Annotated in this window: 55 protein-coding genes (2 of these 55 only partly in view); 26 read left to right on the top strand and 29 right to left on the bottom strand. The window is 60.2% G+C overall.

Annotated elements, in window-relative coordinates; all coding sequences use genetic code 11:
* The 3 genes from clpP to bolA all read right to left on the bottom strand — a co-directional run.
* Positions 1-466, bottom strand: partial view of an ATP-dependent Clp endopeptidase proteolytic subunit ClpP gene (gene clpP, locus QDT79_RS09315; RefSeq protein ID WP_016928858.1) — the 5' portion only. Its footprint begins 158 nt before the window's first position; 466 of the gene's 624 nt are visible here — the first part of the coding sequence; its start codon is at positions 464-466; its stop codon lies off the left edge, out of view.
* A 438-nt stretch (positions 467-904) separates the two neighbouring features.
* A complete protein-coding gene (tig, locus tag QDT79_RS09310) occupies positions 905-2,209 on the bottom strand; it encodes a trigger factor (RefSeq protein ID WP_308316426.1) in 1,305 nt (434 codons plus the stop codon).
* Between the two features lie 367 nt (positions 2,210-2,576).
* On the bottom strand, positions 2,577-2,891 hold the full coding sequence (bolA, locus tag QDT79_RS09305; RefSeq protein ID WP_004940361.1) for a transcriptional regulator BolA: 315 nt from the start codon (positions 2,889-2,891) through the stop codon (positions 2,577-2,579).
* A gap of 314 nt (positions 2,892-3,205) precedes the next feature.
* Here bolA and QDT79_RS09300 point away from each other — a divergent pair, with 314 nt between their 5' ends.
* The 8 genes from QDT79_RS09300 (at position 3,206) to QDT79_RS09265 (ending at position 12,114) form a co-directional block, all read left to right on the top strand.
* Positions 3,206-3,784: a lipoprotein gene (locus QDT79_RS09300; protein ID WP_004940363.1), complete on the top strand. Its 579-nt coding sequence runs from the start codon at positions 3,206-3,208 to the stop codon at positions 3,782-3,784.
* A 51-nt stretch (positions 3,785-3,835) separates the two neighbouring features.
* Positions 3,836-5,314 carry a muropeptide MFS transporter AmpG gene (ampG, locus tag QDT79_RS09295; RefSeq protein WP_107227182.1) on the top strand — a complete coding sequence of 493 codons (1,479 nt, stop codon included), beginning with the start codon at positions 3,836-3,838 and terminating at the stop codon, positions 5,312-5,314.
* A gap of 441 nt (positions 5,315-5,755) precedes the next feature.
* Positions 5,756-6,706 carry a cytochrome o ubiquinol oxidase subunit II gene (gene cyoA, locus QDT79_RS09290; RefSeq protein WP_004940365.1) on the top strand — a complete coding sequence of 317 codons (951 nt, stop codon included), beginning with the start codon at positions 5,756-5,758 and terminating at the stop codon, positions 6,704-6,706.
* A 3-nt stretch (positions 6,707-6,709) separates the two neighbouring features.
* On the top strand, positions 6,710-8,701 hold the full coding sequence (cyoB, locus tag QDT79_RS09285) for a cytochrome o ubiquinol oxidase subunit I (protein WP_063990972.1): 1,992 nt from the start codon (positions 6,710-6,712) through the stop codon (positions 8,699-8,701).
* Positions 8,691-9,305 carry a cytochrome o ubiquinol oxidase subunit III gene (locus QDT79_RS09280; protein ID WP_004940367.1) on the top strand — a complete coding sequence of 205 codons (615 nt, stop codon included), beginning with the start codon at positions 8,691-8,693 and terminating at the stop codon, positions 9,303-9,305. The genes cyoB and QDT79_RS09280 overlap by 11 nt, the downstream gene beginning before the upstream one ends.
* On the top strand, positions 9,305-9,643 hold the full coding sequence (locus QDT79_RS09275) for a cytochrome o ubiquinol oxidase subunit IV (RefSeq protein ID WP_063990971.1): 339 nt from the start codon (positions 9,305-9,307) through the stop codon (positions 9,641-9,643). The genes QDT79_RS09280 and QDT79_RS09275 overlap by 1 nt, the downstream gene beginning before the upstream one ends.
* A gap of 17 nt (positions 9,644-9,660) precedes the next feature.
* Positions 9,661-10,551, top strand: coding sequence for a heme o synthase (gene cyoE / locus QDT79_RS09270; RefSeq protein ID WP_025301761.1), 891 nt, complete (start codon positions 9,661-9,663; stop codon positions 10,549-10,551).
* 198 nt (positions 10,552-10,749) lie between these two features.
* Positions 10,750-12,114, top strand: a complete 1,365-nt coding sequence (locus QDT79_RS09265; protein ID WP_308316425.1) for an MFS transporter — start codon at positions 10,750-10,752, stop codon at positions 12,112-12,114.
* A gap of 34 nt (positions 12,115-12,148) precedes the next feature.
* Here the strand turns inward: QDT79_RS09265 and QDT79_RS09260 are convergent, their stop codons facing one another.
* On the bottom strand, positions 12,149-12,640 hold the full coding sequence (locus QDT79_RS09260; RefSeq protein WP_033637310.1) for a YajQ family cyclic di-GMP-binding protein: 492 nt from the start codon (positions 12,638-12,640) through the stop codon (positions 12,149-12,151).
* A gap of 182 nt (positions 12,641-12,822) precedes the next feature.
* Between QDT79_RS09260 and panE the strand changes: the two genes are divergently transcribed.
* Both panE and yajL read left to right on the top strand, forming a co-directional pair.
* On the top strand, positions 12,823-13,734 hold the full coding sequence (panE, locus tag QDT79_RS09255; RefSeq protein WP_033647309.1) for a 2-dehydropantoate 2-reductase: 912 nt from the start codon (positions 12,823-12,825) through the stop codon (positions 13,732-13,734).
* The gene (gene yajL / locus QDT79_RS09250; protein WP_063990970.1) at positions 13,697-14,287 is read left to right on the top strand and encodes a protein deglycase YajL; all 591 of its coding nucleotides are present in this window, start codon (positions 13,697-13,699) and stop codon (positions 14,285-14,287) included. The genes panE and yajL overlap by 38 nt, the downstream gene beginning before the upstream one ends.
* Before the next feature lie 66 nt (positions 14,288-14,353).
* Here the strand turns inward: yajL and thiI are convergent, their stop codons facing one another.
* Positions 14,354-15,802, bottom strand: a complete 1,449-nt coding sequence (gene thiI / locus QDT79_RS09245; protein WP_063990969.1) for a tRNA uracil 4-sulfurtransferase ThiI — start codon at positions 15,800-15,802, stop codon at positions 14,354-14,356.
* A gap of 160 nt (positions 15,803-15,962) precedes the next feature.
* Between thiI and xseB the strand changes: the two genes are divergently transcribed.
* The 4 genes from xseB (at position 15,963) to QDT79_RS09225 (ending at position 20,134) form a co-directional block, all read left to right on the top strand.
* Entirely contained in the window at positions 15,963-16,226 is a 264-nt protein-coding gene (gene xseB / locus QDT79_RS09240) for an exodeoxyribonuclease VII small subunit (RefSeq protein ID WP_033642062.1), read from the top strand.
* Positions 16,227-16,231: 5 nt separating this feature from the next.
* On the top strand, positions 16,232-17,152 hold the full coding sequence (gene ispA / locus QDT79_RS09235; protein WP_130018530.1) for a (2E,6E)-farnesyl diphosphate synthase: 921 nt from the start codon (positions 16,232-16,234) through the stop codon (positions 17,150-17,152).
* A 34-nt stretch (positions 17,153-17,186) separates the two neighbouring features.
* Positions 17,187-19,052, top strand: coding sequence for a 1-deoxy-D-xylulose-5-phosphate synthase (gene dxs, locus QDT79_RS09230; RefSeq protein WP_308316424.1), 1,866 nt, complete (start codon positions 17,187-17,189; stop codon positions 19,050-19,052).
* Positions 19,053-19,159: 107 nt separating this feature from the next.
* A complete protein-coding gene (locus QDT79_RS09225; protein WP_107227181.1) occupies positions 19,160-20,134 on the top strand; it encodes an aldo/keto reductase in 975 nt (324 codons plus the stop codon).
* Positions 20,135-20,167: 33 nt separating this feature from the next.
* Here the strand turns inward: QDT79_RS09225 and pgpA are convergent, their stop codons facing one another.
* From pgpA to nrdR, 6 genes are all read right to left on the bottom strand, one after another.
* The gene (pgpA, locus tag QDT79_RS09220) at positions 20,168-20,662 is read right to left on the bottom strand and encodes a phosphatidylglycerophosphatase A (RefSeq protein WP_004940382.1); all 495 of its coding nucleotides are present in this window, start codon (positions 20,660-20,662) and stop codon (positions 20,168-20,170) included.
* On the bottom strand, positions 20,655-21,647 hold the full coding sequence (gene thiL / locus QDT79_RS09215) for a thiamine-phosphate kinase (protein ID WP_063990965.1): 993 nt from the start codon (positions 21,645-21,647) through the stop codon (positions 20,655-20,657). The genes pgpA and thiL overlap by 8 nt, the downstream gene beginning before the upstream one ends.
* Before the next feature lie 51 nt (positions 21,648-21,698).
* The gene (gene nusB, locus QDT79_RS09210; protein WP_004940384.1) at positions 21,699-22,115 is read right to left on the bottom strand and encodes a transcription antitermination factor NusB; all 417 of its coding nucleotides are present in this window, start codon (positions 22,113-22,115) and stop codon (positions 21,699-21,701) included.
* 20 nt (positions 22,116-22,135) lie between these two features.
* Positions 22,136-22,606 carry a 6,7-dimethyl-8-ribityllumazine synthase gene (gene ribH, locus QDT79_RS09205; protein ID WP_004940385.1) on the bottom strand — a complete coding sequence of 157 codons (471 nt, stop codon included), beginning with the start codon at positions 22,604-22,606 and terminating at the stop codon, positions 22,136-22,138.
* A 107-nt stretch (positions 22,607-22,713) separates the two neighbouring features.
* Complete coding sequence (gene ribD, locus QDT79_RS09200; protein ID WP_171453415.1) at positions 22,714-23,823, bottom strand: bifunctional diaminohydroxyphosphoribosylaminopyrimidine deaminase/5-amino-6-(5-phosphoribosylamino)uracil reductase RibD; 1,110 nt, start codon at positions 23,821-23,823, stop codon at positions 22,714-22,716.
* Between the two features lie 10 nt (positions 23,824-23,833).
* Positions 23,834-24,283, bottom strand: a complete 450-nt coding sequence (gene nrdR, locus QDT79_RS09195; protein WP_004940387.1) for a transcriptional regulator NrdR — start codon at positions 24,281-24,283, stop codon at positions 23,834-23,836.
* Between the two features lie 176 nt (positions 24,284-24,459).
* Between nrdR and QDT79_RS09190 the strand changes: the two genes are divergently transcribed.
* The gene (locus QDT79_RS09190) at positions 24,460-25,020 is read left to right on the top strand and encodes a SadB/YajI family lipoprotein (RefSeq protein ID WP_308316423.1); all 561 of its coding nucleotides are present in this window, start codon (positions 24,460-24,462) and stop codon (positions 25,018-25,020) included.
* Positions 25,021-25,084: 64 nt separating this feature from the next.
* Here the strand turns inward: QDT79_RS09190 and secF are convergent, their stop codons facing one another.
* From secF to queA, 5 genes are all read right to left on the bottom strand, one after another.
* Positions 25,085-26,053 carry a protein translocase subunit SecF gene (gene secF, locus QDT79_RS09185; protein WP_004940389.1) on the bottom strand — a complete coding sequence of 323 codons (969 nt, stop codon included), beginning with the start codon at positions 26,051-26,053 and terminating at the stop codon, positions 25,085-25,087.
* A 10-nt stretch (positions 26,054-26,063) separates the two neighbouring features.
* Positions 26,064-27,911 (bottom strand): protein translocase subunit SecD, encoded by a 1,848-nt coding sequence (gene secD, locus QDT79_RS09180; RefSeq protein WP_071845295.1) that lies wholly within the window; start codon positions 27,909-27,911, stop codon positions 26,064-26,066.
* A 24-nt stretch (positions 27,912-27,935) separates the two neighbouring features.
* On the bottom strand, positions 27,936-28,268 hold the full coding sequence (yajC, locus tag QDT79_RS09175) for a preprotein translocase subunit YajC (RefSeq protein WP_004940391.1): 333 nt from the start codon (positions 28,266-28,268) through the stop codon (positions 27,936-27,938).
* Between the two features lie 33 nt (positions 28,269-28,301).
* Positions 28,302-29,426, bottom strand: a complete 1,125-nt coding sequence (gene tgt / locus QDT79_RS09170; RefSeq protein ID WP_033647322.1) for a tRNA guanosine(34) transglycosylase Tgt — start codon at positions 29,424-29,426, stop codon at positions 28,302-28,304.
* 72 nt (positions 29,427-29,498) lie between these two features.
* Positions 29,499-30,569, bottom strand: coding sequence for a tRNA preQ1(34) S-adenosylmethionine ribosyltransferase-isomerase QueA (gene queA / locus QDT79_RS09165; RefSeq protein ID WP_308316422.1), 1,071 nt, complete (start codon positions 30,567-30,569; stop codon positions 29,499-29,501).
* A 120-nt stretch (positions 30,570-30,689) separates the two neighbouring features.
* Here queA and QDT79_RS09160 point away from each other — a divergent pair, with 120 nt between their 5' ends.
* From QDT79_RS09160 to ggt, 3 genes are all read left to right on the top strand, one after another.
* The gene (locus QDT79_RS09160) at positions 30,690-31,271 is read left to right on the top strand and encodes an ACP phosphodiesterase (RefSeq protein WP_063990909.1); all 582 of its coding nucleotides are present in this window, start codon (positions 30,690-30,692) and stop codon (positions 31,269-31,271) included.
* 229 nt (positions 31,272-31,500) lie between these two features.
* The gene (locus QDT79_RS09155; RefSeq protein WP_019454212.1) at positions 31,501-32,103 is read left to right on the top strand and encodes a peroxiredoxin C; all 603 of its coding nucleotides are present in this window, start codon (positions 31,501-31,503) and stop codon (positions 32,101-32,103) included.
* A 234-nt stretch (positions 32,104-32,337) separates the two neighbouring features.
* Positions 32,338-34,101 carry a gamma-glutamyltransferase gene (gene ggt, locus QDT79_RS09150; protein ID WP_107227180.1) on the top strand — a complete coding sequence of 588 codons (1,764 nt, stop codon included), beginning with the start codon at positions 32,338-32,340 and terminating at the stop codon, positions 34,099-34,101.
* A gap of 53 nt (positions 34,102-34,154) precedes the next feature.
* Here the strand turns inward: ggt and malZ are convergent, their stop codons facing one another.
* Positions 34,155-35,978, bottom strand: coding sequence for a maltodextrin glucosidase (gene malZ, locus QDT79_RS09145; RefSeq protein ID WP_130018534.1), 1,824 nt, complete (start codon positions 35,976-35,978; stop codon positions 34,155-34,157).
* Between the two features lie 247 nt (positions 35,979-36,225).
* Between malZ and QDT79_RS09140 the strand changes: the two genes are divergently transcribed.
* The 4 genes from QDT79_RS09140 (at position 36,226) to QDT79_RS09125 (ending at position 38,535) form a co-directional block, all read left to right on the top strand.
* Complete coding sequence (locus QDT79_RS09140; RefSeq protein WP_063990906.1) at positions 36,226-37,482, top strand: mechanosensitive ion channel family protein; 1,257 nt, start codon at positions 36,226-36,228, stop codon at positions 37,480-37,482.
* 132 nt (positions 37,483-37,614) lie between these two features.
* On the top strand, positions 37,615-37,884 hold the full coding sequence (locus tag QDT79_RS09135; protein ID WP_063990905.1) for a hypothetical protein: 270 nt from the start codon (positions 37,615-37,617) through the stop codon (positions 37,882-37,884).
* Between the two features lie 85 nt (positions 37,885-37,969).
* Positions 37,970-38,248, top strand: a complete 279-nt coding sequence (locus tag QDT79_RS09130) for a type II toxin-antitoxin system RelE/ParE family toxin (RefSeq protein WP_019454217.1) — start codon at positions 37,970-37,972, stop codon at positions 38,246-38,248.
* Positions 38,248-38,535 (top strand): HigA family addiction module antitoxin, encoded by a 288-nt coding sequence (locus QDT79_RS09125; RefSeq protein WP_025160069.1) that lies wholly within the window; start codon positions 38,248-38,250, stop codon positions 38,533-38,535. The genes QDT79_RS09130 and QDT79_RS09125 overlap by 1 nt, the downstream gene beginning before the upstream one ends.
* 45 nt (positions 38,536-38,580) lie before the next feature.
* Here the strand turns inward: QDT79_RS09125 and proY are convergent, their stop codons facing one another.
* The 5 genes from proY to phoB form a co-directional block, all read right to left on the bottom strand.
* Positions 38,581-39,987 (bottom strand): proline-specific permease ProY, encoded by a 1,407-nt coding sequence (gene proY, locus QDT79_RS09120; RefSeq protein WP_063991170.1) that lies wholly within the window; start codon positions 39,985-39,987, stop codon positions 38,581-38,583.
* 73 nt (positions 39,988-40,060) lie between these two features.
* Positions 40,061-41,377: a branched-chain amino acid transport system II carrier protein gene (brnQ, locus tag QDT79_RS09115; protein ID WP_038873241.1), complete on the bottom strand. Its 1,317-nt coding sequence runs from the start codon at positions 41,375-41,377 to the stop codon at positions 40,061-40,063.
* A 486-nt stretch (positions 41,378-41,863) separates the two neighbouring features.
* Complete coding sequence (locus tag QDT79_RS09110) at positions 41,864-42,826, bottom strand: PstS family phosphate ABC transporter substrate-binding protein (protein WP_107227177.1); 963 nt, start codon at positions 42,824-42,826, stop codon at positions 41,864-41,866.
* A 14-nt stretch (positions 42,827-42,840) separates the two neighbouring features.
* Entirely contained in the window at positions 42,841-44,157 is a 1,317-nt protein-coding gene (gene phoR, locus QDT79_RS09105; RefSeq protein ID WP_038873234.1) for a phosphate regulon sensor histidine kinase PhoR, read from the bottom strand.
* Positions 44,158-44,181: 24 nt separating this feature from the next.
* A complete protein-coding gene (gene phoB / locus QDT79_RS09100) occupies positions 44,182-44,871 on the bottom strand; it encodes a phosphate response regulator transcription factor PhoB (protein WP_004940438.1) in 690 nt (229 codons plus the stop codon).
* Positions 44,872-45,086: 215 nt separating this feature from the next.
* Here phoB and sbcD point away from each other — a divergent pair, with 215 nt between their 5' ends.
* The 3 genes from sbcD to licT all read left to right on the top strand — a co-directional run bounded on the left by sbcD (position 45,087) and on the right by licT (position 50,647).
* Complete coding sequence (gene sbcD / locus QDT79_RS09095; RefSeq protein ID WP_149559404.1) at positions 45,087-46,319, top strand: exonuclease subunit SbcD; 1,233 nt, start codon at positions 45,087-45,089, stop codon at positions 46,317-46,319.
* On the top strand, positions 46,316-49,567 hold the full coding sequence (sbcC, locus tag QDT79_RS09090; protein ID WP_308316421.1) for an exonuclease subunit SbcC: 3,252 nt from the start codon (positions 46,316-46,318) through the stop codon (positions 49,565-49,567). Before sbcD ends, sbcC begins: the two co-directional genes overlap by 4 nt.
* A 231-nt stretch (positions 49,568-49,798) precedes the next feature.
* A complete protein-coding gene (gene licT, locus QDT79_RS09085) occupies positions 49,799-50,647 on the top strand; it encodes a BglG family transcription antiterminator LicT (protein ID WP_049270780.1) in 849 nt (282 codons plus the stop codon).
* On the opposite strand, the gene QDT79_RS09080 is transcribed toward licT, so the two are convergent.
* The 3 genes from QDT79_RS09080 to mak all read right to left on the bottom strand — a co-directional run bounded on the left by QDT79_RS09080 (position 50,644) and on the right by mak (position 52,277).
* On the bottom strand, positions 50,644-51,030 hold the full coding sequence (locus QDT79_RS09080; protein ID WP_308316420.1) for a type II toxin-antitoxin system VapC family toxin: 387 nt from the start codon (positions 51,028-51,030) through the stop codon (positions 50,644-50,646). The genes licT and QDT79_RS09080 overlap by 4 nt on opposite strands.
* Positions 51,027-51,260: a type II toxin-antitoxin system Phd/YefM family antitoxin gene (locus tag QDT79_RS09075; RefSeq protein WP_049199831.1), complete on the bottom strand. Its 234-nt coding sequence runs from the start codon at positions 51,258-51,260 to the stop codon at positions 51,027-51,029. Before QDT79_RS09075 ends, QDT79_RS09080 begins: the two co-directional genes overlap by 4 nt.
* Before the next feature lie 102 nt (positions 51,261-51,362).
* Positions 51,363-52,277 (bottom strand): fructokinase, encoded by a 915-nt coding sequence (mak, locus tag QDT79_RS09070; protein ID WP_308316419.1) that lies wholly within the window; start codon positions 52,275-52,277, stop codon positions 51,363-51,365.
* A gap of 215 nt (positions 52,278-52,492) precedes the next feature.
* Here mak and rdgC point away from each other — a divergent pair, with 215 nt between their 5' ends.
* A complete protein-coding gene (gene rdgC / locus QDT79_RS09065; protein ID WP_004940461.1) occupies positions 52,493-53,404 on the top strand; it encodes a recombination-associated protein RdgC in 912 nt (303 codons plus the stop codon).
* 64 nt (positions 53,405-53,468) lie between these two features.
* Here the strand turns inward: rdgC and ppnP are convergent, their stop codons facing one another.
* The 4 genes from ppnP to QDT79_RS09045 all read right to left on the bottom strand — a co-directional run.
* Complete coding sequence (ppnP, locus tag QDT79_RS09060) at positions 53,469-53,759, bottom strand: pyrimidine/purine nucleoside phosphorylase (protein ID WP_004940463.1); 291 nt, start codon at positions 53,757-53,759, stop codon at positions 53,469-53,471.
* Between the two features lie 151 nt (positions 53,760-53,910).
* Complete coding sequence (locus QDT79_RS09055) at positions 53,911-54,699, bottom strand: energy transducer TonB (RefSeq protein WP_308316418.1); 789 nt, start codon at positions 54,697-54,699, stop codon at positions 53,911-53,913.
* A gap of 2 nt (positions 54,700-54,701) precedes the next feature.
* The gene (locus QDT79_RS09050) at positions 54,702-56,033 is read right to left on the bottom strand and encodes an HlyD family type I secretion periplasmic adaptor subunit (protein WP_308316417.1); all 1,332 of its coding nucleotides are present in this window, start codon (positions 56,031-56,033) and stop codon (positions 54,702-54,704) included.
* A protein-coding gene (locus QDT79_RS09045; RefSeq protein WP_063991169.1) for a type I secretion system permease/ATPase crosses the window boundary here: on the bottom strand, positions 56,030-57,029 show its 3' portion. The gene runs 779 nt beyond the window's last position; 1,000 of the gene's 1,779 nt are visible here — the last part of the coding sequence; its start codon lies off the right edge, out of view; its stop codon occupies positions 56,030-56,032. Before QDT79_RS09045 ends, QDT79_RS09050 begins: the two co-directional genes overlap by 4 nt.

The following is a 57,029-nucleotide window of genomic DNA, read 5'->3' as shown; positions in this document are numbered from 1 at the left end:
TTTCACGCGCATGGATTTCGATGTCCGTCGCCTGGCCCTGGTAGCCGCCCAGCGGCTGGTGAATCATCACGCGCGAGTTCGGCAGGCAGAAACGTTTGCCTTTGGCACCCGCGGTCAGCAGGAAGGAGCCCATCGAGCACGCCTGGCCCATACAAATGGTGCTGACGTCCGGCTTGATGAACTTCATGGTGTCGTAAATCGACATGCCCGCGGTGATCACCCCGCCCGGCGAGTTGATGTAGAGGAAAATGTCTTTTTCCGGGCTTTCCGCTTCGAGGAACAGCATTTGCGCCACGATCAGGTTGGCCATGTGATCTTCCACCTGGCCGGTCAGGAAAATGATGCGCTCTTTCAGCAGGCGGGAATAGATGTCGTAAGAACGCTCCCCGCGTGAAGTCTGCTCTACCACCATCGGCACCAGCGCCATGTTCGGTGCAAATTGATCTCGTTCGCCACTGTATGACATTACCGTCTCCTAATAGAAATTGCCTTGGCGGCCAGGGTGTCACCCTAATACGCCGATTCTACTTGAGAACGGCCATGATGACTATGCTCAAGCATTCGACCCGCGCCACACGTACCCGACGGTTATTTCATCCCGCGCACTTTGGCAAACAGCCCCAGAATTATTCTTTACAGATTGGGGGATCCCGGCGCGATTTCAAGCCCAGGGGCCGATTTTCTCCGCGCGCCGAAAACGATGCCGTTAATCTGACCGTTATCATGCCAGCCAGTTCCCCAGGCAACAGGGTAAATATAGTGCATATTGCCCCGCTTAACCTGAGATTAATCAGCAACGTGGCAAAAAGAAAAGCCCGCAACCTCAGGTTGCGGGCTTTTTCATCGTGCGCCGGTTCGCCAGGCGAAACCGGGGGCGCCGTTCATCGCGCCCGGCACGCCGGCATTACGCCTGTTGAGTCTGGTTCATCAGCTCGCTGAAGGTAGTGGCTTTTTCAGTCACTTTCGCTTTTGCCAGCAGGGCTTCAACCGCTTGCTCTTCCAGAGCCACGTTGCGCATGTTGTTCATCAGCTCTTTGTTTTTGCTGTAGAACTCGATGACTTCGCTCGGATCTTCGTAGGCAGAAGCCATTTCTTCGATCAGCGTCTTCACGCGGTCTTCGTCAGCTTTCAGATCGTTGGTGCTGATCACTTCGCCCAGCAGCAGGCCAACCACTACGCGGCGCTTCGCTTGCTCTTCGAACAGCTCGCGTGGCAGTTCCAGCGCTTGCTTCTCGTTGCCACCGAAACGCTGTGCAGCCTGACGACGCAGTACGTCGATTTCGCCGTCGATCAGGGCAGCTGGCACGTCGATTTCGTTCGCGCTCACCAGGCCGTCGATCGCCTGAGACTTGATGCGGTTACGCACGGCGCCTTTCAGCTCGCGCTCCATGTTCTTGCGAACTTCGGTGCGCAGGCCGGCAACGGAACCGTCCGCCACGCCGAAACGCTTGATGAACTCTTCGGTCAGTTCCGGCAGCTCGCGCTCTTCAACTTTCTTCAGCACGATATCGAATTTGGCCGCTTTGCCCTTCAGGTTTTCCGCGTGGTAATCTTCCGGGAAGTTCACGTCGATGGAGAACTCTTCGCCCGCTTTGTGGCCGACCAGACCTTCTTCGAAGCCTGGGATCATGCGGCCCTGGCCCATTGCCAGTACGAAGTCGGACGCTTTGCCGCCTTCGAACTCTTCACCGTCGATAGAACCGGTGAAGTCAACGGTCACGCGATCTTCAGCTTCCGCTGCACGATCGGTTTCTTTCCAGGTCGCCTGCTGCTTGCGCAGGGTGTCCAGCATCGCGTCGACGTCTTCGTCGTTCACTTCAACCACAGGTTTTTCAACTTCGATGTTTTCCAGGCCTTTCAGCTCAACTTCTGGATACACTTCGAACTCAACGGCGAAAGTGAAGTCTTCACCTTCTTTGTACTCGCCCGGCACGTAGTTTGGTGCGCCGGCCGGATTAATCTTTTCTTTGATGATCGCGTCAACGAAGCTGCGCTGCATCGCTTCGCCCAGCACGTCCTGACGAACAGAAGCGCCGTAACGCTGTTCCACGATGTTCATCGGCACTTTGCCTTTGCGGAAGCCGTCGATACGCACGCTTTTCGCTGCGTTGATCAGCTCTTTCTTCACCGCCTGCTTGATAGTATCAGCCGGTACAGTAATAGAGAGACGGCGCCCAAGGCCTTGAGTGGTTTCTACTGAAACTTGCATCTTGTTACCTCAAAAAAATCACAGTGCTCGGTCAACTCCGTTCCAAGAACCAGGACGGCTACAAATAAGAACCGAGTTCCCTGATGACAGAAGCGTCCCGAAACCATTCCGGAAAAATAAGACGCGACATTATAGCGGCGCATGCATGGCGAGTCGAGGAAAGCTAGGCGGCGCAGGCGCGCTAAAACTCACACTTTTGCCGATTCGATCGCCAAAAGGCCGCCAAAACAGACCAAACGTTGGCCACATTGCGCATCGGCCGTGTCGTCGTCAAAAACAGAAACGGCCCGCAGGCCGTTTCAAAATTCGTCAGTAGTAATACCCTAATTCAAGGGCAAAGTTCCACTGATACCTGAAAATTTCCCCCTCAGGCCAGCGTCCCGGCGCCGCGGCACGGCGGCGAGGCCGGCACGGTATCCTGCAACCCTTCCCACTCCTTGAGCGTATAGGTGTGCAGCGCCAGCGCGTGTACGCCGTCCGCCAGCTCCTCCGACAACACGCCGTAGATGGAGCGGTGGCGCGTCAAAAAACGTTCGCCGACGAAGCGATCGCTGACCAATACCACTTTGAAATGGCTTTCTGAACCCGCCGGAACGTTATGACGATAGCTTTCATCAACGACTTCCAGATACGCGGGCTCAAACGCCGCCCTTAACTTTGCTTCTATTTGCTCGCGAATCATAGGATCTCCTTACAACACCGGCAGAGGACCGTGCCCATCTAGTTCAATATTAGCCGGTTTTCCCCCGTTTAGACCATCGCCGGGACAAATTTCTCTTTTCTGCGGTCAAATGATGAGCGCCATCCCCGTCGCTTGGGGGATTATCCGATTGAGCGGGCCAAAAAAGCGTGTTTTTATCAACGGCAGGTAAAAATTTGTCACTCAGGCGCCTTCCGCGCTTCCACCGCACGGCGGCGATGCTATGATGTCGGCAATTTGTTGTCGGCTATCCCGCTCTGATTATTGCTAAATCCATCGAGAATGAGACAGAAAACATGTTAAAGAAACTTTGTCTTCCTTTGCTGGCCGCCCTGCTGCTGGCTGGCTGCGCGACCAGCAGCAACACCCTGAACGTCACGCCGAAAATCGTTCTGCCGCAGCAGGATCCAACCCTGCAGGGCATCACCGTCAGCATCAACGGCGCGGATCAGCGCACCGATCAGGCGCTGGCCAAGGTGAATCGCGACGGCCAACTGGTCACGCTGACGCCATCGCGCGATCTGCGTTTCCTGCTGCAGGAAGTGCTGGAGAAACAGATGGGTGCTCGCGGCTACATGATCGGCGCCGACGGCCCGGTGGCGCTGCAGATCGTCGTGAATAATCTGTACGCGGACGTCGCCGAAGGTAACCTGCGCTACAACATCACCACCAAAGCCGACATCTCGATCATCGCCCAGGCGAAGAACGGCAACAAGCAGGTGAAGAATTACCGCTCGACCTATAACGTGCAGGGCGCCTTCACGGCGACCAACGAGAAGATCACCGACGCCGTCAACTCCGTGCTGGGCGACGTGATCGCCGACATGGCCCAGGACACCAGCGTCAACGATTTCATCAAGCAAAACGCGCGCTAATCACCGCGCCTTGTGCCGCCCGGCGGATCGGGCGGCACAGACAGGGACCTCATGTCGAAACACTATCTGAACATCTTCACCCAGCGTAACTCCGCCATTCTGCTGCTGCTGGGCTTCGCGTCGGGTCTGCCGCTGGCATTGACCTCCGGCACGCTGCAAGCCTGGATGACCGTCGAAAATATCGATCTGAAAACCATCGGCATCTTCTCGCTGGTGGGCCAGGCCTACGTCTTCAAATTCCTCTGGTCGCCGTTCATGGACCGCTATACCCCGCCGTTCCTCGGGCGGCGGCGCGGTTGGCTGCTGATCAGCCAGCTGCTGCTGGTGGTAGCGATCGTGGCGATGGGCTTTATGCAGCCCGCGCAGCACCTGTGGTGGCTGGCGGCGTTGGCGGTGCTGGTGGCGTTCTGCTCCGCCTCGCAAGATATCGTGTTCGACGCCTACAAGACGGACCTGCTGAAAGCCGAAGAACGCGGGGCGGGTGCGGCGATCTCGGTGCTGGGCTACCGGCTGGCGATGCTGGTTTCCGGTGGCCTGGCGCTGTGGCTGGCGGATCGCTATTTCGGCTGGCAAGCCACCTACTGGCTGATGGCCGGATTGATGCTGATCGGCGTGGCCGCCACGCTGCTGGCGCCGGAGCCGGACGAAAGCATCCCGGCGCCGCGCACCATGGAACAGGCGGTCGTCGCGCCGCTGCGCGATTTCTTCGGCCGCAACAACGCCTGGCTTATCCTGCTGCTGATCGTGATGTATAAAATGGGCGACGCCTTCGCCGGCAGCCTGAGCACCACGTTCCTGATCCGCGGCGTGGGGTTCGACGCCGGTGAAGTCGGGTTGGTGAACAAAACCCTCGGCCTGTTCGCCACCATCGTCGGCGCCCTGTTCGGCGGCGTGCTGATGCAGCGTCTCAGTCTGTTCCGCGCGCTGATGCTGTTCGGCGTCCTGCAGGCGGTCTCCAACCTCGGGTATTGGATCCTGGCGGTGACCGACAAGAGCCTGCTCACCATGGGCAGCGCCATCTTCCTCGAAAACCTGTGCGGTGGCATGGGCACCGCGGCCTTCGTCGCGCTGCTGATGACGCTGTGCAACCGGTCGTTCTCCGCCACCCAGTTCGCGCTGCTGTCGGCGCTGTCTGCCGTGGGGCGCGTCTATGTCGGCCCGATCGCCGGCTGGTTCGTCGAAGCCCACGGCTGGCCGTTGTTCTACCTGTTCTCTATCGCCGCCGCCCTGCCCGGCTTGCTGTTGCTCAGCATCTGCCGCCAGACGCTGGAGCACACCCAGCAGCATGACAACTTTATGCCGCGCACCGAGTTTTCAGAATCTTACCGTTGGGCGCTGCGCTTGCTGACGCTAGGCTGTTCGCTGTTGGGCCTGTGGTTGCTGTTGCTGATCGCCAATGCGCTGGACTGGACGCAGGCACCGCTGTTGGCCGATCGGCTGCTGCAGGTCGGCGCCGCGCTGAGCCTGCTCGGCGTCGCGATGGGCAGCACGCTGGATTACCTGGCCCTGCGCCGCACCCGTTTGGCATAATCTGACCGGCCGGTGATTTCGCCGGCCGAAAAAAAAAGCGATCCGGGGGTATATTTATTTCGCTAAAAAAAGATAATCGGTGCGGAAATTATTTTTTTATCCGACTGCGGCGCTCGGAAATAAAATTAAATTCACCTTTAAGACACAATTATTTTACATTAAATAAACCTTTTCTGCGTATTTCCCCGTCGCGCATTTCTTCGCCAAATTCATCATACCTTTAGTTTTCCTTAACATACGGGCTGCTCGTCACGATTCAGCGTGCCAACGCGTTGTTGTCATTGGTAAATTGTCACGCAGGGTTACATCTGTGACCCCCTTAACAGAAAGTGTCAACAAGCCGCTGACACTCCCTTAAGCATGTTTACAGTACTGCAACCTTCCCGTAAAATGCCCGCACACATGAAACGACAATTGAGCCTTTGTTATTGAGGTCGTTAGATGAGACTTAAGAAATACAATAAAAGTATTGGGATGCTGTCATTAATCGCAGGCACTGTATTGCTCAGTGGCTGCGATATGGTTTTGATGAATCCCAAAGGAGCAATTGGTGTTGAGCAACGGACACTGATTATCACTGCAATCGCGTTGATGTTGATCGTGGTGGTGCCAGTTATCTTCATGGCGTTCGCCTTTGCCTGGAAGTATCGCGCTTCCAACAAAGACGCCAAGTACAGTCCGAACTGGGCCCACTCCAACAAGATCGAAGCGGTCGTCTGGACCATTCCTATCATTATCATCGCCATCCTTGGCACCATTACCTGGAAGACCACCCACGAACTCGACCCGTTCAAGCCGATTGTCACCGACAAGAAGCCGATGACGATCGAAGTGGTGTCGCTCGACTGGAAATGGCTGTTCATCTACCCGGAACAAGGCATTGCGACCGTTAATGAGCTGGCTTTCCCGAAAGATGTTCCAGTCGAATTCAAGATCACCTCGAACTCGGTAATGAACTCGTTCTTTATCCCGCAGTTGGGTGGACAGATTTATGCGATGGCCGGCATGCAGACCAAACTGCACCTGATCGGCAACGAAGCCGGTGCCTACAAGGGCATCTCCAGCAGCTACAGCGGCGCAGGCTTCTCCGGTATGAAATTCACCGCGATCGTTACCCCGACCGAAGGCGACTTCGATCAGTGGGTGGCCAAGGTGAAGGCATCGTCTAAAAACCTGAACACCACCGACGACTTTAACAAACTGGCAGAGCCGAGTGAAAACAACCCGGTTGAGTACTTTGCCGCTGTCAAACCGAATTTGTTCAAAGAAACAATTGCCAAATTCATGGGCGACATGGATATGCACAAGGGCGCTGGCGCGCACGAAGGCATGGACATGAGCCAAGGTATGGACATGGGTGAACATGCTGCTCACGCCGGAGCCGAGGAATAACTGATGTTGGGAAAATTAACACTTGATGCGGTTCCGTACCACGAACCGATCATCATGGTCACCGTAGCCGCAATTATTGTCGGGGGCCTGGCAGTGCTGGCGCTGCTGACATATTTCGGCAAATGGAAGTGGCTGTGGAGCGAATGGCTGACTTCGGTCGACCATAAAAAAATTGGTATCATGTACATCATCGTGGCGATGGTCATGCTGCTGCGCGGCTTCGCCGACGCCATCATGATGCGTAGCCAGCAGGCGTTGGCGTCCGCCGGCGAAGCCGGGTTCCTGCCGCCGCACCACTACGACCAGATCTTCACCGCGCACGGCGTTATCATGATCTTCTTCATGGCGATGCCTTTCGTGGTCGGCCTGATGAACGTCGTGGTGCCGCTGCAAATCGGTGCGCGCGACGTCGCCTTCCCGTTCCTGAACTCCCTGAGCTTCTGGTTCTTCGTGGTGGGCGTTGTGCTGATCAACATCTCCCTGGGGGTCGGTGAGTTCGCTCAGACCGGTTGGCTGGCGTATCCGCCGCTGTCGGGTAAAGAGTACAGTCCTGGCGTCGGGGTCGATTACTGGATCTGGAGCCTGCAGATTTCCGGTCTGGGTACCCTGCTGACCGGCGTGAACTTCTTCGCCACCATTCTGAAGATGCGTGCCCCTGGCATGCCTCTGATGAAGATGCCGGTGTTCACCTGGGCGGCACTGTGTACCAACGTCCTGATCATCGTTTCTTTCCCAATTCTGACCGTCACCATCGCGCTGCTGACCCTGGATCGCTATCTGGGCACCCATTTCTTCACCAATGATATGGGCGGCAACATGATGATGTACATCAACCTGATTTGGGCCTGGGGTCACCCAGAGGTGTATATTCTGGTTCTGCCGGTGTTCGGCGTGTTCTCCGAAGTCACCGCAACCTTCTCCAGAAAACGCCTGTTCGGCTATACCTCACTGGTATGGGCAACCATCGCGATCACCGTTCTGTCGTTCATCGTCTGGCTGCACCACTTCTTCACCATGGGGTCCGGCGCGAACGTTAACGCCTTCTTCGGTATCGCCACCATGATCATTTCCATCCCGACCGGGGTGAAAATCTTCAACTGGCTGTTCACCATGTATCAGGGCCGTATCAAGCTCAACTCCGCGATGCTGTGGACCGTTGGCTTCATCATCACCTTCTCCGTGGGTGGTATGACCGGCGTTCTGCTGGCGGTGCCGGGCGCGAACTTCGTGCTGCACAACAGCCTGTTCCTGATCGCTCACTTCCACAACGTCATCATCGGCGGCGTGGTGTTCGGTTGCTTCGCGGGCCTGACCTACTGGTTCCCGAAATCCTTCGGCTTCACGCTGAACGAAAAATGGGGCATCCGCGCGTTCTGGTTCTGGATCATCGGCTTCTTCACCGCCTTCATGCCGCTGTACGCATTGGGCTTTATGGGCATGACCCGTCGTATCAGCCAGAACATCAACCCTGAGTTCCACCCTCTGCTGCTGGTTGCAGCCGGCGGTGCGGCGCTGATCGCCTGCGGCATCCTGTGCCAGCTGATTCAGATCTTCGTCAGTATCCGTGACCGCGAACAGAACCGCGATCTGACCGGTGACCCATGGGGTGCTCGTACTCTGGAGTGGTCAACGTCTTCTCCACCGCCGTTCTATAACTTTGCCGTAGTGCCGCAGATTCATGACCGTGATGAATTCTGGGACATGAAAGAAAAAGGCGAAGCGTATAAGAAACCGGCTAAATACGAACCGATTCATATGCCTAAGAACACCGGCGCCGGCGTTATCATCGCCTTCTTCAGCCTGGTCTTCGGTTTCGCAATGATTTGGGAAATCTGGTGGATGGCTCTGGCCGGCTTCATCGGTATGATCGTTGTCTGGATCGGCAAGAGCTTCGATCACGATGTTGACTACTATGTGCAGGTTGATGAAATCGAGCGCATTGAGAACCAACACTACGAACAAATCCGTAAAGCAGGCGTGAACCATGTCAACTGAAACTCTGACCAATCATAACGCAGCCCATGCAGAGCATGGGCACCACGACGCGGGAGAGACCAAAGTCTTCGGATTCTGGATCTACCTGATGAGCGACTGTATTTTGTTTGCGAGCTTGTTCGCGACTTATGCAGTCCTGGTGAACGGGACCGCTGGCGGTCCCTCAGGCAAAGACATCTTCGACCTGAAGTTTGTCCTGGTCGAAACTTTCCTGCTGTTGTTCAGCTCCATCACCTACGGCATGGCGATGATCGCCATGAACAAGGGTAAAGTTGGCGGTGTAAACACCTGGCTGTTCCTGACCTTCCTGTTTGGTCTGGGCTTCGTGGCGATGGAAATCTATGAATTCCATCACCTGATCGCCGAAGGCTTCGGTCCAGATCGCAGCGCGTTCCTGTCCAGCTTCTTCGCGCTGGTCGGCACCCACGGTCTGCACGTGACTTCCGGCCTGATTTGGATCATCGTGCTGATGATTCAGGTGAGCAAGTTCGGCCTGACCGCGACCAACAAAACCCGCCTGATGTGCCTGAGCCTGTTCTGGCACTTCCTGGACGTGGTCTGGATCTGCGTATTTACCGTTGTCTACCTGCTGGGGGTTATGTAATGAGCCATTCATCCCATGAAACCTCTCACGGCGGCGCAAGCCACGGCAGCGTGAAGTCATACCTGGTCGGCTTTATCCTGTCGATCATCCTGACGGTAATTCCATTTGCGATGGTAATGAACGGCTCCGCCTCTCATTCCACCATCCTGGCGGTTGTTGTCGGTATGGCGGTTATCCAGGTGATTGTTCACCTGGTTTACTTCCTGCACATGAACACCTCATCGGAAGAGCGCTGGAACCTGGTGGCATTGCTGTTCACCGCTATGATCATCGGTATCGTTGTTGTAGGTTCACTCTGGATTATGTACAACCTCAACATCAATATGATGGTCGATTAAGAGCTGAGCTGCACGTGATGATTAAGCAATACCTGCAAGTCACTAAACCAGGAATTATTTTCGGCAATTTAATTTCTGTCGTTGGGGGATTCCTGCTCGCTTCCAAAGGGAGCATCGACTATCCCCTGTTTCTCGCCACCCTGGTGGGTGTCTCGTTGGTGGTCGCGTCGGGCTGTGTGTTTAACAACTACATCGACCGCGACATCGACAAGAAAATGGAGAGAACGAAGAATCGGGTGCTGGTAAAAGGCCTGATCGCGCCGAGTGTCACCCTGGTTTATGCGACCGCTTTGGGTATTGTGGGCTTTGCGTTGCTGTATATCGCAGCCAACCCGCTGGCCATGTGGCTGGCGGTGATGGGCTTCGTGGTTTATGTCGGCGTTTACAGCCTGTACATGAAACGCCACTCGGTCTACGGCACGCTGATCGGCAGCCTGTCGGGAGCCGCGCCGCCGGTTATCGGCTACTGCGCGGTGACCAACGAGTTCGACGCCGGCGCGTTGATCCTGCTGGCTATCTTTAGCCTGTGGCAGATGCCGCATTCTTATGCGATCGCTATCTTCCGCTTTAAAGATTACCAGGCGGCCAACATTCCGGTCCTGCCGGTGGTGAAAGGCATTTCCGTCGCCAAGAACCACATCACGGTCTACATCCTGGCATTTATGATCGCCACGCTGATGCTGACCTTGGTGGGTTACGCCGGCTACAAATACCTGATCGTCGCTGCGGCGGTGAGCGTATGGTGGCTCGGCATGGCGCTGCGCGGTTACAAGACCGAAAACGACAGCGTCTGGGCGCGTAAACTGTTCGTGTTCTCGATCGTCGCCATCACCTCGCTGAGCGTGATGATGTCGATCGACTTCAGCGCCACGGCGGCGCCTGAAGCGCTGGTGACCTACGTTTGGTAAGCCAAATCATCTGTGAATGGGCCGCTTTTGCGGCCCATTTTATTTGTCACGCTGAAAAGCGGCCGAACTGTAATATCTGTTAAACAACATTCGATTTACCCCCCCTGCCCTGCACACTAAAATGACGCAGCTTTACAGAAATCATGCCATCAGGCGCTGTCGCAACGTCTGATGGCATGGTTTTTACCGAGGTTTGATGTGAACGATAATTCAATGACCCCGCAGGAGCGCCGCGCCACCTGGGGATTGGGCACCGTATTCTCCTTGCGCATGCTCGGCATGTTTATGGTACTGCCGGTGCTGACCACCTACGGCATGGCGCTCAACGGCGCCAGCGAAGCGCTGATCGGCATCGCCATCGGCATCTACGGCCTGGCGCAGGCGGTGCTTCAAATCCCGTTCGGCCTGGTGTCCGACCGCATCGGCCGCAAGCCGCTGATCGTCGGCGGCCTGCTGATCTTTGCCCTCGGCAGCGTGATCGCCGCCGCTACCGACTCAATCTGGGGCGTGATCCTCGGCCGCGCGCTGCAAGGCTCCGGCGCGATCGCCGCCGCGGTCATGGCGCTGCTCTCAGATCTGACCCGCGAGCAGAACCGCACCAAGGCGATGGCGTTTATCGGCGTCAGCTTCGGCATCACCTTTGCCATCGCCATGGTATTGGGCCCTATCATCACCCACGCCTTCGGCCTGCATGCGCTGTTCTGGATGATCGCCGTACTGGCGCTGGCCGGCATTGTCATCACCCTGGCAGTAGTGCCTTCCGCCGACACTCACCTGCTGAACCGCGAGTCCAGCATCGTGCGCGGCAGCTTCCGCAAGGTGCTGAGCAACTCGCGCCTGCTGAAGCTCAACTTCGGCATCATGTGCCTGCATATCCTGCTGATGTCGAGCTTCGTGGCGCTGCCGCTAGCGATGGAAAAAGCCGGACTGGCAGCCAGCGAGCACTGGATCGTTTACTTGGTCACCATGCTGGTGTCATTCGCCGCCGTGGTGCCTTTCATCATCTATGCCGAAAAATATCGCCGCATGAAGCAGGTCTTTATGGGCTGCGTGGCGGTGCTGTTTTGCGCCGAAGTGCTACTGTGGCTCTCCGGCGCGCACCTGTGGGGCATCATCGCCGGCGTGCAGCTGTTCTTCATGGCCTTCAACGTGATGGAAGCCATTCTGCCTTCTCTGATCAGCAAAGAATCGCCGGCCGGCTATAAGGGCACCGCAATGGGGGTCTACTCCACCAGCCAGTTTATCGGCGTGGCGATCGGCGGCAGCCTCGGCGGCTGGCTGTACGGTTTGCAGGGGGCGGGCTTGGTGTTTATCGCCGGCGCCGTGTTGGCCGCGCTCTGGTTCCTGGTCAGCAGCACCATGAAAGAGCCGCCGTATGTCAGCAGCCTGCGCATTACGCTGTCGGAACTGGCGGTGAAGGATTCGGCGCTGGAAAGCCGCCTGAAGGCGCAGCCCGGCGTGGCCGAGGCGATCGTGGTGCCGGAAGAGCGCAGCGCCTACGTCAAGGTGGATACCAAACAGACCAATCGCGGTCAGTTGGAAGCGCTGGTCAATTCGCTGTAAAGAAACGGGGCCGGCAATGCCGGCCCCGTAGAGATTAATCGCGGAAGTTCTTGAACTGGAACGGCTGCCCCAGATCGCCGCCGCGTACCAGCGCCATCACGCTCTGCAAATCGTCGCGTGACTTGCCGGTCACCCGCACTTCTTCGCCCTGGATCTGCGCCTGCACCTTCAGCTTGCTGTCTTTGATCAGCTTGACAATTTTCTTCGCTACAGAGGTTTCAATCCCCTGCTTCAGCTTGGCTTCCACGCTGTAGGTTTTACCGCTGTGGGTAAACTCTTCCGGGATCTCCAGCGCAGCGCCGTCGATACTGCGCTTGCTCAGCTTTTCGCGCAGAATGTCGAGCAACTGCTGTACCTGGAAATCAGACTCGCTGGCAACCTTGATGCTTTGGTCTTTCTCGTTTAGCTCAAAGCTGGCCGGCACGTTGCGAAAGTCCCAGCGGGTGCCGAGATCGCGGGTGGCGTTCTCAACGGCGTTACGCACTTCCTGCATATCAATTTCGGAAACGATGTCGAAAGATGGCATACTTCTTCCTCCTGAATGAGTGCCTAATAGCTTAGGCGATTTTGATGCCGAGCATGATAACCGCTTTGCCGCCTCAGACAAAATCTGCTGAACGCACGCAGGGATAGCGCTTCGGGCTGCCATACAGCCTATAGTTAATTCACGGTAATTGAGCGGTATTCCCGTGTTTCCAAGGAGACTGAATGAAAATAACCATTCTTGGTTGCGGCGCGCTCGGACAACTGTGGCTCTCCCGGCTGTATCAGCAGGGCCACGATGTACAGGGATGGCTAAGAGTGCCGCAGCCTTTTTGCGCGGTGAACGTGATAGAGCCGGAAGGCGTCTCGTTCAATCGCAACTTGCCCACCAACGATCCGGAGCACCTTGCGCAAAGCGAGCTGCTGCTGGTGACGCTGAAAGCCTGGCAGGTGTCCAGTGCGGTCAGCGCGCTGCTGCCGAAGCTGAACCCCCAGTGCGCCATTTTGCTGCTGCACAACGGCATGGGCACCCAGGAGGAGCTGCCGCCGAACGGCCAGCCGATCCTGCAGGGCACCACCACCCACGCCGCGCGCCACGAAGGCAGCACCATTATCCACGTCGCCACCGGCATCACCCACATCGGCCCGACCTCGCCGGCCGCCCAGCACCTCAGCCACCTGGCGGAAGTGCTGCATCAGGCGCTGCCCGACGTTGCCTGGCACAACAACATCGCCTCGGCCAACTGGCGCAAGCTGGCGGTCAACTGCGTGATCAACCCGCTGACGGCGCTGTACGGCTGCCGCAATGGCGATCTGCAGCGCTACCCGGAACAGATCGAAACGCTGTGTCGTGAGGTCGCCAGCGTGATGGCGATGGAGGGCTACCACACCTCCTGTGAAGGCCTGATGCAATACGTGATGGACGTGATCCACAGCACCGCCGACAACGTTTCGTCGATGCTGCAGGACATCCGCAGCCAGCGGCACACCGAGATCGACTACATCACCGGCTATCTGCTGCGCCGCGCGCGCAGCCACGGCCTCACGCTGCCGGAGAATGCGCGGCTGTTTGAACTGATTAAACGAAAGGAAAATGAATATGAGCGTATCGGCGCTGGTCTGCCTGGCACCTGGTAGCGAAGAAACCGAAGCCGTCACTGCCATCGATCTGCTGGTGAGGGCAGGCGTAAAAGTCACTACCGCCAGCGTTGCCGGCGACGGCGAGCTGACTATCGTCTGTTCGCGCGGCGTCAAACTGCTGGCCGACGCGCCGCTGGTGGCGATCGTCGATGAGCCGTTCGACGCCATCGTGCTGCCTGGCGGCCTGAAAGGCGCGGAATGCTTCCGCGACAGCCCGCTGCTGGTGGAAAAGGTGCGGCAGATGCATCTGCAGGGCAACATCGTCGCCGCCATCTGCGCGGCGCCGGCACTGGTGCTGCAGCACCACGATCTGTTCCCGATCGGCAACATGACCGGCTTCCCGGGCCTGAAAGACCAGATACCAGCGGATAAATGGATGGAGCGCCGCGTGGTGTACGACGCACGCGTCAACCTGCTCACCAGCCAGGGGCCGGGCACCGCGATGGAGTTCGCGCTGAAGCTGATAGACCTGCTGCTTGGTAAGGCCAAGGCGGCGGAGATCGCCGCGCAGCTGGTGCTGATCCCGGGGATGTACGACTTCCGCGACTGAGCGGCTTACCGATAAAAAAAGGGCTGAACATCGGTTCAGCCCTTCACGTTTATGCCGCTCCGTGCGTTACGGGCGATAAACCTTCACGTTGTTGAAGCCCTGCTCCAGCAGGTACAGCGCCTGCAGGCGGCTCATCACGCCGCGCTCGCAGTACAGCAGGTAGGTTTTGCTCTGATCCAGATCGCCAAACTGGGTGCTCAGCTTGTAGAACGGCAGCGCTTTCACTTCAACCTGTTCCAACTGCAGCGGTTTTTCTTCCTGCTCGTCGTTGGAGCGGATATCCAGGATCACCTCGTCGGCGCCGAAGGCCGCGACGGTTTCCACCTCGGTCACCTGCTCCTGTGCCTGCTCGGCGATAGAGCGGATATCGACGTTCTTCGCTTCGCTCACCACCCGGTCGAGAATGCTGAAATCGAAGTGGCTCTCTTCCTCTTCAATCTTGGCCTTGATCGCTTTCACCGTTGGGCTCTTCGAAATCACGCCGCAGTATTCCGGCATGGTTTTGGCGAAGTCTTCGGTGCCGATTTCGCGCGCCAGTTTGATGATATGCTCTTTATCGTGCGAGATCAGCGGACGCAGGATCAGGGTATCGGACGCATTGTCGATCAAACGCAGGTTGGTCAGCGTCTGGCTGGAGACCTGCCCCAGCGCCTCGCCGGTCACCAGCGCTTGAACGCCATAGCGTTCGGCCACTTGCGAAGCGGCGCGCACCATCATGCGCTTGAGCACCACGCCCATCTGGCCGTCGTCGACCTTCTCCAGGATCTCGCCCACCACCGGTTCGAAGTCGATAGCGACGAAGCGCACCTTGTGCGAGCTGGCAAAACGGTTCCACAGGTAGTGCGCCACCTGCTTCACGCCAATCTCGTGCGCAGCGCCGCCCAGGTTGAAGAAGCAGAAATGCACGCGGCAGCCGCGGCGCATCAGCATGTAGCTGGACACGCCCGAGTCGAAACCGCCGGAAATCAGCGACAGCACGTCTTCCTGAGTGCCGACCGGATAACCGCCGATGCCTTCGAGGCGGCGTTTGACCAGCATCAGCTTGTCGTCTTCAATCTCCAGGTTTACCGTGACCTGCGGGCGGGTCAGGTTAACGCGCGCGCTCTCGATATGCTGGTTCAGGCCGCCGCCGACGTAGCGCTCCACGTCCTGCGAGTTGAACGCCTGCTTGCCGCGGCGCTTGACGCGCACGCAGAAGGTTTTGCCTTCCAGCTGGGCGCGGTAGGCTTCCAGCGTCTGCTCGAAGATGTGATGGATGTCGGTATAAGCGCGGTCTTCCACTTCCAGAATATGGTGGATGCCGGGAATGCGCGTCAGGGCGTCGGCGATGACCGGCCGCTGGTTTTCATCTTTGGCGCGAACTTCGATATGATCCCAGTGACGGACGACCGCCAGCGTTTCATCATACTGCTTCAGGACGTTGCGAATATTGGTCGAGAGAATCTTGATAAAGCGCAAGCGCACAGATTGGCTCTTGATGGTGATTTCCGGGAACAATTTAATGATAAACTTCATGGCGGTCTTTGTTGTCAGATAAGAATTACGGCGCGGAGTATATCACCATATCGCCGTGCTCTGCGCACAAAACCACACATGAGCGCCATGATTTGCTAATCAAGATCCGCTAGGATAGGCTCTGGCGCCACGGTTCACATGATGACGTAAAAAGAAAATTATGCCGAAAAAACCAGCACAATCAGCCAGTACAGAGCAAACAGCCAGCTTTGAAAGCGCCCTCGGCGAGCTGGAAAGCATCGTGACGCGTCTGGAATCAGGCGAACTGCCGCTGGAAGACGCGCTGAACGAATTCGAACGCGGCGTGCAGCTGGCGCGTCAGGGCCAGCAGAAACTGCAACAGGCGGAACAGCGTGTGCAGATACTCCTTAACGACAGCGCCGACGATGCCGCGCTGGCGCCTTTCACACCGGATACCGAGTAACCGACATGTCTGAGATCGCCCCATCGGCCGCTTTTGCCGATCAAATGCAGATTTTCCGCCAGCGCGCCGATCGCGCGCTGCTGGACTTCATCGCCCCGCTGCCGTTCAACGACGGCAACATGGTGGCGGCGATGCGTCATGGCGCCTTGCTGGGCGGCAAGCGCCTGCGCCCGTTCCTGGTCTACACCACCGGCCAGATGTTCGGCGTGTCGCTGAGCAACCTGGACGCGCCGGCGGCGGCGGTAGAATGCATTCATGCCTACTCGCTGATCCACGACGATCTGCCGGCGATGGACGACGACGATCTGCGCCGCGGCCAGCCGACCTGCCACATTAAATTCGGCGAAGCCAACGCGATCCTGGCCGGCGATGCGCTGCAAACGCTGGCGTTTTCGATCCTGGCCGATGCCGAAATGCCTGACGTAGCGTTGCGCGATCGGCTGGCGATGGTCTCCGAACTGGCGAGCGCCAGCGGCGTAGCCGGCATGTGCGGCGGTCAATCGCTGGATCTGGAGGCTGAGGGCAAGCACATCAATCTGCAGGCGCTGGAGCAGATCCACCGCCACAAAACCGGCGCACTGATCCGCGCGGCGGTGCGCCTGGGCGCGCTGAGCGCCGGCGAAGCCGGGCGAGCGGCGCTGCCGCAGCTGGATCGTTACGCCGCCGCGGTTGGTCTGGCGTTCCAAGTGCAGGATGACATTTTGGACGTTGTCGGCGAGACTGAAAAAATCGGCAAGCGCCAGGGCGCGGACCAACAACACGGAAAGAGTACCTACCCGGCGTTGCTCGGGCTTGACAGCGCGAAAGCAAAAGCGTGGGATCTCTATCAGGAAGCCTTAGCTGCATTAGACACTTTGGCAGCGCAATCTTATAACACAGCGCCATTGCGAGCGTTAGCCAGCTTCATTATTGAACGCGACAATTAACGTGTGACGTTAACTCCTCTGATATGAGTATCGAATGAGTCTTGATATAGCCAAATACCCAACCCTGGCGCTAGCGGAAAACCCCGAGGAACTCCGCTCACTGCCCAAAGAGAGCTTGCCGAAGCTGTGCGATGAGCTGCGGCAATACCTGCTGAACAGCGTCAGTCGCTCCAGCGGCCACTTTGCCTCCGGGCTGGGTACCGTCGAACTGACGGTGGCGTTGCATTTCGTCTACAACACGCCGTTCGATCACCTGGTGTGGGACGTCGGCCACCAGGCCTACCCGCACAAAATTCTGACCGGCCGCCGCGACCGCATCGCCACCATTCGGCAAAAAAACGGCCTGCATCCCTTCCCATGGCGCGCCGAAAGCGAATACGACGTGCTGTCGGTCGGCCACTCGTCGACCTCAATCAGCGCTGGTCTCGGCATGGCGGTGGCGGCGGAGCGTGAAGGCAAAGGCCGCCGCACGGTGTGCGTGATCGGCGACGGCGCCATCACCGCCGGCATGGCGTTCGAAGCGATGAACCACGCCGGCGACATCAATCCGGACATGCTGGTGGTGCTGAACGACAATGAGATGTCGATCTCGGAAAACGTCGGCGCGCTGAACAACCATCTGGCGCAGCTGCTGTCCGGTAAGCTTTACTCCACCCTGCGCGAAGGCGGCAAGAAAGTGCTGGCCGGCGTGCCGCCGATCAAGGAGCTGGTGAAACGCACCGAAGAGCACCTGAAAGGCATGGTGGTGCCGGGCACGCTGTTCGAAGAGCTGGGCTTTAACTACATCGGTCCGGTAGACGGGCACGACGTGCAGGGGCTGGTTGCCACGTTGAAAAACATGCGCGATCTGAAAGGCCCGCAGCTGTTGCACATCATGACCAAGAAAGGCCGCGGTTACGCGCCGGCGGAGAAAGATCCGATCAGCTTCCACGCGGTGCCGAAGTTTGATCCTGCCAGCGGCACGCTGCCGAAAAGCGCCGGCGGTCTGCCGACCTATTCGAAAATCTTCGGCGACTGGCTGTGTGAAACCGCCGCCAAAGACAGCTCGCTGATGGCGATCACGCCGGCGATGCGCGAAGGTTCCGGCATGGTGCAGTTCTCTCGTGACTACCCGCAGCAATATTTCGACGTGGCGATCGCCGAGCAGCACGCGGTCACCTTCGCCGCCGGGCTGGCGATCGGTGGCTACAAGCCGGTGGTGGCAATCTATTCCACCTTCTTGCAACGCGCCTACGACCAGCTGATCCACGATGTGGCGATCCAGAACCTGCCGGTGATGTTCGCCATCGATCGCGGCGGCATCGTCGGCGCCGACGGCCAGACTCACCAGGGGGCGTTCGATCTGTCGTTCATGCGCTGCATCCCGACCATGGTGATCATGACGCCAAGCGACGAGAACGAATGCCGTCAGATGCTGTACACCGGCTATCACTACAATGCCGGCCCGAGCGCGGTGCGCTATCCGCGCGGCACCGGCACCGGCGCGACGCTGGAGCCGCTCAACCAGCTGCCGATCGGCAAAGGCGTGGTGCGCCGCCAGGGAGAAAAGATCGCCATTCTCAACTTCGGCACCCTGCTGCCGGAGGCCGCGCAAGCGGCGGAGGCGCTCAACGCCACGCTGGTCGACATGCGCTTCGTCAAACCGCTGGACGAGCAACTGGTGCTCGAATTGGCCGCCAGCCATGAAACGCTGGTCACGCTGGAAGAGAACGCCATCATGGGCGGCGCCGGCAGCGGCGTCAACGAACTGCTGATGGCCAAACGCCGTTCGGTGCCGGTGCTGAACCTCGGCCTGCCGGACAGCTTCGTCTCGCAGGGCAGCCAGGAAGAGCTGCGCGCCGATCTGGGGCTGGACGCCGCCGGCATTCAGCGCCAAATCGAAACCTGGCTGGCGCAGTAATCGCCACTCGCGCCTGACAAAACGCCTCCGCCTTCGGGGGCGTTTTCATTTCCGCCCTCCGGGATCCGCGCTACAGTTACTGTCTGAGCTGTGAATGGGAGGCAAGCATGAAGTACCTGAAACTGGGCAACACCGATCTGAACGTTTCGCGCATCTGCCTGGGTTGCATGACCTACGGCGAACCGAACCGCGGCAATCACGCCTGGACGCTGCCGGAAGAGAGCAGCCGCCCGCTGCTGAAACAGGCGCTGGAAGCCGGCATCAACTTTTACGACACCGCTAACAGCTATTCCGACGGCAGCAGTGAGGAAATCCTCGGCCGGGCGCTGCGCGACTATGCGCGCCGCGAAGACGTGGTGGTCGCCACCAAGGTGTATTTCCCGCTGAGTAACCTGAAGCGCGGTTTGTCGCGCGCCAACATCATGCAGTCCATCGACGACAGCCTGCGGCGCCTGGGTACCGACTACGTCGATTTGCTGCAAATCCACCGCTGGGATTACGAAACGCCGCTGGAAGAGACGCTGGAAGCGCTGCACGACGTGGTGAAAGCCGGCAAGGCGCGTTACATCGGCGCCTCTTCGATGTACGCCTGGCAGTTCGCCAAGGCGCTGTATACCGCCGATCTGCACGGCTGGACGCGCTTCGTCAGCATGCAGGATCAATACAACCTGATTCAGCGCGAAGAAGAGCGCGAAATGCATCCGCTGTGCGCCGCCGAAGGCATCGCCGTGCTACCGTGGAGCCCGCTGGCGCGCGGCCGCCTGACCCGCCCGTGGGGCGAAACCACGGCGCGGTTGGTTTCCGACCAGTTCGGCAAGAGCCTGTACGAGGAAACTGAAGGCATCGACGCCATTATCGCCGAACGCGTCGCCAGCCTCGCCGAGGAACGCGGCGTTTCACGCGCGCAGATCGCGCTGGCCTGGTTGCTGAACAAACCGGCGGTCAGCGCGCCGATCGTCGGCGCTTCGCGCAGCGAACAGCTGGATGACGCCATTGCCGCGGTCGATTTGAGTTTATCGCCGCAAGAGGTGGCGGAGCTGGAGACGGCTTACGTGCCGCACCGGGTGACGGGGTTTGAATAAAGAGAAGCGGGCGCGAAACAGCGCGCCCGTCTGTCAGAACAGCCCAATCGGCCAGTGATGCCCAATCAGGTAGATGATGCCGGCGGACAGCACGCCGGCGATGATATCGTCGACCATGATGCCCATGCCGCCATGTACGTTGCGGTCGAACCAGCGGATCGGCCACGGTTTCCACATATCCAGAATGCGGAAGATGACGAAACCGGCGGCGACCCAGCGCCAGTCGTTGACCGGCAGCGCCATCAGCGTGATCCACATGCCGACGAACTCGTCCCAGACGATGCTGCCGTGATCGTGCACCTTCATGTCTTTTGCCGTACGGTGGCAAATATAGACGCCGATGCAGATGCTGAACATCACCGCCAGCGAGTAAAGCTGCCACGGCAGCTGGATCAGCAGCAGCCAGAACGGGATCGCCGCCAGCGATCCCATGGTGCCCGGCATCACCGGCGACAAACCGCTGCCAAACCCGGTGGCCAGCAGGTGCCACGGATTGCTCATCCGCAGCCGACGCTTGGCTTCATCCATGGGTGCCCGGCTCCGCGTTGAAATGATCGAACCCAATCCAATCCAGCTCTACCGCTTCGTCGTCGCGATAATAGCGGATGCCTTCAGACAGCGGGCCAATTTGGCCGATGCAGGTGTAGTCAGCTCCGAGGTGACTCAGCGCCACTTCCAGCGCGCCGCGGTTGATCTCCGGCACGGTGAAGCACAGCTCATAATCTTCACCGCCCGCCAGCGCCCAACGCAGCGCCTGCTCGGCATCGGCGTGGCTGCTCAGCGCCTGCGACATCGGCAGCTCGTCCAGCACGATGCGCGCGCCACAGTCGCTGGCCTTCAGGATATGCTTCAGATCGGAAATCAGGCCGTCGGAGATGTCGATCGCCGAGCTGGCCAGATCGCGCAGCGCCTGCCCCTGCAGCACCCGCGGCTGCGGCCGCAGATGACGAGCGATCAGATAATCGCGCGCCGCCGCATCCGTCACCGCCAGGCGATCCTGCAGGATCGCCAGACCGGCGGCGCTGTCGCCCAGCGTGCCGGTCACATAGATCCAGTCGCCGATGCGCGCACCGCTGCGGGTCAGCGCCCGGCCGGCCGGGATCAGCCCCTGAATGGTCAACGTCATGCTCAGCGGCCCGCGCGTGGTATCGCCGCCGATCAGCTGCATGCCATAATAGTTGAGCTGATCGAACAGGCTGTCGCTGAAGGCCTTCAGCCACGGCTCGTCCACCTCCGGCAGGGTCAGTGCCAGCGAGAGCCAGGCCGGATCGGCGCCCATCGCCGCCAGATCGCTCAGATTGACCGCCAGCGCCTTATAACCGAGATCGGCCGGATCGATGTCCGGCAGGAAGTGAATGCCCGCGACCAACGTATCGGTACTGACGGCCACCAGCTGTTTTTCCGGCACTGCCAGCAGTGCGCAGTCATCTCCAATGCCCAACTGTACATCCCGGCGCACGCGCTTAAACCGGTCAAAATAGCGGGCAATGAGGTCAAATTCGCCGCATGCCATATCGATATTCCACTAGAAGAAATTAAGGCCGGGAATGCCGGCCTTAATGTTTTACTTTTTCTTGCGAAGGGTTGGTGCCACTTTATCCAGCACCCCGTTCACAAACTTGTGGCTGTCTTCTGCGCCGAAGGTTTTCGCCAGTTCGATCGCTTCGTTGATCGCCACCTTGTAAGGGACATCCTCGCGCATTTTCAGTTCAAACAGCGCGACGCGCAGCACCGCGCGTTCCACCTGGCCCAGCTCTTCGAGCTGACGCGACAGGTAAGGCGCCATCAGTTCGTCCAGCATACCTGCATTCACTGCCGCGCCGGACAGCAACTCGCGAAAATAGGCGACGTCAACATCTTTGACATCCTGCTCCGTCAGGAACTGGTGTTCAACATCGGCAAGGTCGTTTTTAGACAACTGCCAAGAGTAAAGCGCTTGAACAGCGCACTCACGAGCGCGGCGACGAGCAGCAGGTTTCACGGAATTCCCCTTAACTAAATTCAGGCTTTAATAGCTTTGATAACATTAATCATTTCAAGTGCGGTCAGCGCGGCTTCAGCGCCCTTGTTACCCGCTTTGGTGCCGGCGCGTTCGATCGCCTGCTCGATGCTTTCGGTGGTCAGCACGCCAAAGGCAACCGGGATTTCGGCATTCATCGCAACGTTGCCGATGCCGGAGCTGGCTTCGCCCGCCACATATTCGAAGTGCGCGGTGCCCCCACGGATAACGGTGCCCAGCGCGATAACCGCGTCGTATTTGCCGGTTTTGGCCAATACGCTCGCCGTCAGCGGCAGCTCGTAAGCGCCCGGGACCCAGACAACGGTGATGTTGTCGTCAGCAACCTGACCAATGCGTTTCAGCGCGTCGATGGCACCTTCCAGCAGGCTGTCGTTGATGAAATTGTTAAAACGTGCAATTGCGATCGCCACACGGGCATTTGGAGTAGCAACAACACCTTCGATAACTTTCATGGGCTTTCCTTAAAAATGGGTTCAATACCCCGCAGGGGGGCGGATTCTATCATATTCTTTCATCGCCTGCGCGGCGCTTTTGTAAAACCGGCGCGCGGGCGCGAGATTCAGTGTTTCGCCCGCAGGCGCAAACGCAGATCGGGGCCGACCTGACGCACGTCGCTAAAGACGAATTCCGGCGCGTCGGCCAATCGCTCCAGGCCCGGCAGGTGGCACAGGCCACGGCCATTATCGCCCAACAGTTTCGGCGCGATGTACAAAATGAGCTCATCCACCAGGCCGGCCTGCAGCAGCGCACCGGCCAGCGATGCGCCCGCCTCCACCCAGATTGAATTCACCTGGCGCTTGGCCAACAGCATCATCATCACCACCAGATCGACGCCGCCGCCGTGCGCCGGGCAGATAAACTGCTCAACGTCTTGCGGCCAGGCCTGTTCATCCGCCTGCAGGCGCGCCAGCCAGGTGGCGCCGGGCTGCTGCACCACGCGGTGCTGCGGGGTAATGCGGTTTTGGCTGTCGAGCAGGATGCGCAGCGGCTGGCGTAGATTGTCGCGCGGATAGAGGCGCTGCGTCTCGGCGTCCAGTTCATCCCAACGCACCGTCAGCGACGGATCGTCCGCCAGCACGGTGGCGCTGGTGCTGAGGATGGCGGCGCTCTGCGCGCGCAGGCGCTGCACGTCCTGACGCGCTTCGGGTGAGGTGATCCACTGGCTCTCGCCGGAGGCCATCGCCGTGCGGCCGTCCAGCGACGCGCCCAGCTTCAGCTGCACGTAAGGGAAGCCGGTGCGCATGCGCTTGAGGAAGCCCAGATTGACCGCTTCGGCCTCGGCCAGCATCAGGCCGTGCCGCACCTCGACGCCGGCCTGCTGCAGCTTGTACAGCCCGCGCCCCGCCACCTGCGGGTTAGGATCTTGCATCGCCGCGACCACCCGCGTCACCCCGGCGGCCACCAGCGCATCGGCGCAGGGCGGCGTGCGGCCGTGGTGGCTACACGGCTCGAGCGTGACATAGGCGGTGGCGCCGCGCGCCTTGTCGCCCGCCATGCGCAGCGCGTGCACTTCCGCGTGCGGCTCGCCGGCGCGCAGATGATAGCCTTCACCGACAATTTCGCCGTCGCGCACGATAACGCAGCCGACGTTCGGATTGGGCGCGGTGGTGAAACGCCCCAGCCGCGCCAGTTCGAAGGCGCGCGCCATGTAAAATTCGTCGTGATGCATGAAAGATCCTTTAGTCTTGCAGGCGGGCAATCTCTTCGCCGAACTCGCGCACGTCTTCGAAGCTGCGGTATACCGACGCGAAGCGGATATAGGCGACCTTATCCAGCTTTTTCAGCGCATCCATCACCAGATTGCCCACCAGTTTGGTCGGCACTTCGCGTTCGCCGGTGGCGCGCAGTTGGGATTTGATGTGATTAAGGGCGTTTTCCACGTCATCCGAGCTGACCGGGCGCTTTTCCAGCGCTTTCAGCATGCCGCGGCGCAGTTTGTCTTCGTTGAACGGCTCGCGCACCTCATCGCTTTTAATCACTCGCGGCATCACCAGCTCGGCCACTTCGAAGGTGGTGAAGCGTTCATTGCACACCAGACACTGGCGGCGGCGGCGCACTTGCGAACCGTCCCCCACCAGGCGGGAATCAATGACTTTGGTATCAACGGCGGCGCAGAAAGGGCAATGCATAACACGTCCTGATAAACGTTTTTTATAGATAAAAGCAGTTTACCCCGAAGTGCAGCCACAACAAAGGGCGGCGGCCATTTGTTGCGACAGGCGGCGGAAAGGCAGCAACGATATGACTTTCACCGCCATGCGGACTAAGCTTGATAGCAGGAGACTCAGCATAGGAAATCGCCGTCATGACAACCTGTTACCCTAAAATCGCCCTGCTCGCCGCCGCTATTTTGCTGGCGGGCTGCGCGCACAACGCCGCCGTGCCCCAGCTGCGCCATCAGGTCGCCGCGCTGAACCAGAAAGTGAGCGTGCTGACCGATCAGACCACTGCGCTGGAGCGGCAAAATCTGCTCAATCAGCACTCCGACAACGGCGTCTACCTGCTGCCGGCAGCCCGAAGCGCCGCCCGTTTGCAGAGCGGCATCGGCGAGCTGAGCGTTTCGCTGAGCCACATCAAGAACGAAGCCAACGGCACTCAGGCGCAGTTGCATGTGCGCATCCTCTCACAGGCCACGCTGCCGCCGTTCAAAGCCGTGGTGGAATGGGGCCAGTTGGACGAGGCCACCGGCCGGCCGCTGACCGCCGAGGCGCTGTCGCAACCGATCGCCAGCGCCGACTCGCTGCTGCCGAAGCCCGGCCAGGACTTCGAGCTGCGTTTCAGCGGCCTGACGCCGGAACAATTGGGCTATATCCGTCTGCACAGTCTGGTTTCGATCGCCCAACCGGCGGTGGCGCAGCAACACTGAAACCCGAGGCAAAAAAAAGGAGCGCCATCGGCGCTCCTTCTCATTTCGCTGAATACTGCGGCGGTTAAGGCAGAATCGAAGGCTGATCTGCGCCCTCTTTTTCCACTTTTTGCTGCAGCATGTGTTCGCGTTTCATCCCCAGCTTCAACGCCAGCGCGGACGCGACGTAAATGGAGGAAACGGTACCGATCGACACGCCGATCAGCATCGCCAGCGAGAAGCCTTGCAGCATCGCGCCACCGAAGATGTACAGCATCAGCACTACCATCAGGGTGGTCCCGGAGGTCATCAGCGTACGGCTCAGCGTTTGGGTCAGCGACACGTTCATGATCTCGTAAGGCGTACCGCGGCGGATCTTGCGGAAGTTCTCACGAATACGGTCGGAGACCACGATGCTGTCGTTCAGCGAGTAGCCGATAACCGACATCAGGGACGCGACGATGGTCAGGTCAATCTCGATGTGGAACAGCGACAGCACGCCCAGCGTGATGATCACGTCGTGCGCCAGCGCGATAACCGCCCCCAGCGCCAGGCGCCATTCGAAGCGGAAACCGACGTAGATCAGGATACAGATCAACGCCACCAGCAGCGCCATGCCGCCGGTTTGCGCCAGTTCGCTGCCCACGCTCGGGCCGACGAACTCGATGCGCTTCACGGTGGCGTTTTTATCCACCGAGTCGTTGATCACGCCGATCACCTTGTTGCCCAGTTCCTGACCTGCGGTGCCGGTCGCCGGTGGCATGCGCACCATCACGTCGCGGCTGCTGCCGAAGTTCTGGATGATCGGATCCTGGAACCCGGCCTTCTCCAGCGTATCGCGCATAAGGTCGAGGTTAGCCGGTTTCTCCAGGTTGATTTCAATCACCGTACCGCCGGTGAAATCCAGACCCCAGTTAAACCCGCGCACCGACATGGTGACGATCGACGCGACCAACAGCAGCAACGAGATGCCGAAGGCCAAATAGTCCCAGCGCATAAAGTCGTAGACTTTACGGCCGTAGTTGAGTTGCTCAACAGTATAATCCTGTGCCACAACGCACTCCTCAGATAGACAGCTTGTTAATGCGTTTGCCGCCGTAAAGCAGGTTGACGATGGCACGGGTACCGACAATCGCGGTGAACATGGACGTCGCCACACCGATAGCGGTGGTGATCGCAAAGCCTTTGATCGAACCGGTGCCCACTGCGTACAGGATGACCGCGGTGATCAGCGTGGTGATGTTGGCGTCGACGATACTGGAGAACGCGCCTTTATAGCCCTCATGGATCGCCTGCTGAACGGACCTGCCGTTCTTCAGCTCTTCCTTGATACGTTCGTTAATCAGTACGTTGGCGTCGACCGCCACCGCCAGCGTCAACACGATCCCGGCAATGCCCGGCATGGTCAGCGTCGCCCCCGGTAACAGGGACATCACGCCGACGATCAGCACCAGGTTGGCGACCAGCGCCGTGGTGGCGATCACGCCGAACTTACGGTACCAGACCACCATGAAGACGATGGACGCCACCAGGCCCCACAGACAGGCTTCCAGACCTTGGGTGATGTTCTGCTGACCCAGGGTTGGACCGATGGTGCGCTCTTCGACGATCTGAATCGGCGCGATCAGCGCGCCCGCACGCAGCAGCAGCGAAAGCTGACGCGCTTCGTTCGGGTTGCCGATACCGGTGATGCGGAAGCTGTTGCCCAGACGCGACTGAATGTTCGCCACGTTGATCACTTCTTCCTGTTTCACCAGCACCGCACGGCCGTTGGCGTCTTTCTTGCCGCTGTCCTTATACTCCACGAACAGGGTCGCCATCGGCTTGCCGATGTTGTCCTTGGTGAAGTTGGACATCGACGTGCCGCCGGCGCTGTCCAGCGAGATGTTAACCTGCGGCTGGTTGTATTCGTCGGTGCTCGAGGTGGAGTCGGTGATGTGGTCACCGGTCAGGATCACGCGCTTGTACAGCACGATCGGCTGGCCGTCACGGGTGTATTTCACCTCGGAGTCGCCCGGCACGCGGCCGTTGGCCGCCGCAGTGGCGTCCGCATTGGTGTTCACCAAACGGAACTCCAGGGTCGCGGTGGCGCCCAGAATTTCTTTGGCGCGCGCGGTGTCCTGAATGCCCGGCAGCTCGACCACGATGCGGTCGGCGCCCTGGCGCTGCACCAGCGGTTCGGCAACGCCGAGCTGGTTGACGCGGTTACGCAGGATAGTGATGTTCTGCTGGACGGCGTATTCGCGCGCTTCGCTCAGACGGGCGTCCGTCAGGCTGGCTTTCATGGTGTTGGCGCCGTTGGCGGACAGCACCAGATCGCGCTGACGCGGGCCGATGTAGCTGATGGCCTGGTCGCGAGCCGCATCGTCACGGAAGCGAACTTCCACGCCGTTGTTGTCCAGCTTGCGGATAGACGCGTAAGGAATGCCCTTCTCACGCAGCTCGCTGCGCAGGGTATCCATGGTCTGTTCCTGCAGCTTGCTCAGCGCGGTGTCCATGTCCACTTCCATCAGGAAGTGCACGCCGCCGCGCAGGTCCAGGCCGAGTTTCATCGGCTCTGCGCCCAGCATGGCCAGCCAGGTCGGCGTGGCCGGCGCCAGGTTCAGCGCCACGACGAATTTGTCACCCAGCTCGGTCACCAGCGCTTCGCGGGCGCGCAGCTGAACGTCAGGATCTTTAAAGCGAGCCAGGATGGCGCCATTTTCCAGCGCAATCGACTTGCTCGCGATGTTGTCTTTTTCTAATACGGTACGGACCTGGTCCAGCGTAGTTTCACTGGCGGCGACGCCGCGCGCGCCAGTGATTTGTACGGCCGGATCCTCACCGTAGATGTTGGGAAGCGCATAAAGCAGACCGACGAGGATCACGACGATCAACATCAGATACTTCCACAAAGGATAACGGTTTAGCACGGCAATTCCCTTCGGGAAAAAAGATTACAGGGCCTTCATGGTACCTTTCGGCAGAACGGCCGCCACGAAGTCACGCTTGATCATCACTTCCGTGGTGTCGTTCAGCGCGATGGCGATGATGCCGGTGTCGGCCACTTTGGTCACGCGACCGATCAGGCCGCCGGTGGTCAGCACTTCGTCGCCTTTACCGATGGAGTCCATCAGCTTCTTGTGATCTTTAGCGCGCTTCTGCTGTGGGCGCAGGATCATGAAGTAGAAGATCAGGCCGAACACCACCAGCATAATGATCAGAGAGTACGGGCTTCCCTGAGCCGGAGCCCCTGCGGATGCGACGGCGTCAGAAATGAAAAAGCTCATTGAAATTCCCTCATTAAGTTATCAATTATTAGATCAAGCGTTTAAAGGCGGAATCGGCTTACCGATCCGACCATAGAAATCCGCAACAAACTGCTCTAATTTACCCTCTTCGATAGCCTGGCGTAAACCCGCCATGAGGCGCTGGTAGTGACGCAGGTTATGAATCGTGTTCAGTCGAGCACCCAATATTTCGTTGCAACGGTCGAGATGGTGCAAGTAGGCGCGGCTGTAATGGCGACACGTGTAGCAATCACAGTCCTTATCCAGCGGAGAAGTATCATCCTTGTGCTTGGCATTACGGATTTTTACCACACCGTCAGTCACGAACAGATGGCCGTTGCGGGCGTTGCGGGTCGGCATGACGCAGTCGAACATGTCGATGCCGCGACGCACGCCTTCCACCAAATCTTCCGGCTTGCCGACGCCCATCAAATAGCGTGGCTTATCTTCCGGAATTTGCGGGCAAACGTGTTCAAGAATGCGATGCATATCCTCTTTCGGCTCGCCTACAGCCAAGCCGCCCACAGCGTACCCGTCAAAGCCGATATCCACCAGCCCTTTGACGGAAACATCACGTAAATCTTCGTAAACACCGCCCTGAATGATGCCGAACAGCGCATTTTTATTTTCCAGCTCGTCGAAACGCTTGCGGCTGCGCTCTGCCCAGCGGAGCGACATTTCCATCGAACGCTTGGCGTAGTCCCAGTCGGCCGGGTACGGCGTACATTCGTCGAAGATCATCACGATGTCGGAACCCAGGTCATACTGGATTTCCATCGATTTTTCCGGGCTCAGGAACACCTTGTCGCCGTTGATCGGGTTGCGGAAGTACACGCCTTCCTCTTTGATCTTGCGCATCGCCCCCAGGCTGAATACCTGGAAACCGCCGGAGTCGGTGAGGATCGGCCCATGCCACTGCATGAAGTCGTGCAGATCGCCGTGCAGTTTCATGATCTCCTGGCCCGGGCGCAGCCACAGGTGGAAGGTGTTGCCCAGCAGGATCTGTGCGCCGGTCTCTTTCACTTCTTCCGGCGTCATGCCCTTGACCGTACCGTAGGTACCGACCGGCATAAAGGCCGGGGTTTCCACCACGCCGCGGTCGAAGATCAGGCGGCCGCGACGCGCGCGGCCATCGGTAGTTTGTAGTTCGTACTTCACAAAGCCTCCAGCATCAGAGAAACAGTCTGATGTCGTTGAAACGGGGCCGCGCCGTGGGCGCAGCCCGGGAAATTAACCGCCGACGGATTCGTTTTCCGCCTGCGGGTTATGGCTGATGAACATCGCATCGCCGTAGCTGAAAAAGCGATACTGCTCGGCCACCGCCTGCTGATAGGCATTCATGGTATTTTTATAGCCGGCGAAGGCCGACACCAGCATGATCAGGGTCGATTCCGGCAGGTGGAAATTGGTCACCAGCGCGTCGATCACCTGATAGTGATAGCCTGGATAGATAAAGATGCTTGTATCGCCGAAGAACGGCGCAATCAGCGCCTCTTTGCTGGCCGCCGCGGCGCTTTCCAGCGAGCGCACCGAGGTGGTGCCCACCGCCACCACGCGTTTGCCGCGCGCCTTGCAGGCCAGCACCGCATCGACCACGTCCTGCGGCACTTCGGCGTATTCGGCGTGCATCACGTGATCTTCGATGGTCTCCACCCGCACCGGCTGGAAGGTGCCGGCGCCGACGTGCAGCGTCACGAACGCCATTTCCACGCCCTTGGCGCGTAGCGCCGCCAATAGCGGCTCGTCGAAGTGCAGGCCGGCGGTCGGCGCGGCGACCGCGCCGGGCTTCTCGCTGTAGACCGTCTGATACAGCTCGCGGTCGGCGTCTTCATCCGGGCGGGCGATATAAGGCGGCAGCGGCATGTGACCGGCGGCGTTGAGGATAGTGAACACGTCGCGCTCGTCGTTGAAGCGCAGCTCGAACAGCGTCTCGTGGCGCGCCACCATGGTCGCGGCGATGCTCTCGTCATCCCCCAACAGCAGCTCGGCGCCCGGCTTCGGCGCTTTCGACGCGCGCACGTGCGCCAGCACGCGATGGTCGTCCAGCACGCGCTCCACCAGCACTTCAATCTTGCCGCCGCTGACCTTGCGGCCGAACATCCGCGCCGGGATCACGCGGGTATTGTTGAACACCAGCAGATCGCCGGCTTCCAGCTTATCCAGCAGATCGGTGAATACGCCGTGCGTCAGCGCCCCGCTCGGCCCATCCAGCTGCAGCAGGCGGCATGCGCTGCGTTCGGCCTGGGGATAGTGGGCAATCAGGGATTCGGGAAGTTCAAACGAAAAATCAGCGACGCGCATGGGTATTCACTTCTTCAATTTAGGGCTGGTTGGTAAAAAACAGGCGGCCTAGTCTAAAGCCGGGGGCGGTCAGCGGCAAGAAATAAGGAGGATTTGCCTGACTTCGGGTATAGTTGTGGGATGAATTTTCTCGCTCATCTTCATTTGGCCATGTTGGCGGACAGCTCGCTGCTGGGCAACCTGCTGGCCGATTTCGTGCGCGGCAACCCCGCCGCCGACTACCAGCCCGACGTGGTGGCCGGCATCATGATGCACCGCCGCGTCGACGTGCTGACCGACAGCCTGCCGCAGGTGAAAGCCTGCCGCGACTATTTCAGCGCCCCCTACCGCCGCGTGGCACCGATCACCCTCGACGTGGTGTGGGACCATTTTCTGGCGCGCCACTGGCAGCAGTTGGAGCCTTCGCGCGATCTGCACCAGTTTACCCAAGAAGCCCGCAGCCAGATCGAGCCTTATCTGCCGCTCACGCCGCCGCGTTTTCAGAACCTGAACGGCTACCTGTGGCCGGAGCGCTGGCTGGAGCGCTACGCCGAATTGCCGTTCATCGCCCGGGTGCTGCAGGGCATGGCCAGCCGCCGCCCGCGCCTCGAAGCGCTGGCCGGTTCGTTCGCCGACGTCGAGCAACATTATCATCAGCTTGAAACACAGTTCTGGCAGTTTTACCCGCAAATGATGCGGCAGGCGAAGGACAAAGCGCTCTGAGGTCAAGCCCAAGCCATTGAAATTGCAACGCCTTGCAAGAATTTACGTTTTGCCGCTTGCCCTTTTGTGGGAAAAGGTTATTTTTAAAGCTCGCTAAATTATATCAACGACTTTGATAGGTGAAAGCTATCTCATCGATTGGTCTTTTACCCTTTATTCACCAAGTCGCGGCCCCTATACTGGCCCTTGTTTTTACATCCACCCTTTAACACCTATTACAGGAGTAATTATGGTCCTGGTAACTCGTCAAGCCCCTGACTTCACTGCAGCTGCCGTACTGGGTAGCGGCGAAATCGTTGAAAACTTCAACCTGAAGAAGCACCTGAACGGCAAACCGGCCGTGCTGTTCTTCTGGCCAATGGACTTCACCTTCGTATGCCCTTCCGAGCTGATCGCTTTCGATCACCGCTATGAAGAGTTCCAGAAGCGTGGCGTTGAAGTGGTTGGCGTTTCCTTCGACTCAGAGTTCGTTCACAACGCATGGCGTAAAACCCCTGTCGACAAAGGCGGCATCGGTGAAGTGAAATATGCAATGGTTGCTGACATCAAGCGTGAAATCCAGAAAGCTTACGGCATCGAACACCCGGAAGCCGGCGTTGCGCTGCGCGGCTCCTTCCTGATCGACAAAGACGGCATCGTGCGTGCTCAGGTTGTTAACGACCTGCCAATCGGCCGTAACATCGACGAAATGATCCGTACCGTTGATGCGCTGCAATTCCACGAAGAGCACGGTGAAGTGTGCCCGGCTCAGTGGGAAAAAGGCAAAGCAGGTATGGGCGCTTCTCCAGACGGCGTTGCAAAATACCTGTCTGAAAACGCTGCCAAGCTGTAATTTCAGCCTGATAGTGAATCAACCGGCCCACGCGGCCGGTTTTTTTATGCCCCTTTATGGGGCAGACCGCCCACCTTCAGTGCTTTATTTCCCTGTTTCCGCTCACATTTCCCACCCAGTTCGCCGCGCGCACGCCCATCTGCGGCTACTATCAATAACGCTGGCTCGCGCTTTGCAAGCGAACAGCGGCAAGCAAACACAACACAATAAAAAACTGACAGGGTAGGAATAACTATGTTTTTACAGAAATGGAGCAAACCCCTGACCATGGCGGCGCTGCTGGTCAGCGGCAGCCTGTATGCGGCATCCAACCCGGCGGTGGAAGCCAAAAACGGCATGGTGGTCACCTCGCAACACCTGGCCTCGCAGGTCGGCGTGGATATCCTGAAGATGGGCGGCAACGCCATCGACGCCGCCGTGGCGGTGGGCTATGCGCAGGCGGTGGTTAACCCCTGCTGCGGCAACATCGGCGGCGGCGGCTTTATGACCGTCCACCTGGCGGACGGCACCGACACCTTCATCAACTTCCGTGAAACCGCGCCGGCGGCGGCCAGCGCCAACATGTATCTGGATGCCGACGGCAAGGTAAAGAAAGACGCCAGCCTGTACGGCTATCTGGCGGCGGGCGTGCCGGGCACCGTGCTGGGGATGGAAACCGCGCGTGAGAAGTACGGCAAGCTGAGCCGCGAACAGGTGCTGGCGCCGGCTATCAAGCTGGCGCGCGAAGGCTTTGTGCTGACCCGCGCCGATACCGATATTCTCGACACCACCATCGCGCGCTTCAAACAGGATCCCGAGTCGGCCAAAATCTTCCTGCGCCCGGACGGCAGCCCGCTGCAGCCGGGGGACAAACTGGTGCAAACCGATCTGGCCAATACGCTGGAAGCCATCGCCAAAGGGGGAACCGATGCCTTCTATAAAGGCAAGATCCCGCAGGCGGTGGAGGCGGCGGCCAAACAGGGCGGCGGCATCTTGACCGCCGCCGACTTCGCCAATTACAAGGTCACCGAAACCCCGCCGATTACCTGCAGCTATCGCGGCTACAAGTTCGTGTCGGCGCCGCCTCCCAGCTCCGGCGGCGTGACGCTGTGCGAAATCCTCAACGTGGTGGAAGGCTATGACCTGAAAAGCATGGGCTTCAACTCGGCGGCGGCCATTCACACCATGACCGAAGCGATGCGCCATGCCTACATGGACCGCAACACCTACCTCGGCGACCCGGAATTCATCAAGAACCCGATCGACCGGCTGGTGAGCAAGAGCTACGCCGAGCAGATCCGCAAGAAAATCGTCGCGGACAAGGCCACGCCGTCGGAAAACGTGCAGCCCGGCATGGAACCGCATGAAAAACCGGAAACCACCCACTATTCGATCGTCGATCACGACGGCAACGCCGTCTCCACCACCTATACCGTCAACGGCCGTTTCGGCGCCGTGGTGATCGCACCGGGCACCGGCTTCTTCCTCAACGACGAGATGGACGACTTTACGGTCAAAGTGGGCGAGAAAAACCTGTACGGGCTGGTGCAGGGCACCGCCAACAGCATTGCCCCCGGTAAGCGCCCACTATCGTCGATGAGCCCGACGCTGGTGACCAGGGACAACAAGATCTTTATGGTACTGGGCTCGCCGGGCGGTTCGCGCATCATCACCATTACCCTGCAGACCGCGTTGAACGTGATCGACCACGGCATGGCACCGCAGGAAGCGGTGGACGCGCCGCGCATCCATCACCAATGGTTGCCGGATGAGGTGTACTACGAACAGCGCGGCGTTTCCGCCGATACGTTGAAGCTGCTGAGCGGCATGGGCTATAAGATGGTCGAGCAAACGCCGTGGGGCGCCGCCGAACTGATTCTGGTCGGTTTGCCGGGCGCGGCGGGCGTCAGCCCGGCCAACTCCGGCAACGACTCGGCGGTTTCCGGCAAGGTGCGCGAAGGCTACCTGTACGGCGCCAACGACGTGCGTCGCCCGGCAGGTTCTGCGGTCGGTTACTGATGTAAACGCCTACTCACCTTGATCGCGGGGGCCCTTCGGCCCCCGCAGTTGCTTTAGCCTTCATAACGCCACACGCTGGCCGACGCTTCCGTCAGCTGTAGGCGCAGCCCGCCCGCCGTTTCGCTCAGCTCTCCCTGCCCTTCCACACGCCGCCACGGGCCGCGCGCCAACAGCGGGTTATGCGGCAACTGCGCCTGGCCACTGCCGTCGCGCTGCAGCGCCACCAGCACCTGCTCCTGTTGATACAGGCGCACGAACACCAGCGTTTCTCCGTTGGCATACAGCACCTGACAGCCGCCGCGGCGCAATGCCACGCTCTGTTTACGCAGCGCCGCCATGCGCTGGAACAGCGCCAACAGCGGCCGGTCCCAGTCGCCGACGTCCCACGGGAACGGCTTGCGGCAGAACGGGTCGTTGCCGCCGTCCAGACCAATCTCATCGCCATAATAGAGACAAGGCACGCCAATCCAGCTCAGCAACCACACCGCCGCCATCTGCATGCGCGCCGCGTTCCCCTGCAGCAGCGTGAGGAAACGCGCGGTATCGTGGCTGTCCAGCTGGTTGAACTGGATCAGCTGGCGGCCGTGCGGCAGCCCGGCGCGGTAACCGTCCATCCACTGCGCGCACCCGGCGGCGTCCAGCCGCACCGGGTGATAGGCCACGTCCAGCCCCGCCAAGAACGCCCGCACCGGCAGCGCGAACCCCATGTAGTTCATCGCCGCGTCCTCCACGCCGGCGTGCAGCCAGCGGCGCGCGTCGCCGAAGTGCTCGCCCAAGACGTAGGCCTGCGGGTTCTCCTGCTTCACCGCCTGATAGATGCCAGCCAGGTGGTTCAGGTTACCGGTGGCGCCGCCGTTCTCTCCCAGCATGTGCACCACGTCCAGCCGCCAACCGTCGATGCTGTACGGCGGGCGCAGCCAGTGGCGCACCACGCTGCCTTCTCCGCGATAGATCGCTTCCGCGACCTGCGGCTCGGCGAAATTAAGCTTCGGCAGGCTGGCGTTGCCCTTCCAGTCGAGCGCGCGGCCGTCCGGGTAAAAGTTGAACCAGCCGCGATACGGTGAATCGGGGTGGTGACAGGCGCCGTTTTCGCCCTGGCGATGGCGGTCGAACCACGGATGCGAGTCGCCGGTGTGGTTGAATACCCCGTCCAGCACCAGTTTCATGCCCACCTTGTGAGTGCTCACTCGCAAACGCTGCAGCGCCGCGTTGCCGCCGAAGTGCGGATCGACCTGGTAATAGTCCTCGGTATCGTACTTATGCACGCTCGGCGCGGTAAAAATCGGGTTCAGATACAGCGCCGTCACGCCCAGCTGCTGCAAATACGGCAGTTTGGCGCTGATGCCGTCCAGATCGCCGCCGTAAAAGGTCGAGGCGGCGTGGCGATCCTCCAGCGGATACTGCCAGTCGCGCCGAATCACCTCGGCACCGGCCGCGTGATGGCGGTAGCTGCCGCTCTGGATGCCGTGTTCGCCGCCGCTGCTGGCGAACCGATCGGGGAAAATCTGGTAGAACAGCTGATCCGCCACCCACTCGGGGCCATTGTCAGGATCGTCGACGGCGAACTGCGCCAGCTGGCCCGGCGGCGTTGATGACCAGCCCTGCGGGCCGAACCACTGCTGGCGATCGGCCCACAGCAGCTTGAAGCAGTAACGCCGCGTCGGCTCGCCCTCATTCAGCGTCAGGCTGGCCTGGTAGCGCCGCATCCCCTCGTGGCGCTGCGCTTTCATCACCAGCAGCCACTCTTCGTTGTCCGGTTCGGCGCGCAAAAACACCCGCTCCGGCAGTTCATCCCCCTGTAACCACAGCGTGATATCCAAACGTTGCCCTTGCTTCACCACAAAAGGCGGGACCGGTTGATGCCAGGCGTTAAGCATACTGTTTCTCCTGCTGTACCAAACGAAATCGACGGCGTTCTTCAAGAAGCGAACAATGCCACGTTAAGTGCAACTCCCCCTCCTCTCTGGCCGCAAAACCCGGGGATGAGCCGGGGGGCGGAGACCGAAAAATAACGCTAACCCGATGTAAAAAAAGGTAAACAGGCACAAATCCTGCACGTTACCCCTTAGGCTAACGCGTTTTAAGTTTACAGGATATTTTTTGCGCATTTTTTAAGGAGCGGTAATGCAACAACAGATAACGCGCTGGCTGGAACAGTTTGGTTTGGAATTCGGCGGAGTGATGTCGCTGTTGATGGTATTGGGGTTGATTGTCCTGATCTCGGTGGTGATCCACCTGGTGCTGCACCGGGTGGTGTTGGCCGCCCTTCAGCGCCGCGGCCAGCAATCGCAGCGCGTCTGGCAACAGGCCATCACCCAATACAAACTGTTCCAGCGCGTGGCGCTGCTGCTGCAAGGGGTGATCATCAGCATCCAGGCGACGCTGTGGTTACAGAGCGGCAGCCAGACCCAGGCGGTGATCGTCACCGCCGCACAGGTGTGGATCCTCGCCTTCACCCTGCTGTCGCTGTTCTCGCTGCTGGATACGCTGCTGGCGCTGCTGCGCCAAAGCCCGATTTCCAATCAGCTGCCGCTGCGCGGCATTTTCCAGGGCCTGAAACTGGTGGCGGCGATCCTGATCGGTATCATGATCGTCTCGCTGCTGATGGGCAAATCGCCGCTGCTGCTGCTCAGCGGCCTGGGCGCCATGACCGCGGTCCTGATGTTGGTGTTCAAGGATCCGATCCTCGGGCTGGTGGCCGGCATTCAGCTCTCCGCCAACGATATGCTGAAGATCGGCGACTGGCTGGAAATGCCGAAATACGGCGCCGACGGCGCGGTCACCGACATCGGCCTGACCACGGTCAAAGTGCGCAACTGGGACAATACCGTCACCACCATTCCCACCTACGCGCTGATCTCCGACTCGTTCAAAAACTGGCGTTCGATGTCGGAATCCGGTGGGCGTCGCATCAAGCGCAGCCTGAATATCGACACCGGCAGCGTGCACTTCCTGTCGCAAGAGGAACAGCACCGCCTGCAGCGCAACCCGCTGCTGCACAGCTACCTGAACGTCAAGACCCAAGAGCTGAGCCAGCACAACCAGGAGATCGCCATCGATCTGGCCTCGCCGCTCAACGGCCGCCGCCTGACCAACCTCGGCACGCTGCGCGCCTATCTGGAAGCCTATCTGCGCGCTCACCCGCGCATTCACCAGAACATGACGCTGATGGTGCGCCAGCTGGCGCCGACGCCGGAAGGCCTGCCGCTGGAAATCTACGCCTTCACCAACACCACGGTCTGGGCGGAGTATGAAAGCATTCAGGCGGATATTTTCGACCATATTCTGGCGGTGATCGACGAGTTCGGCCTACGCGTGCATCAGACGCCAACCGGCAATGACCTGCGCGGCATGCTGCTACAAAACGCGAACGCTTCCTGACGTCGGCTGACGTAACTGTGTCTGCTGGTAATGATGTTCTTTCAATTGCCAGCAGATATCTCCATCCCCTTCTTTTCCCCGATGAAAACGGCGTTAATGCGCCATCACCTTCACCACCGAGAGGGAAAGCCCTTGCTGAAACGGTTACGTCATCGGCTGTTTACCCTGATGGCCACCCTGCTGTTTATCGGCTGCCTGCACAGCGCTTCGCTGGAGGAAAGCCGCATGCCCCGCAATCTGCAACCTTCGCTGAGCGCGCTCAGCAGCAATATGCAGGACATTCGCGAAGTGTTGGCGCGCTGCGCCGGCGAGGAAGAGGAGGAACGCCTTAACGGCGGCGACGTGCGCATCGAAGCGCGCGCCGCCGGGGAGGATGAAGTGGAAGACAAACGCTTGGCATAGTAGGTTAAAAAACGCCCCATCTTGTTGCGTCACACGCAACACCTGGCTATGATGCGTATAGCGCAACACTCATGGAGCCGTCAGGATGATAAGAAGCTTCAAGCATAAGGGACTCAAAAAGTTTTTCGAAACCGGTTCAACGGCGGGTATCGACGCCAAGCAGGCGAAGAAAATCGCGCTGCGGCTGAGCGTACTGGATCTGGCGAAAGTGATTGATGACGTAGATCTGCCCGGCTTCTTCTTGCACCCGCTAACGGGCGCTCGCAGCGGGCAATGGTCCGTCACCGTAACCGGCAACTGGCGTATCACGTTTGAACTGGTCGAGGGTGATGTTTATATCGTGAATTATGAGGACTATCACTAATGAACCGCATGCATAATCCCCCTCATCCTGGCGAGTTGATCAAAGAAACCATGGAAACGCTGAATCTCAGCGCGCGCGCGCTGGCTAAAGCGCTGGACGTCGCGCCCTCCACGGTTCAACGCCTGATCAGCGGAAAGTCCGATATCTCGCCGGAAATGGCCATCCGCCTGTCTATCGTGATAGGCAGTTCCGAACAGGTTTGGATGGGTATGCAGGATGCTTACGATCTGTGGCAGGCCAGGCAGTCCATCGACGTTTCGAAACTGCGCAAGCTGGACTTCGCTTGACGCCTGCCCCTAAAAAAACACCGGCCTTAGCCGGTGTTTTTCCATTTAGTCTTGCTGCGCCGCCAGCGGCGCGCGTTTTTTCTGATGGTTGACCTTGAACCAGTATCCCGCCAGCAGCAATACCACCCAAACCAGGCCGGCGTACAGCGAGACGCGCGTGGTCGGGAAGTAGCCGATCAGGCCGATGATGAACACCAGGAACACGATTGCCACCACCGAGGTGAACACTCCGCCGCGCAGCGGGAACGCCAGCTGCTTCACCTGCTCTTTGCTCAGGCTGCGGCGGAAGGCGATTTGGGAGAACAGGATCATGATCCACACCCACACGGTGGCGAAGGTCGCCAGGGACGCGATCACCAGGAACACGCTCTCCGGCATGATGTAGTTGAGGTATACCGCCAGCAGCAGCGCCAGCATCATCACCACCACCGTCACCCAGGGAATGCCGCGCTTCGATACCTTGCTGAACATCTTCGGCGCATGGCCCTGCTCGGCCATACCGTGCAGCATGCGACCGACGCCGAACACGTCGCTGTTAATCGCCGACAGCGAAGCGGTGATCACCACGAAGTTGAGGATACCCGCCGCCACGGTGATGCCCATATGCTGGAAGGTCAGCACGAACGGACTGCCGTTGGTGCCCACCTGGTTCCACGGGTAGATAGACATAATGACGAACAGCGTGCCGACGTAGAACACCAGAATGCGCCAAGGCACCGAGTTGATGGCTTTAGGAATCGATTTTTTCGGATCTTTGGCTTCGCCGGCGGTGATGCCGATGATTTCAATGCCGCCGTAAGCGAACATCACCAGCTGCAGCGACAGGATCATACCGATAAAGCCGTTGCTGAAGAAGCCGCCGTTCGACCACAGGTTATGAATGCCGGTCGGTTGCCCGCCGTTGCCGATGCCCCAGATGATGATGCCGATGCCGGCCGCGATCATGATGATGATGGTGGCGACCTTGAAGAACGAGAACCAGAACTCCAACTCGCCGAATACCTTGACGCTCATCAGGTTGATGGCACCGATGATCAGCACCACGCTCAGCACCCAGATCCAGTGCGGCACTTCCGGGAACCAGACCCCCATATAGATGCCGAAGGCGGTCACGTCGGCGATGGCGACGATCAGGATTTCAAAGCAGTAAGTCCAACCGGTGATGTAACCCGCCATCGGGCCGAGGTAGTCCTGCGCGTAGCGGGAAAACGAACTGGCCTGCGGGTTGTTGACCGACATCTCCCCCAGTGCGCGCATGATGATAAAGGCCACGATACCGCCGATCAGGTAAGCCAGCAGCACGCTCGGACCGGCCATTTTGATGGCGTCCGCCGAGCCGTAGAACAACCCGGTGCCGATGGCCGATCCCAGCGCCATAAAGCGGATATGACGCGTACTGAGGCCGCGTTTCAGCTTATTGTCGGGGGCCGTGGTGGGTGACTGTTGTTGCATGAAGATGACCCATAGTTTTAAACGTAAAAAAGCCACGGACATGTCCGTGGCCCTGGATTAAGCCGGGGGATTATCAGTGCGCGGTCACTTGGGAACGCGTGCACACCCGATCATAAATCGCGACCAGCACCAGCATCAGCAGCGAAGGCGGCAACCATGCCAACCCCTGCTCCGCCAGCGGCAGGTGAGTGGTCCAGGCCGGCAGCAGCTGCTGGAAACTGGAGGCTTTCACCGCGTCAAGGATACCAAACAACAGGCTGACAAGCATCACCGGCGCGATGATACGCGGCGCGCTGTGCCACCAACGCAGGGTGAAGCTCAGCACCACCAGCACGATGCACGGCGGGTAAATCGCGGTCAGCACCGGAATGGAGATCTGGATCAGGTGGCTCAGGCCGAGGTTGGACACCACCATCGAGAACAGGCCCAGGATAAATACCAGCGTCTTGTACGAGAACGGCAGATATTGCGCAAAGAACTCGGCGCAGGCGCAGGTCAGGCCGACTGCGGTCACCATACAGGCGATGAAGATCAGCGCCGCCAGGAAGAAGCTGCCCAGGCCGCCGAAGGTGTTCTGAACGTAAGCGTGCAGGATCACCGCACCGTTGGTGGCGTCAGGCACCAGCGCGCCGCTGCCGGAGCCCAGCTTGAACAGGCTCAGGTAAACCAGCGTCAGGCCCACGCCGGCGATCAAACCGGCCAAGATGGTGTAACGGGTCAACAGACCGGCGTCTTTCACGCCGCGCGAGCGCGCCGCATTGACGATAACGATGCCGAATACCAGCGCACCCAGCGTATCCATGGTCAGATAGCCGTTAACGAAGCCGGAGGAGAAAGGCACGCTCTGGTAAGCCGCCGTCGCCGGGATCGGCGCGCCGGCAGGCCACAGCAGCGCGGCGATGCCCAATACGGCCAGCGCCACAATCTTCAGCGGTGCCAGCACGTGGCCGACGGTGTCGAGCAGGCGGCCCGGATACAGGGAGATGCCGATCACCAGCGCGAAGTACACCAGGCTGTAGATGAACAGCGGCATGGCACCGTCGCCGGTCAGCGGGGCGATACCCACTTCAAAGGACACGGTGGCGGTGCGCGGCGTGGCGAACAGCGGGCCGACGGCCAGGTAGCAGACGGTCGCCAGCAGCAGGCCGGCGCCGCGGCCGATCGGTGAGCTGAGGGCGTCGATGCCGCCGCCGACGCGCGCCAGCGCGATGACGGTAATGACCGGCAGACCGACCGCGGTGATCAGAAAGCCCAGCGCCGCGGTCCAGACGTGTTCACCGGACTGCAAGCCGACCATCGGCGGGAAGATGATGTTCCCGGCCCCAACGAATAAGGCAAAGGTCATGAAGCCCAGTGCCAGGATATCTTTTGACGTTAAACGATGACTCATACGATGTCGTGTTGCCTGTTCAAATGAAAAAATATGGTCCGATAGCGTGGTGGCGTGACGCCCCACCCGGTTGCCGGCATGCCCGATCGTTGCAGCACCAAATAAGCACCCTAAACGCAGTCGATCCGGCGTTTATGTCCCTATTCGAAAGTGGCCACTCATGAAGATGGGCAAAATTTTAGGAGTTATAAAAATGGAGGTTTAATCCGACAACGAGGGCTAAGGTAAACGTTTATAGCGCTTCAAGGCAAGACGCACGGCGAAAAGCAGAGCTATCGACCATATAAACTTTAGCCACCAGTCGATCATATTGGCTATCAATAAATATACACTACATGATTTGTATCATTTTTGAACAACAGATTCACGAAACGTGAAGCATATACCACTTTACCGCGCGAAAACGCCAATAAATGCCCGATTTTCGCGTGGCATAAGCTCCGTTCAGCCGTTAAAAAAGGCGAAAATTACGCCACATTTTGTCGCTTATTGCACCGTGGCCGACGCGAGCGGCTGCAAGCCGAGCGCCTGGCGGGTCTTCTGCAGGGCGGCCGGCGGCAGCGGCAGATAGCCGTCGTGATTGACCAGGTTCTGCCCTGCGGCCGACAGCACGCGGTCGAGGAACGCGGCGGTCAGCGGCTCGAGCGGTTGATTGGGGGCTTTGTTGATATAGATATAGAGATAGCGCGACAGCGGGTAGCGATCGTTGCGCACGTTGGCGGCGGTAGGCGCGACATAGTCCTCACCCGACTCTGCCAACGGCAGTAGCCGCACGCCGCTGGCGCGAAAGCCGATGCTGGCATAGCCGATGCCGTTGAGCGAACCGGCCACCGCCTGCACCACCGAGGCCGAACCGGGCAGCTCATTGACGCGCGGCATAAAATCGCCGCCGCACAGCGCGCGCAGTTTGAAATACCCGTAGGTGCCGGAAGCCGAATTGCGGCCGAAGCGCTGCAGCGAGCGCGTCGCCCAGTCGCCGCTGAGCCCCAGCTCGCCCCAACGCGTCAGCGGTTTGCTTTCTCCGCAGCGCCGGGTGGCGGAGAAAATGCGATCGAGCTGCTGCAGATTAAGGCCGCGCAGCGGATTGTCCTGATGCACCAACACCACCAGCGCATCCACCGCCACCGGCACCGCCAGCGGCGCATAGCCGTAACGGTGTTCGAACGCCGAGACCTCGGCCGCCTTCATCGGCCGGCTCATCGGGCCCAACTGCGCGGCGCCCGCCGCCAAGGCGGTCGGCGCGGTCGACGAGCCGGCGGCCTGGATCTGCAGGTTAACGTTGGGGTAATGCCGGCTGAAATCCTGCGCCCACAGCGCCATCAGATTCGCCAAGGTGTCGGAACCGACGCTGGACAGGTTGCCCGCCAGCATGCCGTCGGGCTGCGCCAGCGCGCCGCGTCCGGCCAGCAGCGCCAGGCAAAGCAACAGCCCTCGGGTTATTCGGGTCATACCGGTGTCTCGCGTTAATTTTTCACCGCATTCTCTGATAAAGCGGCGGGAACAATCAACCGGTTGGGTAAGGTAAAGATAAAGCGGGTGCCGATCCCCGGCTCGCTGAGGATCTCCAGCCGCGCGTCGTGATGGCTGAGCGCGTGTTTGACGATCGCCAGCCCCAACCCGCTGCCGCCGGTTTGGCGCGAACGGGCCTTATCGACGCGGTAAAAACGCTCGGTCAGGCGCGGCAGGTGTTCGGCGGCGATGCCCGGCCCGTTGTCGCTGACCTGGAACTGCGCACCATGCGCCGTCTGCTGCCAACTCACTTCGATGTGGGTGCCCTTCGGCGTGTGATTGACCGCGTTGTACACCAGGTTAGACACCGCGCTGCGCAACTGATCTTCATTGCCGAACACGTTGAGCTGTTCGTTCACCCGGAAGCTGATCTCGTGATTGCCACCGCTCAACGATTGCGCCTCGCGCTGCAACACTCGCAGCATCAGCGGGATATCCACCCGCTCGTTCATGTCGACATTGGGCGCCGCCTCGATGCGCGACAGCGTCAGCAGTTGCTTGACCAGCCCGTCCATCCGACGGGTCTGTTCTTGCATGGTGCCGAGCGCCTTGCTGCGCAGCGAGCCGTCCTGCTCTTCGTCGCCCATCATCTCCAGGTAACCCTGCAACACCGTCAGCGGCGTGCGCAGTTCATGGCTGACGTTGGCGAAGAAGTTGCGCCGCGCGCCCTCCAGCTGGCGCATCTGGGTGACGTCGCGCGCCACCATCAGCAGTTGCCCTTCGGAATAAGGCATCACGCGGAATTCGACGTAGTGTTCGTTGTTCAGCTGCAGCGTCAGCGGGCGCGAGAACTCCTGCTGTTGCAGGTAGTGGCTGAATTCCGGATAACGCAGCAGGTTGAGGATGTGCTGGCCGTTGTCTTCCGGCCAGCGAAAGCCGAGTAGATGCTGCGCCAGCCCATTACACCAGAAGATGTTGCCTTCGACGGTGGTCATCACCACCGCATCAGGCAGCGATTCGGCCCCGCTGCGAAAGCGCTTGATCAGCAGCGCCAGCTCGCGCCGGCGGCGGCGATTGCGCTGCTGCATCTGATACAGGCCATAGAACAGCGGCTCCCAGCTCCAGCGGCCGGGCGGCGGCGTCATGCTGCGGTCAATCCACAGCCAATGGGAGAGTTTGAGCTGGTTGTAGAAATTCCACACCAGCGCAGCCAGCGCGGAGGCCAGCAGGAACCAGGGCAGATAACCGAAAATCAGCCCCAGCAGCAAGGCGGGCAGGCAAAAAAGAGCCAGCTCCAGAGCCAGCCTCTTCCACGACAGACGTTCTAACACGGCATATTCTCCAGCGCAGCGCGATCAGTAGCGCGTTGAGAACCGGTAGCCGGTGCCCCGAACGGTTTGAACCATTTTATCATGTCCACTGGTTTCTAACGCCTTGCGGAGCCGACGGATATGCACGTCAACGGTACGGTCTTCCACATAAACGTTAGTGCCCCAGACGTGATTAAGCAACTGCTCACGGCTATAAACCCGCTCCGGGTGGGTCATAAAGAAGTGCAGCAGCTTGAACTCGGTCGGCCCCATGTCCAGCGCCTGATCGTTAGCCATCACGCGGTGGGAGGACGGATCCAGACTCAGCCCTTGCATTTCAATCACTTCTTCCACCGCCATCGGTGAAATGCGGCGCATGACCGCCTTGATGCGCGCCACCAGCTCCTTGGGCGAGAACGGCTTGGTGATGTAATCATCCGCCCCCACTTCCAGGCCGCGCACCCGGTCTTCCTCTTCGCCGCGCGCGGTCAGCATCATGACCGGAATATCGCGGGTCAGCGCTTCGCGCTTCATATGTTTGATAAACTGAATGCCGGAACCGCCGGGCAACATCCAGTCGAGCAACACCAAATCAGGGAACGGCTCAGACAGGCGCGTCACGGCGCTGTCATAATCCTCGGCTTCCAACGGTTGGTAACCATTCTGTTCCAACACAAAGCACACCATCTCACGGATCGGCGCTTCGTCTTCCACCACCAGTATGCGTCTTGCCATCGTCAATCCTGCCAATGTGTTAGCGACTTTGCGGGCGCCATTATGCGTCAGTTTTGTGACACTTTTATGAAAAAAAGCGGCTGTTATAGGCAGTAAGCATAGCGATTATTTCCCGGCGCAAAGAAAAATCATTCCGTGGTCATCGCCATTGCGCCGGGACAGCCGCCGCCGCGGCCTTTATAATCATCGCCATTACCTTTGCATCCGGGAGTGTCATGCGCCTGATCCACACCTCTGACTGGCATCTTGGCCAGTACTTTTTCACCAAAAGCCGTGCCGCCGAACATCAGGCTTTTCTGAACTGGCTGATCGAACAGATCGAGCAGCAGCAGGTGGATGCGCTGATCGTCGCCGGGGATCTGTTCGATACCGGCTCGCCGCCCAGCTACGCCCGCGAGCTGTACAACCGCTTCGTGGTGGAACTGCAGCGCACCGGCTGCCAGCTGGTGGTGTTGGGCGGCAACCACGACTCGGTAGCGACGCTGAACGAATCGCGGGAACTGCTCTCTTGCCTGAACACCACGGTGATCGCGAGTGCGCAGGGCTCCCTTGAGCAGCAGATCGTGGTGCTGAATCGACGCGACGGCCAGCCGGGCGCGGTGCTGTGCGCCATTCCTTTTCTGCGGCCGCGCGATCTGCTCACTAGCCGCGCCGGCGAATCCGGCGCGCAGAAACAGCAGGCGCTGCAGGAAGCCATCGCCGAACATTACCAAGCGCTGTATCAGGCGGCCTGCGAACGCCGCGATCGGCTGGGCCTGCCGCTGCCGATCGTCGCCACCGGCCACCTGACCACCGTCGGCGTCACCACCTCCGACTCGGTGCGCGACATCTATATCGGCACCCTGGACGCCTTCCCGGCGCAGGCCTTCCCCCCTGCCGATTACATCGCGCTGGGCCACATTCACCGCGCGCAGAACGTCGCCAAGTCGGAACATATTCGCTATAGCGGCTCACCGATTCCGCTCAGCTTCGATGAACTGGGCAAAGCCAAAAGCGTCTTCCTGGTCGATTTCGCCGACGGCGCCCTGCAGCAGGTAGAGGCGTTAACGATCCCGCAGTTCCAGCCCATGCAACTGATCAAAGGCGATCTGGCCGAGATCGAACGGCAGCTGCAGCAATTTGCCGACTATGCCGGCGAGCTGCCGGTTTGGCTGGATATCGAAGTGGCGACGCAGGACTACCTCAGCGATATCCAGCGCCGCATCCAGCTGATGGCGGATGAGCTGCCGGTGGAAGTGGTGCTGCTGCGGCGCAGCAAAGAGCAACGCCGCCAGGCGATCGCGCAGCAGGACAAGGAAACGCTGAACGAGCTGAGCGTCAACGAGGTGTTCGAACGGCGCCTGGCGCAAGAGGCCGACATGCCCGAAGCGCGCCAACGGCGGATGCATCAACTGTTCCGCCAGGTAGTCGATGCGGTGCAGCACAATCTTGAGGAGCCCTACCCATGAAGATCCTCAGCCTGCGGTTAAAAAACCTCAACTCGCTGCAGGGCGAGTGGAAAATTGACTTCACCGCCGAGCCGTTCGCCAGCAACGGCCTGTTCGCCATTACCGGCCCGACCGGCGCGGGCAAAACCACCCTGCTGGACGCCATCTGCCTGGCGCTGTACCACCAGACGCCGCGTCTCAACGTCACGCCGAGCCAGAATGAACTGATGACCCGCCACACCGCCGAATCGCTGGCGGAGGTCGAATTTGAGGTTAAGGGCATCGGCTATCGCGCCTTCTGGAGCCAGCGTCGCGCCAAAAACGCGCCGGACGGCAATCTGCAGGCGCCGAAGGTCGAACTGGCGCGCCGCGAGGACGGTAAGATCCTGGCGGATAAGGTGCGCGATAAGCTGGAGATCACCGCCGCCATCACCGGGCTGGACTTCGGCCGCTTCACCAAATCGATGATGCTGTCTCAGGGGCAGTTCGCCGCGTTCCTCAACGCCGACGCCAACGATCGCGCCGAGCTGTTGGAAGAACTGACCGGCACCGAAATCTACGGGCGGCTGTCCGAACAGGTGTTCGAATCCCACAAGCAGGCCAAAACTGACCTGGATGCGTTGCACCAGCGCGCCAGCGGCATCGAGCTGCTGAACGATGAACAGCGCTACTCCCTGACTGAACGGCTAGCGGCGCTGAGCGCGCAGGAAAGCGCTCTCGGCAAGCAAACTCAGCAACAGCAACAGGCGCTGAGCTGGCTGCAGCAATGGCAGCGCCTCCAGCAACAGCAAAACGAGGGGCAACGGCGGCTGGAAACCGCCCAGCGCGAGCAGGCCGAGGCCGCCCCGCAGCTGCAGCGGCTGGCGCTCAGCGAACCGGCCGAGAAATTGCGGCCGCTGCGCAGCGAACGCGATCGCTGCCGCGCCGAGCTGCAGACGATACAACAGCAGGCTGCCCAGCTGACGCAGCAACAGGAGCAGCACTCGGCGCAGCTGGCGCCGCTGCAGCAGGCGGTGGAAAAGGCCCGTCTGGCGCAGCAAGCCCATGCCGAGCATATGCGTCAGCAGCAACAGCTGATCGATGACCAGGTCGCTCCGCTCGACCATCAGATCGCCCAACTGCAGTCGATGCAGGCCGAGCGGCGACAGGCCGGCGATGCCGCCGCGCAGCAGTGCGCCCAGCAGCAGACTGCACTGGAGCAGCTCACCGCCCAGCGCAGCCAGCTGACGGCGCAGGCCGCACAGCATCAACAGCAGTTGAACGCACTGACCGAAGCGCTGGCCGCTCAACAGCAACAACGACAGGCGTTGGAGGCGCAAACGCCGCTGGCCCCGCTGCGCCAGCGCCTGAGCGCTCTGGCGGATCTGCGCCCGACGCGCCAACAGTTATTTACGCTCGCTTCCCTTAACCGTCAGACCCGCGAGCGTCTGGCCCGGCAACAGGCGGAGCACGCCGAACGGCAAACGCAGCTCGCCGGGCTGCAACACCAGCTGGAGAACGCGCGTCAGCAATTCAAACAGCACAAGGCACAGCTGCAGGAAGTGGAGCGGATCCACGAGCTGGAAAAACGCATCGTCAGCCTGGAAGCGGAGCGCGCCCTGTTGCAGAGCGGCGCCCCCTGCCCGCTGTGCGGCTCCACCAGCCACCCGGCGGTGGAGCAATATCAGGCGGTGCAGCCTTCGGCGACGGAACAACGCTTGGTTGAGATGCGCACCCTCGCCGAGAAACTGCAAACCCAGGGCACCGAGCTGCGCACCCGCTGTGAAGGCCTGCAAGAGCAGCAGCAACGCCAGCAGCAGGCTATCGCGCAGGATGAGCAGCAGCTGGCTGCCCAACAGCAGCAGTGGCAGCAGCTCAGCGCGCCGCTGGCATTCGACTTTACCCTGGCGGAGGGCGAGCAACTCAGCGCCTGGCTGAGCGGCTGCGACGACGAAGAGCGACACGGGCAGCACACGCTGCAGCAGCACGAACAGGCGGCGCAGGCGGTGCAGCAGGCAAAAGACGCGCTCGCCGCCCTGCAAACGCAGCAGCAGCAGGCGCAGCAACAGCTGGCGCTGCTCGAAGAGCGCTTTACGCTGCTGCAAAAGACCCATGCCGACAGCCTGCAACAGCAGCAAGACCTGCAACAACGCTGGCAAGAAGGCGAGAAAACTCTTGCAGAACGGCGCGCGCAGCGGCTGGCGCTGTTCGGCGAACAGCGGATCGCCGAGGTGCGCGAACAGCTGCGCGCCAAACAAACCGCCTGTGAACAGGCCAGCTTGCAGGCCGCCGAGCAATGGCAAAAGGCGCAGGAACTGCGCGAGCGCCTGGCCGGCCAGCAGGCAGGGTTACAACAGCAGCACGCCCAAATGCAGGAACGGCTACAGCAGGCGCAGCAGCAATGGCAGCAGGCGCTGGCCGACAGCGAATTTACCGATGAAACCGCCTTCGCCGCCGCGCTGCTGGACGATGCCCTGCGCCGCGAATTGCAGCAGCGCAAAGAGCAGCTGCAACAGCGGCAGGTAGAGGCTGCGGCCCTGCTGGCTCAGGCGACGCAAACGCTGGAGCAGCATCGGCAGAACCACCCGGAAGGGGTGGATGAGGCCAACGCGGATCTCGACGCGCTCACCCAATCGCTGGCCGATCTGGCACAGCAGTTGAAGGCGCTGCAGCTGAGCCAGGGCGAACTGCGCAACCAGTTGGAAAGCGACGCCGCCCGCCGTCTCAATCAACAGGCGCTGTTCGAGCAAATCGCCCGCAGCCAGCAAGACTACGACGACTGGAGCTACCTCAACCAGCTGATCGGCTCGAAAGAAGGCGACAAGTTCCGCCGCTTCGCTCAGGGGCTGACGCTCGATCATCTGGTTTATCTGGCCAACCTTCAGCTCGGCCGGCTGCACGGGCGCTACCTGCTGCAGCGCAAAACCAGCGACGCGCTGGAGCTGCAGGTGGTGGACACCTGGCAGGCCGACGCGCTGCGCGATACCCGCACCCTGTCCGGCGGCGAGAGCTTCCTGGTCAGCCTGGCGCTGGCGCTGGCGTTGTCCGATCTGGTCAGCCACAAAACCAGCATCGATTCGCTGTTCCTCGACGAAGGCTTCGGCACGCTGGACGCAGAAACCCTCGATACCGCACTGGACGCGCTGGACAGCCTGAATGCCTCCGGTAAAACCATTGGCGTGATCAGCCACGTCGAGGCGATGAAAGAGCGTATTCCGGTGCAGATCAAAGTGAAAAAGGTCAACGGGCTCGGCGTCAGCCGGCTGGAGGCGCACTTCAGGCTGGAATGATCCCGCGGCGCGCGGCGCAGAAGTGTGACCGCGGCGGCACTCCGCGGTGAAAAGCGTTGAGCCGCGGCGAGCACGGGTTATTATGCAGGCATAACAGGATTGTTACTGTATCCCCTCCGCCGCTCAGGCCGCAGGACAGAAACATAAAATACAGGCAAAACCTGACGCCCGGGATCGCTTCCGGGCGTCAGGTTTTTTCGTTTTCAGGATGCTGAAACACCGGGAAAGACCATGAAAATCGCTAAAATACTCAATAATAACGTGGTGATTACGCTGGACGACCGTCAGGAAGAGACGGTGGTCATGGGAAAAGGAATCGGCTTTAAAAAGAAGCCCGGCGACACGCTGGACGAAAGTCTGATCGAAAAGGTGTTCACCCATAACGGCGGCGAAATCGCCGAGCGCTATAAAGAGCTGCTCTCCGAGATCCCGCTGGCCTGCGTCACCACCGCCGACAGGATTATTACCCTCGCCCGCGAACGGCTGCCGGGCAAGTTGCATAACATCGTCTACATCACGCTGACCGACCACATCCATTTCGCTCTGCAGCGCCACGCGGAAGGGCTGGATATCAAAAATGCGTTGCTGTGGGAGATTAAAAAGCTCTATCCAGCCGAGTTCGCCGTCGGCCTGGAGGCGCTGGCCCTGATCGCTCAGCGGCTGGATACCGCGTTGCCGGAAGACGAAGCCGGATTTATCGCCCTGCACCTGGTCAACGCCCAGCTTAACGACGAGATGCACAATACGCTGCACATCACCCGCGTGATGCAAGAGATCCTCAACCTGGTCAAATACCACTTCCGCTTTGATTACAACGAGGAAGCCCTGAGCTACCACCGTTTCGTCACCCATTTGAAATTCTTCGCCCAGCGCCTGCTGGGGAAAAACTACGTCGACAGCGACGACGACTCGCTGTATCAGGTAGTGAAAGAGAAATACCGTGAGTCATTCGCCTGCGCCGGCAAGATCAACCGCCACATCGAAAAGCACTATCAGCATCAGCTCACCACGGAAGAGATGATGTTCCTGACCATTCATATCGAACGGGTGCGCAGCGAAAGCGAGGAAAAACCGGCTTAACGGCGGGCGTCCGCCACCCGCACGCCGTACTGCGGAAACACCGCGTCGGCGGAGATCAGCGTCAGCCCCTCGGCCTGCGCCTGTGCGATCAGCATGCGATCGAAAGGATCCTGATGATAGGGCGGCAACTGCCCGGCCTGTTGGCAGTGAAAGGCGTCCATCGGCAGCGACAGAAAATCTTCGGCCTCGATGATCGCAAAGATATCTTCCGGCAGCGCCAGTTTACCCAGCGCCTGCTTGATCGAGATCTCCCAAATGCTGACCGCGCTAACGTACACCGCATTGCCCGGATCGGCGATCTGCCTTTTGGCGTTCGCGCCCAGGCAGGCGTCATCAATCAGCCACCACAGCAATGTGTGGGTATCCAGCAGCAAGCGCTTCATTCATCGCCCTCAAACAGCGCCGCAATGGCCGCATCCCCCGCGTTGAAATCCGCCGGCACGGTGAACTTGCCCTTGGCGGCGCCAGGGCGGCGCGCTTCGCCCTGGATGGCAACCAGCTGTACATACGGCTTCCCTGCTTTTGCAATAATCACGGTTTCTCCCTCCGCGGCTCTGTCCGCCAGCTGGCTCAGATTGGATTTGGCTTCGTGCATATTGGCCTGAATTGCCATACGCGTCCTCCTTAGCTAAGTTAGCTAAATCATAAAGCGCCGTCCAGTTTTTGTACAGGGAAGGGTTTAAAGCGCGAGCCTGCTCGCGCTTTGTTGCAACGCTTAGCGCTGCTGTTGCGGCCATAGCCAGGCCGCGCCACGTACGCCGCTGGAGTCGCCGTGGATCGCCTTGCGGATCGGCGTTTCACACTCGCCGCCGAACACCCAATCTTTCACCCTTTCAGGCACCGTGCGATACAGGCGATCCACATTGCTCATGCCGCCGCCGAGCACCACCACGTCCGGATCCAGAATGTTGATCACGTGCGCCAACGCTTTCGCCAGCCGCATTTCGTAGCGAACGATCGCCTGCTCCGCCAGCGCATCGCCCCGCTCGCTCAGCGCCATGATCTCGTGCCCTTGCAGCGCGTTGCCGCTCAGGCGCGCATAGTCGGTGGCGAAACCGGTGCCGGAAATAAAGGTTTCGATGCAGCCCGGCTTGCCGCAGTAGCACGGCACTTCGCGGGCGTAACGCAGCTCATCGTCATCCTGCCACGGCAGCGGATTGTGGCCCCATTCGCCGGCGATGCCGTTGCCGCCGGAATGCGCCTGGCCGTTCAGCGCCACGCCGGCGCCGCAGCCGGTGCCGATAATGACCGCAAACACGGTTTGCGCGCCGGCGCCTGCGCCGTCGGTAGCTTCCGACACCGCCAGGCAGTTGGCGTCGTTGGCGATACGCACCTCGCGCGCCAACAGCGCCGACAGATCCTTGTCCAACGGTTGGCCGTTGAGCCATACCGAGTTGGCGTTTTTCACCCGCCCGGTAAACGGCGACAGCGTGCCAGGAATGCCGATCCCGACCGATCCCTGTTCGCCGGTATGATCTTCCGCCAGTTTCACCAGCCCGGCGATCGCCGCCAGGGTTTGCCCGTAGTCATGACGCGGCGTGGCGATACGATGGCGAAACAACTCCCGCCCGTCGTCCGCCAACGCAATCACTTCAATTTTCGTCCCACCCAAGTCGATGCCAATGCGCACGTTTTTTCTCCTCGATGCAGCGCAGCGTTGCCACAGCCTAATGTAAGCGCGCGGATGAATCACCTGTTTCCCTCTCCCCGGCCAGGGCTTTACCGCTGCGTACGGCGACGCAATTCGGAGAGAATGGGGCGATTTTTCAGCGTCAATTCGTTATCATGCCGCCCTGCTTTTGACGAATCAGCGTGCCGAACGCACGCCCAGCCAGGGATAACATTATGCTGTGGTTTAAGAATTTGATGGTTTACCGTTTGAGCCGTGAAGTGGCGTTAAACGCGGATGAAATGGAAAAACAACTCAGCGCGTTCGCCTTCACGCCGTGCGGCAGCCAAGACATGGCGAAGACCGGCTGGGTCTCCCCGATGGGCTCGCACAGCGATGCGCTGACGCACGCGGTCAACGGCCAAATCGTCATCTGCGCGCGTAAGGAAGAGAAAATCCTGCCGTCGCCGGTCATCAAACAAGAGCTGCAGGCCAAGATTGAGCGCCTGGAGGCGGAACAACACCGCAAACTGAAGAAAACAGAGAAAGACGCGCTAAAGGACGAAGTGCTGCACAGCCTGCTGCCGCGCGCGTTCAGCCGCTTCAATCAGACCTTCATGTGGATCGACACCGTCAACGATCTGATCATGGTCGATGCCGCCAGTGCAAAACGCGCCGAAGATACGCTGGCGCTGCTGCGCAAAAGCCTCGGCTCGCTGCCGGTGGTGCCGCTGACAATGGAAAGCCCGATCGAACTGACGCTGACCGAATGGGTGCGTTCCGGCGAGATGCCGGCCGGCTTCGCCATTCAGGATGAAGCGGAATTGAAAGCGATTCTGGAAGAAGGCGGCGTGATCCGCTGCAAGAAACAGAATCTGATCAGCGACGAAATCGCGGTGCATATCGAAGCCGGCAAGCTGGTGACCAAGCTGGCGGTGGATTGGCAGGAACGCATTCAGCTGATGCTGTCGGACGACGGCTCGCTCAAGCGCCTGAAGTTCGCCGACACGCTGCGCGAGCAGAACGACGATATCGATCGCGATGACTTCGCCCAGCGCTTTGACGCCGACTTTATCCTGATGACCAGCGAGCTGGCGGCGTTGATCAAAAACACCATCGAAGCGCTCGGCGGCGAAGCCCAGCGTTAATCCCGCCGCAGAAACGACCAGGGCCCAGCATCCGCTGAGCCCTGCGTTCCCCTAACAAGCAACGTTATTTGCTCAGGTAGCGGCACAGATAGGCGGTCGCGTCGGCCACCTGCAGGTTGAACTCGCTGTGCCCCGGCACGAAGAACTTCTCGCCCGGCGTAAACACCTGCCAGTCCGGCGCCCCCGGCAGCAGCACTTTCAGCGCCCCGGTGATCACCGTCATTTCTTCCGGCTGCGCGGTGGAGAAGGTGTATTCGCCCTCTTCCATCACGCCCACGCTGGTAAGACCGATGCTGCTACTGTCAAAACCGATAGACTTCACTTTTCCGGCAAAATACTCATTCACTTTCAGCATAGACTGGCACCCGCGTAATCATCTTGATGGAAAATCCATATTGGGGGATTGCGGTTGATCTGTCACTGGTTTTTCGCGCGAAATGCGATCGCGGCGCAGAGGCAAAGGTTACCGTGCGCAACGCCCAGACCATCGGCATGAAACAGCCGCGTCAAAAACCCGCGCCGCGCAAACTGAAATCGATCGGCAACGTCAATTCCACCGTGCCATTGACGTAAGCGTCCGCCGGCGGCGTGGGCAGCGGCGAAGCGCGTTTGACCAGCGCCTGGATTTCGCGATCCAGCGACGGCAGCCCGGCGCTGCTGACCAGCGTCACCGCCAGCACATGGCCCTGCCTGTCCAACGTGAAACGCACCTGCCCGACGCCCTGGCGCTTTAGCCGCAATGCGTCTTTGGGGTAACGTTTAAAACGATTCAGGCGGCCGCTGATGCGGCTGCGCCAGTTGTCCACCCCCGCTTGAGCATAGGGCGTCAGGCGAGTTTGCGGCGCGGCCGTTTTATCCGCCCGGCCCGGCGGCGGCGCGCCGACGCTTTGCTCCTGAACCTTCGGCGGCGCGATCGTTTTCTCCTGCGGCGGTGTGCGCGGCAGGGGGGGATTCTTCACCGGCTTGGGCGGTTTTTTCTGCTTCGGCGGTACGGCGATGTTCGGCCGTATGGCTTCAGGCACCTTCACCGTCGGCAACGGCTCCGGCGGCGCCGGCGGTTCAACCTGAGGCGGCGTTCTTTGCCCCGGCGGTTGCTTTACTTCGGCTGGAGCCTGCGGTGCGGCAGCTATCACCACCATGACCGCCGGCGGCGGCACCCACGGCGGCTCAACCTTGTCCTGCCAGGGCCAGAACAACGCCGCGGCCAGCAGATGCAGCGCCAGCACCAATACCAGACAACGGCGCCAGGGCATGGCGGCGCCGGGCGCGGCGAAAGGCAGCGGCGAAACCGACATGCTCACTCTTCCGTCAGCGCCAAGTGAAGGCGATCGGTCAGCGGTTTGAACAGATAGTTCATCATCGAACGCTCGCCGGTGCGGATGAACCCTTCGACCGGCATCCCTGGGCGGATCTCCAACCCGTTCAAACGTTGCAATCCTTCTTCGCTGACCTTGGCGCGCACGCTGTAATAAGGCGCACCGCTTTTCTCGTCGGTCAGGCGATCGGCCCCGACCAGCGTCACTTCGCCCTCAACGCGCGGCGTGGTGCTTTGGTTAAACGCCGAGAACAACAGCTCGACCGGCAACCCCACCTGCACCTTGTCGATCAGCTCGACCGGGATACGCGCCTCCACCTGCAGCCCCCGATCGCTGGGCACGATCTCCATCAGTTGCTGGCCGGCGCCGATCACGCCGCCTTCGGTGAACACGCTCAGCCCCACCACGGTGCCCGCCACCGGCGCTTTCACCTGCGTATGGCCCAGATCGGCCTCCGCCTTGGCCAGGCGGTTATCCAGTTCGTCCAGCTTCATCCGCACCTCGGCCAGTTGGCTGCTAACCTCTTTCTGATACTCTTCCCGCCGCTGGATCGCCCGCAGCTTCAGCTCCAGGATCTGGCGCCCCAGGCGGCCGATATTACCGGTGTCCTCGGACGCTTGGCCGTCGATCTGCGCATACTGCCCTTCCAGATCCAGCAGCCGATTGCGCGCCACATATCCCTGCGCCGCCAGCTTGCGCATGCCGCCCAGCTGCTCTTGCAACATGGCCTTTTGTCGCTGTTTGCTGGCGTAAGACTGCCGGATCCCCTCCAGCATCGCCTGCGATCCGGCGATGCTCTCCGCGATCGCCGCCAGCTCGCTCTGCAACGCCGCGCGGCGGCTGGTGAACAGCTGCTGTTGCAGCAGCATCAACGACATCACCTCCGGCTCCCCCCGCCGCACCTGCAGCAATGCAGGGAAAGCGATCGCCTGCAGGCCGTCGCGCTCGGCCTGCAGCCGCGCCCGCTGCGCGGCGTTGCTCAACTGCTGGCTGCGCAGCGCATCGCGCTGGGTGCGGCTGTCGACGGTATCCATCAGCAACAGCACCTGCCCGGCGCGGACCCGGTCGCCTTCATGCACCTGAATTTGCGACACCACGCCGCCGCTCGGGTGCTGCACCGCCTTGCGGTTGCCGGCCACCACCACGCTGCCGGAAACCGGCACGCCCTTATCCAACGGTGCCAACAGCCCCCACAGCAGGAAGCCGCCAAATCCCAGCAGCACCAGCCAGCCGCCGAGCCGCAGATGGCGCCCTTCGTCGAACTGCCGGGAAAGGGCGTCGATATCGCCGAGGATCACACTCTGATTGCTCATACTTTTCGTTCACCGCTGGCCGTTTTGGCAAAGTTGGCGTAGTTGACGTTGAAGCCGCCGCTGCTGCGGCCGGCGTTGGCCGGTACGGCCGCGGGTGCAAAACCAGGCAGTTTTTTCAGGATGGCGTCACTGGGGCCGAAGTGCTGCACCTGGCCGGCGGCCAGCACCAGCAATTTGTCGGTCGTCGCCAGGATCGCCGGTTTGTGGGTGACCAACACGATGGTGGTACCGCGCGCCTTCAGCGCTTCGATCGCCCGCTGCAGCGCCTCTTCCCCTTCACGATCGAGGTTGGCATTCGGTTCGTCCAACACCACCAACGCCGGAGAGCCATACAGCGCGCGCGCCAGCGCCACCCGCTGACGCTGGCCGCCGGACAGGCCGCTGCCGCCCTCGCCCAGCTCGGTTTCATACCCTTTGGGCAAATGCAGGATCAATTGGTGCACGCCGGCCAGCGCGGCGGCGGCCACTACCTTCTCGGCGTCAACCTGGCCAAAACGGGCGATGTTTTCCGTCAGCGTACCGGCGAACAGCTGGATATCCTGCGGCAGATAGCCGATATGCGGCCCCAGTTGCTGTTTGTCCCACCGCCGGAGATCCGCACCGTCCAGCCGCACGTCGCCGCTGAGCGGCGTCAGCGCGCCGACCAGTTGGCGCATCAGCAGCGTTTTGCCGGAGCCGGACGCGCCAATGACGCCCAGCACCTCTGCGGCCTCCAGACGAAAACTGACGCCGTGCAACACCGGCGCGCTCCCGCCGGGCGCGCTGGCGGTCAGCTGATTCACGGCCAATGTGCCGCTGGGCGCCGGCAGCGGCAGGCTCGCCGCCTGCGGCGGGTTGGCGGCCAGCATCACCTCCAGCCGCTGCAGGGACTGGCGCGCCGACGACCACTGTTTCCAGGCGCCGATCAGCTGATCGATCGGCCCCAGCACCCTGCCGATCAGGATCGATCCGGCGATCATCATGCCCGGCGTAATGTCGCCGTTCACCGCCAGCAGC

The sequence above is a fragment of the Serratia marcescens genome, from assembly GCF_029846115.1.
GTDB lineage: Bacteria > Pseudomonadota > Gammaproteobacteria > Enterobacterales > Enterobacteriaceae > Serratia > Serratia marcescens_L.
This window is presented reverse-complemented; position numbering and strand designations above follow the sequence as displayed.

Bases quoted from the DNA above. Each gene is read 5' to 3' on its own strand.
- QDT79_RS09280 (WP_004940367.1), top strand. From the start codon at position 8,691: ATGTCAACTGAAACTCTGACCAATCATAACGCAGCCCATGCAGAGCAT.
- ppnP (WP_004940463.1), bottom strand. From the start codon at position 53,759: ATGCTGAAAGTGAATGAGTATTTTGCCGGAAAAGTGAAGTCTATCGGT.
- QDT79_RS09160 (WP_063990909.1), top strand. From the start codon at position 30,690: ATGAATTTTCTCGCTCATCTTCATTTGGCCATGTTGGCGGACAGCTCG.
- QDT79_RS09050 (WP_308316417.1), bottom strand. From the start codon at position 56,033: ATGAGCAATCAGAGTGTGATCCTCGGCGATATCGACGCCCTTTCCCGG.
- brnQ (WP_038873241.1), bottom strand. From the start codon at position 41,377: ATGAGTCATCGTTTAACGTCAAAAGATATCCTGGCACTGGGCTTCATG.
- yajC (WP_004940391.1), bottom strand. From the start codon at position 28,268: ATGAGCTTTTTCATTTCTGACGCCGTCGCATCCGCAGGGGCTCCGGCT.
- QDT79_RS09225 (WP_107227181.1), top strand. From the start codon at position 19,160: ATGAAGTACCTGAAACTGGGCAACACCGATCTGAACGTTTCGCGCATC.
- QDT79_RS09055 (WP_308316418.1), bottom strand. From the start codon at position 54,699: ATGTCGGTTTCGCCGCTGCCTTTCGCCGCGCCCGGCGCCGCCATGCCC.
- tig (WP_308316426.1), bottom strand. From the start codon at position 2,209: ATGCAAGTTTCAGTAGAAACCACTCAAGGCCTTGGGCGCCGTCTCTCT.
- ribH (WP_004940385.1), bottom strand. From the start codon at position 22,606: ATGAAAGTTATCGAAGGTGTTGTTGCTACTCCAAATGCCCGTGTGGCG.
- QDT79_RS09190 (WP_308316423.1), top strand. From the start codon at position 24,460: ATGACAACCTGTTACCCTAAAATCGCCCTGCTCGCCGCCGCTATTTTG.
- malZ (WP_130018534.1), bottom strand. From the start codon at position 35,978: ATGCTTAACGCCTGGCATCAACCGGTCCCGCCTTTTGTGGTGAAGCAA.
- cyoE (WP_025301761.1), top strand. From the start codon at position 9,661: ATGATTAAGCAATACCTGCAAGTCACTAAACCAGGAATTATTTTCGGC.
- ggt (WP_107227180.1), top strand. From the start codon at position 32,338: ATGTTTTTACAGAAATGGAGCAAACCCCTGACCATGGCGGCGCTGCTG.
- cyoA (WP_004940365.1), top strand. From the start codon at position 5,756: ATGAGACTTAAGAAATACAATAAAAGTATTGGGATGCTGTCATTAATC.
- ampG (WP_107227182.1), top strand. From the start codon at position 3,836: ATGTCGAAACACTATCTGAACATCTTCACCCAGCGTAACTCCGCCATT.
- sbcC (WP_308316421.1), top strand. From the start codon at position 46,316: ATGAAGATCCTCAGCCTGCGGTTAAAAAACCTCAACTCGCTGCAGGGC.
- QDT79_RS09125 (WP_025160069.1), top strand. From the start codon at position 38,248: ATGAACCGCATGCATAATCCCCCTCATCCTGGCGAGTTGATCAAAGAA.
- ispA (WP_130018530.1), top strand. From the start codon at position 16,232: ATGTCTGAGATCGCCCCATCGGCCGCTTTTGCCGATCAAATGCAGATT.
- QDT79_RS09300 (WP_004940363.1), top strand. From the start codon at position 3,206: ATGTTAAAGAAACTTTGTCTTCCTTTGCTGGCCGCCCTGCTGCTGGCT.
- thiI (WP_063990969.1), bottom strand. From the start codon at position 15,802: ATGAAGTTTATCATTAAATTGTTCCCGGAAATCACCATCAAGAGCCAA.
- licT (WP_049270780.1), top strand. From the start codon at position 49,799: ATGAAAATCGCTAAAATACTCAATAATAACGTGGTGATTACGCTGGAC.
- ribD (WP_171453415.1), bottom strand. From the start codon at position 23,823: ATGCATCACGACGAATTTTACATGGCGCGCGCCTTCGAACTGGCGCGG.
- dxs (WP_308316424.1), top strand. From the start codon at position 17,187: ATGAGTCTTGATATAGCCAAATACCCAACCCTGGCGCTAGCGGAAAAC.
- QDT79_RS09155 (WP_019454212.1), top strand. From the start codon at position 31,501: ATGGTCCTGGTAACTCGTCAAGCCCCTGACTTCACTGCAGCTGCCGTA.
- phoB (WP_004940438.1), bottom strand. From the start codon at position 44,871: ATGGCAAGACGCATACTGGTGGTGGAAGACGAAGCGCCGATCCGTGAG.
- nrdR (WP_004940387.1), bottom strand. From the start codon at position 24,283: ATGCATTGCCCTTTCTGCGCCGCCGTTGATACCAAAGTCATTGATTCC.
- bolA (WP_004940361.1), bottom strand. From the start codon at position 2,891: ATGATTCGCGAGCAAATAGAAGCAAAGTTAAGGGCGGCGTTTGAGCCC.
- pgpA (WP_004940382.1), bottom strand. From the start codon at position 20,662: ATGGATGAAGCCAAGCGTCGGCTGCGGATGAGCAATCCGTGGCACCTG.
- yajL (WP_063990970.1), top strand. From the start codon at position 13,697: ATGAGCGTATCGGCGCTGGTCTGCCTGGCACCTGGTAGCGAAGAAACC.
- QDT79_RS09260 (WP_033637310.1), bottom strand. From the start codon at position 12,640: ATGCCATCTTTCGACATCGTTTCCGAAATTGATATGCAGGAAGTGCGT.
- proY (WP_063991170.1), bottom strand. From the start codon at position 39,987: ATGCAACAACAGTCACCCACCACGGCCCCCGACAATAAGCTGAAACGC.
- xseB (WP_033642062.1), top strand. From the start codon at position 15,963: ATGCCGAAAAAACCAGCACAATCAGCCAGTACAGAGCAAACAGCCAGC.
- queA (WP_308316422.1), bottom strand. From the start codon at position 30,569: ATGCGCGTCGCTGATTTTTCGTTTGAACTTCCCGAATCCCTGATTGCC.
- QDT79_RS09110 (WP_107227177.1), bottom strand. From the start codon at position 42,826: ATGACCCGAATAACCCGAGGGCTGTTGCTTTGCCTGGCGCTGCTGGCC.
- QDT79_RS09080 (WP_308316420.1), bottom strand. From the start codon at position 51,030: ATGAAGCGCTTGCTGCTGGATACCCACACATTGCTGTGGTGGCTGATT.
- cyoB (WP_063990972.1), top strand. From the start codon at position 6,710: ATGTTGGGAAAATTAACACTTGATGCGGTTCCGTACCACGAACCGATC.
- panE (WP_033647309.1), top strand. From the start codon at position 12,823: ATGAAAATAACCATTCTTGGTTGCGGCGCGCTCGGACAACTGTGGCTC.
- QDT79_RS09140 (WP_063990906.1), top strand. From the start codon at position 36,226: ATGCAACAACAGATAACGCGCTGGCTGGAACAGTTTGGTTTGGAATTC.
- sbcD (WP_149559404.1), top strand. From the start codon at position 45,087: ATGCGCCTGATCCACACCTCTGACTGGCATCTTGGCCAGTACTTTTTC.
- thiL (WP_063990965.1), bottom strand. From the start codon at position 21,647: ATGGCATGCGGCGAATTTGACCTCATTGCCCGCTATTTTGACCGGTTT.
- rdgC (WP_004940461.1), top strand. From the start codon at position 52,493: ATGCTGTGGTTTAAGAATTTGATGGTTTACCGTTTGAGCCGTGAAGTG.
- QDT79_RS09130 (WP_019454217.1), top strand. From the start codon at position 37,970: ATGATAAGAAGCTTCAAGCATAAGGGACTCAAAAAGTTTTTCGAAACC.
- QDT79_RS09275 (WP_063990971.1), top strand. From the start codon at position 9,305: ATGAGCCATTCATCCCATGAAACCTCTCACGGCGGCGCAAGCCACGGC.
- QDT79_RS09075 (WP_049199831.1), bottom strand. From the start codon at position 51,260: ATGGCAATTCAGGCCAATATGCACGAAGCCAAATCCAATCTGAGCCAG.